Raw genomic sequence first — 55,643 nt, forward strand, 5'->3', positions numbered from 1 at the left:
CGACGCCGTGATGGCGTTCTGGGGCGCACCGTCGCCCAACCCCGATCATGCCGTCGACTGCTGCCGGGCGGCATTGGCGTGCCGGCGCGCGGTGGAAGAGGCAGGCCTCGTCGACGACCACGGCCAGCCGGTCAGGATCCGCATCGGCATCAATTCCGGCGACATGCTGGTCGGCAATATCGGATCGGAAGTGCGGCTGAACTACACTGTGATCGGCGATGCCGTGAATATTGCGAGCCGGCTGGAAAGCACCAACAAGACGTACGGCTCGACGATCATCATCGGCCCCGAAACGCGCCGGCTCGCCGGGAAGAGCATCGTGGTTCGCGAGCTCGACCGGCTCGCGGTCTATGGCCGTGCGGGCGGTTTGCAGATTTATGAATTGCTCGGCATGGCCGCCGATATCGGCGCACCTGCCTGGGTGGCCTCGTACGAGGCCGGGCTTGCCGCCTGGCGTGCGCGGGATTTCTCGGCTGCGATCGGCGCGTTCGAGAAAGTGCTGGAAATCCGCGAGCACGATGCAGCGTCGACGACGATGATCGCGCGCTGCAGACAGCAGCTCGAAAATCCGGCCGGCGAAGATTGGGACGGAACGACGGTGGCGCGGACCAAGTAGTCCGATGCGGCTTTGCCGTCTTGCCTGCGGGGGCGGTTTGGCCATAGATGTGCCGGCGTTGACGCTGCATTGGTCGGCGATCGATAGGGAAGCCGTTCAGCGTTGAAAGTCCTGTTGACCCATACGCCGCAGTCTCGCGCCCAGTACTACGGCGACCGTAGTCTTGCCGGGCTGCAGGCCGCAGCGCAGGTAAAGCTGCATGAAGCAAACGACGCGCTCGACGCGGCTGCCCTGATCGAGGCCGCGCGCGATGTCGACATCATCGTGGCCGACCGGCTCACCGCGGGCCCGGGCGAGATATTTTTGAAGCTGCCAAAGCTGCGCGCTTTCGTTCGCTGCGCCGTCGACATCCGCAACGTCGACGTCGAAGCCGCTTCGGCCGCCGGCGTTCTGGTCACACGGGCTGGACCTGGCTTCATTCAATCGGTTGCCGAGCTCGCGCTCGGCTTCATGGTCGATCTGTCGCGCGGCGTTTCACGCGCGACCGCCGACTACCATGCCGGCCGCAGGCCGGAAGTCATCATGGGCCGGCAACTGGCCGGCAGCCGCCTCGGCATCATCGGCTATGGCAGTATCGGCCGTTACCTGGCTGATATCGCCAAGGTGCTGGGCATGGAGATCATGGTCGCCGATCCCTTTGCGACGGTGAGCGATGCCGCGATCCGGCATGTGCCGCTCGACGAACTGCTTGATGGTTCCGACTACGTCGTCTGCCTCGCGGTCGCCAACGAGCAAACCGAAAATCTGATCGGGCAGGCGGCACTGGCGCGCATGCAGCCGCACGCCTTCTTCATCAACCTGTCGCGCGGCAATCTCGTCGACGAGGCGGGGCTGTCGGCGGCCTTGCGCGAAAACCGCATCGCCGGCGCCGCAATGGATGTCGGCCGCGCGCTGGACCAGATGCCGTCGCCGGAGCTGGCAAGCCTTCCGAACGTCATCGCAACCCCGCATATCGGCGGTCTGACCCCGCCGGCGATCGAAAGCCAGTCGCTGGAGACGGTGCGGCAGGTGGAGGCGATTATAGCCGGCGAGGTGCCGGCCGGCGCGGTGAATGGCGATCATTGGAGGCGCCGTCCTTGACGGGTGCCAGCGTGATGTTGTCAGGATGATCCGCAACAACGCGGCTCGAAATGGTAACGCGGTGATGCATCTTCCCTTCTTCTACGGCTGGCTGATCGTCGTAGTCACGTTCGTCACCATGGCAATCGGCGTCAATGCCCGGACGGCGTTTTCGCTGTTCTTTCCGCCGATCATCGGCGAGTTCGGATGGGATCGCGGCGTCACCGCCGGCGCGTTTTCGTTCGGCTTTGTGGTTTCCGGCGGCGTCAGCCCGCTGATCGGGCGCATGATGGATCGCCTCGGGCCGCGCGCCGTGATGGAGCTCGGCGTTGCGCTGATGGGCGGCGGGCTGTTGCTGGCGCCGCTGACGACGCAGCCCTGGCATCTCTATCTCACCATCGGCGTGCTGGTCGGCGCGGGCAGCGTGTGCCTCGGCTATTCCGGCCAATCGCTGTTTCTGCCGAACTGGTTCATCCGCCGCCGCGGGCTCGCGATGGGGCTCGCCTTTGCAGGCGTCGGCATCGGCTCGGTGACCTTGCTGCCGTGGGTGCAGCACATGATCGAGCAGACCGGCTGGCGCACCGCCTGCACCGCGATGGGTATTCTGGTGCTCGCCGTGCTCGCGCCGATCAACCTTCTGCTGCGAAAACGGCCGGAGGATATCGGGCTATTGCCGGATGGCGACGCAGCGCCGTCGGCGACATCGGCCGCACGTCGCTCGAACATCGTCGATCCCGTCTGGGCCGCAACCGACTGGACGCTGCGCCGCGCGCTGCGTACCGCGCGATTCTGGTGGATCGCGCTCGGTTATTTCGGCGGCCTGTTTGTCTGGTACGCGGTGCAGGTGCACCAGACCAAATACCTGCTCGACATCGGCTTCAGCGCCAACGTCGCAGTATGGGCGCTCGGTGTCGTCAGCCTGCTCGGCATACCGGGCCAGATCTGGCTCGGGCATCTTTCCGATCGGATCGGCCGCGAATGGATCTGGGCGATCAGTTGCGCCGGCTTTGCAATCTGCTTCGCGGCGCTGATCGCCTTGAAGTTCGCGCCGGTACTGCCTTTGGTCTATCTCATGATCTTCACGCAAGGCGCGCTCGGCTATGGGCTGACGTCGATCATGGGCGCGGTGGTGCTGGAAATCTTTCAGGGCAAGCAATACGGCAGCATCTTCGGCACCATCATGCTGGCCGCATTGGCCGGAGGCGCTGCAGGCCCATGGGCGACCGGGCTGCTCTACGATGTTTCAGGCAGCTATACGATCGCCTTTGCGCTCGGCATTGCCGTCAGCATCCTGTCGGCGGTTGCGATCTGGCGGGCGTCGCCGCGCAAGGTGAGGGCGGTCGCGGGACAAATGCACAGGGCGCCATTCAAGCATGACACGGCGTAGCCTTGCTGCGTCATTGGCTCCTCATGGTGAGGAGCGCCAACGGGTCCGCGCGTAGCGCGGCCCGATGACAGGCTCCGCGCGTCTCCGGACGATGCTTCGCATCGCCGCGAGAACCATGAGGCCCCGTCTGTGGCCTCCATCCTTCGAGACGCCCGCTCTGCGGGCTCCTAGGATGAGGAACTCATCGCGGGCGTGGTTCGATATAGAACGTTTTCCGCAGCACTTCTGCGCCGTCCCTCATGACGCGATACGTCGCGGTGTAGCGGCCGGCCGGCCACGCTGCCTCCGTGCGCTTCTTTCCGGCGGTGATGAGAAACTGCGCCTTGTCCCGGTCGAGCGCGGGAAAGTTGTTGGCGGCGACGGAAGCGCCGCCTGGGCCTTGCACCGCGAGGAATTGCTGGTCGCCGGCCTGCAGGCCGATGGCCCTGACATAGGCAACGAGCGCATCCGAACCCGGCGTGACCGGATGCTTGCCGATTTCCCCGGACTCGATCAGCTCCATGGTCGGGGCGACACCGGCAAAGCCGTAATCGATGATTTCGCGGGGCCGGTACTGCGTCTGCTCGGCAAGGGAAGCGGCCCAGATCGACCGGCCGCCGCCGCAGGAATTCTCGGCCGCACCATAGGCGAAGGGATCCACGATCTTTCCGCGATGCCGCACCGTGAAATGAAGGTGAAAGAATTCGGTGTCGCCGGATAGTCCGATCAGGCCGATCGGCTGCCCTGTCGTCACCTGATCGCCGACCTTGATCCGAACGCTGCCTTTGGCCATGTGGCAATATTGCGTGCGCCAGCCGCCCTCATGTTCGATAACCGCGCCGTTGCCGCACTCCTTCCCGGCGATGGCGGCCTTGCCCGCGGTCCTGACCGAGACGTCTTCCATGTCGTTTCGCGTCCCGATGACGCGTCCCGGCGCCGCGGCGAGCACTTCTATTCCCTGTCTTTGTATTTCCAGGTTCGCAATCCTGATGTCGGTGCCGTCGTGACCGTCATAGCTGCGTCCGCCGCAGCGATAGTCGCGGGCCTTGTCCGTGGCATCGTGATCGACGTAGTTCTGAAAGAAGCAGGTCAGGCCCGGCTGGCATTTGACGGGCAGCGCGAGCGAGATGACTTCCTCGGCCCGGGCGTCGAGCGCGGTGGCAAAACACAGCGAAATCAGGACCAGGTATTTCAGGCGCGGCCATCCGAGTGCAGCGAAGCGATGCATAGATTGGCGCGCAGAATGTGTCGAATATCCGGTGTCGCGTTCGCGAGCCTTCGCGCAGGATGGCGATTGCGACGCGTCGCGCGAGGTCGACATTTTCGTCTCATGCCGACGAAATTCCCATCGCCCGCTGCAGGTCGCCGATGGCGCGAAAGAAGCTGTCGGGCGGCGTGGTCTCGGGATCGATCAGGCGGTGCAGGCGAAAGCCGTCCTCCAGCGCCAGCACCAGCGCACCGGCCCATGTCGGATTCAGAATGGTGGTACGGCCGCTATTTCTCGCGGTGGTCTCGATAATGTCGGTGACCAGTTTTCGCCTGGCGCGCAGCCGCTTGGCAAGTTCAGGCCGGCGCCTTTCGGCGCGTGCGACGAACAGGATCATTTCCATGTGCAGCAGGGGAGATCGGCCGAGCGGATCCTGCTGGCTGCGGTCCATGGTCTTCAACGCGTCGATGAAGTCGGCGAGGTTCTTGTGCCGCTCGAGCAGATCGCGGATGCGCCCGATCGATTGCTCAACGTGATCCTCGAGCATGGCGATGATCAGCTCGTCCTTGCTCTTGAAGTTCGAATAAAATGCCCCGCGCGTGAAGCCGGCCGCCGCCGCAATCGCCTCGATGCTGGCGCCGCCAATCCCCTGTTCCTCGAACACGCGCGCCGCCGCCTCGAACAGCTTTTCGCGGGTGTCGTCCCTTGTGGGTCGCGTTCGCACTCTTGACATCTGTCCAGTTTAGGCGAGAATGCAACTCAATACAATAATGTATCGAATTTCGACCGATCGGCCCCGGGGAAACGCGCTGAATGGCGCACAGCCAGCAGAGGTCACCATGAACGAGCATGTTCAGACTGCCAGTAGCGCGCCGTTGTTCAATCCGCTGGACCCCGAATTCATTCGCGATCCCTATCCGCATTACGAGCGGATGCGCACCACCGATCCCGTGCACCTGTCGCCGCTTGGCATGTATGTCGCAAGCCGCCATGCCGAGGTCAGCCTGGTCATGCGCGACAAGCGGTTCGGCAAGGATTATGTCGAGCGCACCGTCCGCCGCTACGGCCCCAAGATCATGGACGAGCCGGTGTTTCGCAGCATGAGCCATTGGATGCTGCAGCAGGATCCGCCGGACCACACCCGCTTGCGTGGCCTGGTGGTGAAGGCCTTTACCGCGCGCAGGGTCGAGGACATGCGCCCGCGCATCCAGCAGGTCGTCGACGAGACGCTCGACCGCATCATCCCGCAGGGGCAGATGGACCTGATCGAGGATTTCGCGTTCCGCCTGCCGGTCACCATCATCTGCGATATGCTCGGGATCCCCGAGGACCATCGCGAGGCGTTTTATACCGGTTCACGCGACGGCGGACGCCTGCTCGATCCGGTGCCGCTGTCGCCGGAGGAGATCAAGCAGGGCAACGCCAGCAACGCGCTGGCGGCGATGTATTTCCAGCAACTGTTCGATCTCAGGCGCAAAAGCCCGGGCGACGACCTGATCACCCAACTGGTGCAGGCCGAGGAGGACGGCAGCAAGCTCACCAACGAAGAACTGACCGCCAACATCATCCTGCTGTTCGGCGCCGGCCACGAGACCACCGTCAACCTGATCGGCAACGGCTTGCTGGCACTGCATCGCAATCCAGACCAGCTCGCGCTGCTCAAGGCCAGGCCCGAACTCATCACCAACGCCATCGAGGAGTTCCTGCGCTACGATTCCTCGGTGCAGTTGACCGGACGGGTGGCGCTCGAGGATATCGACGATCTCGGCGGAAAACGCATTCCAAGGGGCGAGAGCGTGCTGTGCCTGCTCGGCTCGGCCAACCACGACCCGGCGATCTATCCTGATAACCCGGAGCGGCTGGATATCACCCGGCCCAACGTGAAGCCGCTATCGTTCGGCGGCGGCATCCACTTCTGCCTCGGGGCCCAGTTGGCGCGGATCGAGGCCGAGATCGCGATCTCGACCCTGCTTCGGCGGATCCCCGACCTGCGGCTCGATGACGCCGTCAATGCGGAATGGCGGCCCACCTTCGTGCTGCGCGGCCTGAAGCGCCTGCCGGCGAACTGGTAAGGCTCTGGCAACTCCCCTGGCGGCGGTTTTGAGCCCCACATTCAGTGGACAGAACCTGGCGAGGCTTCTGTCAGGGCTCCTGTCAGTATGCCGCTGTGACTTCGCCATACTTCACTCTATATTCCGGGCAGCTCCGGGGCAGGGTCCGGCATGGCGCGCGGCCTGCGCCGGGGCGATTCAAGGGGAGGCACCGTGCAGACGACGCTGCTCGGCCTGGCAATCGCCTTCATCATTGCGCTGATTGCCGCGCTGGTCGGGCCGTATTTTATCGACTGGAACCAGTTTCGGCCGCAATTCGAGGCTGAGGCGAGCCGGATCATCGGCGCGCCCGTCCGCGTCGGCGGCAAGCTCGACGCGCGCCTGCTGCCGGCGCCGTCGCTGCAACTGCACTTGGTCACGGTCGGCGGCGTCAATGATCTCGGCAAGGTTCGCGCCGACAAGCTTGACGTGGAATTCAGCCTGGGCTCGCTGATGCGCGGCGAGGTGCGCGCCACCGAATTGACGATCAACCGTATTTCGCTCGATCTCGGCCTCGATTCGAAAGGACGGATCGACTGGCCGGCGTCGACGGGCGCGTTCAATCTGGGTTCGCTGGCGATCGATCGGCTCAATCTGACCGGCCGCATTGCCCTGCATGACGCGGTCAGCCGCTCTACGCTCGAACTGAACGACATCGCTTTCAGCGGCGACGTGCGTTCGCTGGCTGGTTCGATCCGCGGCGACGGCAATTTCATGCTGTCGGGCACGCGCTATCCGTTTCGCGTCTCGTCAGGGCAGGGTCCTGACGGCAACGGTACCCGCGTTCATCTCAATATCGATCCGGGCCAGCGCGCGCTCGCAGCCGATCTCGACGGTGTCTTGAGCTTCGATGCCCGCGCGCCGCGCTTCGAAGGTGCAGTAACCCTGGCGGCTCCCGCTCAAAAGGCCAAAGGCGATGAACCGCCGTGGCGCATCGCTGCCAAGGTCAAGGCCGATTATTCGGCTGCCCGGCTCGAACAGGTCGAAGTGACCTATGGCGCCGAAGAGCGCGCCCTGAAACTTGCAGGCAGCGGCGACATCCGTTTCGGTGCGACGCCGCTGTTGCGCGCGGCGCTGTCGGCACGTCAGCTCGATGCCGACAGGTTCGTTGCCAAGGAAAATGGCAAAGACAATTCGACTGAGCCGGCACGTGCGCTGCCGACGCTGCAGTCGCTCAGCTCCGTCATTCCGCATCTGCCGATCCCGGCGCAAATCGAACTCGCCTCCGAGCAGGTCATCCTCGGCGGGCGCCCATTGCAGGACATCGCTGCCGAGCTCGAAGGCGATGCCAAATCCTGGCGCGTCCACCGGCTGGAGTTCCGGGCGCCCGGCGCGACCAGGGTTTCGCTCAGCGAGGCAGGCGCGAAGAGCGCTGCACCGGAGCGCTTCAAGGCCGCGCTCAGCGTCGAATCCTCCGATCCCGACGCGCTCTTGACCTGGCTGCAGGGCCGCGGCGACATCGCTTATCGCAGCCAGAAGCCGCTTCGCCTGCGCGGCGACATCACCGTGGCGCCCGAAGGCTTTGCCATCGACACCATGAAGGCCGATATCGATGGCGGCACCGTGGAGGGGCGGGTGGCGGTGTCGCGCCGGCAGGCCGATCGCGGCTCCCGGATCGATGCCGAACTGAAAGCGGCGCGTCTTGATCTGGACGCCGCCACGGCCTTTGCCCGGTCGCTGATGGGGCCGCAAGGCGAGTGGCCGGACGAGGGAAAGCTTTCGCTCGATATCGGCCGCGCCACTTCCGCCGGCCAGGAGCTATCTCCGCTGCTCGCCAGGCTGGCTTACTCGCCGGCGAAAATATCGCTCGAGCAGTTGAAGGTCGGCGAGCTTGAAAACGTGACGCTGGATGGCGCGGGCAATTTCGACCGCCTCAACGCGACCGGATGGTTCGCGCTCAATTCGAGCGCCGCCTCGCTCGGCCGGCTGACCAGCCTGATCGTTCCCTTTTCACCGCCGCTGGCCGCGCGGCTCAATGCGATGGGGACGAGCCCGGGTCCAGCGCGCCTGAAGCTGGCGGTCGACCTCACCCAAAATGCCGGGCCGTCCGATCGCGTCCAGGCACGCGCCACCGCCGAACTCGACTCGCCGCTGCTCAAGGGCACCACCACGATTACCGCCAGACCTGCCGTCGCGGCGATCCAGGGCATCGATCTGGCCGCGCTCCAGCGCAGCGAAGTCTGGATCGATTCGAAATTGTCGTCGGAGCAAGGTCGCACCTTGCTGGCGTTGCTCGGCTTCGATCGCGCCATCACGGCGGGCGATGGCCCCGCGCAATTCGAGAGCACCGCGACGGGTGCGTGGGGTGCGCCGTTGCGGCTCAAGGCAAAGATCTCGGGAACGGGACTCGATGCCGAAGCAGAAGGCTCCGCCGAACCATGGGCGCCGGAGGCAAGGGCAGTTCTCGGACTGAAAGTTCGCAGCGCCGATTTCGGACCGCTGCTCGATCTCAAACCGGCGGATACGCTGGCGCAGAACATCGGCCTGTCGTCGCGCGTGCAACTCACCGGCAACCGGCTGACCTTCGATGATCTCGACAGCAGCATCGGCGGCTCGCGCCTGCGCGGCCGCGTCGCGGTGACGCTCGGCGAGGAAAAGGAGATCGAGGGCGAAATCGGCGCTGAGCAACTCGCGTTGGCGCCGACCTTTGTCCTGGCGCTCGGCGCGGCCGGACACGATGCCGCCGAGCCGCTCGGCCCCGGGCTGGCGAAAGGCTGGCGCGGCAGGATCGCGTTTCAGGCGTTGCGTGGCCTGCTCCCGGGCGGAAGCGAATTGCAGCCGGTGAGCGGGGTGGTCAAGAGCGACGGCCAGTCGCTGACCTTCGATACCATCAAAGCCAGGATCGGCGGCGGCGATGTCACGGCCACGATCGATGCAAGGCCGGGCGCGCACGGAATTGCCTTGAACGCGAGCGTCCAGCTTTCCGGTGTCGAGGGCACGGCGCTGCGCTATCGCAATCTCGCGATGCCTGCCGGCCGCGCGTCGATGCAGATGACGCTGACGACCCAGGGCCGCAGCGCCTCGGCGCTGGCGGGCGCGCTGTCCGGCAGCGGAACGCTGACGCTGGAGGCGGCCAGAATCTCGGGACTCGATCCGCGCGCTTTCGAAGTGGCGGTCCGCGCCAATGACAGCGGCCAGGCAAAGGACGACGTTCGATTGAAGCAGATCGTCGAATCCGCCTTGCCGGCCGGCGCGCTTGCGGTGCCTTCGGCACAAATCCCGTTCACCATCAGGGACGGCCGGCTTCGCGTCGGCGCGACGGCGCTGGACGGCAATGGCGTGCGGGCCACCGTCTCCGGCGGATATGATATCGCCGCCGATCAGGCCGATATCCGCGCCGCCCTTTCGCTGACGATGACGACCGGGCGTCCGGAAATTCAACTGCTCGCCGTGGGCACGCCCGATGCGCTGAGCCGCAGCGTCGACGTTGCCCCGTTGTCTTCGTGGCTGGCGGTGCGCGCGATCGACCACGAAACGCGAAGGCTCGATGCCATCGAGCGCGGCGAGCCGCCGCCGCCGGCGCCGCCGCCAATCGTGCTGCCCACGGAGGGCCAGTTGCCGATTCCGGAGGCGGTGCCGAGCGCCCCGGTCGCGCCCAAGGGTCGCGACCCACGGCGACCTCCGGCGAAGAAGACGACGGCGCCGCGTCCGCCCGTCGTCAACGCGCCGCCGGCGCCTGTCGCAGGCCAGCCGCAGGTTGCACCGCTGCCGCCGCCGATCGATGTCAGGCCCGCGCCCGGCGCCGCCAGGCCGAAGCCGCGTCCGCCGCTTGCGCTGACACCGCAGTTCGCCAATCCGCCGCCGGGCTCGAACTAGCCAAGCGCAATCTGCCGGCCGATTGCAATCGCCTTCAGAAACGCCTCATCGTGGCTGACTACGATCAGCGCGCCGTCGAATCCTTTCAGCGCATGTTCCAGCTCCTCGATCGAGGCGAGATCGAGATGGTTGGTTGGCTCGTCCAGCAGCAGGAGCAGAGGCGGCTGCGGTCGCGCGAATACGCAGGCCAAACCCGCGCGCAGCCGCTCGCCGCCGCTCAGCGTCGCCGCGATCTGCAGCGCCGCCTTGTTACGGAACGCAAACCGCGCCAGGGCGGCGTGCGCTGCGTTGGCCGAGAGTTCCGGATTGAGGCGCCGCAGATTGTCGAGAATGCTCGCTTCGGCATCGAGCAGGCCGACATGCTGATCGAGCACGGCAATACGATCGGTGAAAAGGCCGATGTCGCCGCTCGCAGGTTTCAGCTCACCGGTGAGCAGGCGGAACAAGGTGGTCTTGCCAGAACCGTTAGTGCCGCGGATGGCGATCCGCTCGGGTCCGCGAACCCCAAACGACAACGGTCCGAACAGATGACGCTCCCCAAAAGCCATCACCACGTCCTTGAAGGCGACGAGTTCGCGGCCGCCGGGCAGATGGGTGCGGGGTAGATCAATCGAAAGCGGCGTCAGAATCTCGACGTGCGCCTTGGCCAGTTCCAGCGCCTCGGTGCGCTCGCCGAGCAGGCGGCTGGCGAGCCCGCTTTCACGCCCGGCGCTGTTCTCGGCGCGCTCTTTCTCGCGGTCCATGAACATCTTGTCCTCGATGCCCTTGGCGCGCCAGGCGCGGCCGGCCTTGTCGCGGCGCGCTTTCTTTTCCAGCGCCTTCTGCACTGCGCGTTCGGTATTGCGCAGGGCGTCCGAGGCGCGGTCGAGCTCATCGGTGGCTCGGGCCCGCGCCGCCTCACGCGCCTTGGCAAATTCCGGCCACGCGCCGCCGAACAGGGTGACGCCGACCGGTGTCAGTTCGATGATGCGGTCAACGCGTTCGATCAGCGTGCGGTCATGGCTGGCGACGAGGACGCCGCCCCGCCAGCGCTCGAACATCTGCGCCACGACCTGCCTTCCGTCAGCATCGAGATTGTTGGTCGGCTCGTCCAATAGCAGCACATCCGGTGCCTCGATCAAAAGGCGCGCCAGCGCCACCCGCGTTCGCTCGCCACCGCTCAAGGAGACGATCGGGCGATCCAGCGGCAGCGACGGCAGTCCAGCTTCGACCAGCGCCGCCTGTATTCGCGCTTCCAGCGTCCAATCCGCCTCGGTCGCGTCATCGAGGGATCCTTCGCCGCGTTCGAGCCGGCGCAGGCGGGCGAGACCGGTTGTGACGCCGAGCGCCTCGCCGGCCGTCAGCCGTTCATCGGTCAGTTGCGCGAGCATGCCAATCGAGCCGATGCGTTGCAGCGATCCGCCAGCAGGTTCGATCTCGCCCGCAATCAGGCGCAGCAATGAGGATTTGCCGCAGCCGTTGCGGCCGACAAGGCCGGTGCGCTCGCGCCCTATGGCGAGCGTCAATCCGTCGAACAGCGGGCGTCCGTCAGGCGTGGCAAGGCAAATGGAATCCAGAACGAGAAAGGCAGGCATAGAGAGCTTCCGAAAATGGACTGAGGTCGCGAGGCGCGGTCAGCGTTGCGATGTCCATTTCTCTCTCCAGGGTTTCTCGGCGGACTTTGTCAGCCGATCGTCGTCGGTTCCGCCCGCCGCTTTTTGCAGGGAACTGCAACGACGGTCAAGATACCCATTGCCGTCATTCGTCTGCAAGGCGCGCTTCCCGCGCGATCCGCGGGAATACTTCACGCCCGGCGGGGTCTCTACCTCCGGCTGGACCGTGGATTCGCTCACGCAGGAAAACCGGAGGTTCGCATGATGGAGTCGGCTATCAAGTTTGCAATGCTGGCCATGTTTTCGATGGCTCTGATCGCTTCGCCGCCATCCCTTCCGGCCTTTGCCGCGGGAGGCGGCAGCGATCCACCTTCGGCGAACCCGCCGCCGCCGGACACCCGGTCTGCCCCCAAGTCCACTTCCAAAACCAAGAAGAAGACCACCAAACAGTCGAGCGTCGACGATGATGCATTCCGGAAGGGGTACCGTGCCGCACATGCGACGATCTACGAGCGCAACGACTTTGCTGGGGCCATCGAGCAGCTAAAGGCGCTCGGCCGTGACGACAACGCTGATGTCGCCAATCTGATCGGCTATTCCTATCGCAAGCTTGGCGACTACAGGCTGTCGCAGGTTTGGTACGAGCGCGCGTTGAAGGCGAATCCGAACCACGTGCTGACCTGGCAGTATTACGGCCTGTGGCAGGTCGAGCAGGGCAACCGCGACCAGGCATCATATCATCTTACGCGGATCGCGGCGATTTGCGGCACGGCTTGTGAGGAGTATCGATCGCTGGCCGCGGCGCTCGAAAAGCCGCCCGGCACCGGACTCGTTTATTGAGCTTATGAGGTAACAGGGCGGGTGCGTTGCGACGCGCTCGCCTGATCGAGGCTTACGCCTGCGGCCGCGGCGCGTCCGGCGCGGCGGCCGGCTTGGCGCGGGTGCGGAAATAGTCGAGCACGAAGAGACGGATCGCCGAGGACAGGTTGCCCTGCTGGCGATTGCTGTCGATCTCGCCGACCAGTTCGGACAGCGTCATGTTCCGCAGGCCCGAGATTTCCTTCATCCCGTTCCAGAAAGCTTCTTCGAGGCTGACGCTGGTCTTGTGACCGGCAACGACGATCGAGCGTTTGACGACGGGCGACTTCATGATGCGTCTCCGTCCTCGAGCTTGTGCTGGTCCAGAAGATCGCCGGCGCGATCCTTGCGACGTTCATCGAGCGCGCGTTCGGCCTTGGTCCGGCCAAACCGTGCGCGGTTGGCATCGGCTTGCTTTGCCGATTGTTCCCGTTCGGTACGCTTCTTGAATCGCTTCAGATTGATCACGTCTCCCATGCTCGCCTCCATCATCCGGCGACTCGAAGACATGATGATTCATGGGGCGGAAAAACGTCGCGTCGTGCGCAAGCAAATTGGATGGTCATTCGGAATCCCCGTCTGCCGGCTCTGATAGCATCAAAAATACATTTCGCCCTGCGAAAATCGAATAATTCCTGCTCCTACCATGCGTCAACACAACGGCGATAGATGATCCACCTCATTCTTCAGGTATCATCGATAATTTATATCTCTCATCCGTAGTTTCCCGGGGGCGATGCGGCGATCAGCCCGGGTGTGTCATTTTGTCCGGCTGCACCAGACGTTCGAATTCGGCGGCGTCCACAAACCCGAGGCGCACAGCCTCTTCCTTCAACGTTGTCCCGCGCGCGTGTGCCGATTTGGCGACCTTCGCCGCGTTGTCGTATCCGATCTTGGGAGCCAGTGCAGTGACCAGCATCAGCGAGCGCTCCATCAATTCGCGGATTCGCTTTTCGTCCGCGCGGATGCCCACCACGCAATGTTCGGTGAACGAGCGCGCCGCGTGCGACAGCAGTTGAATGGAATGCATCATACAATATGCCAATATGGGTTTGTAAACATTCAATTCGAAATGTCCCTGGCTGCCGGCGACGGTGACGGCGGTCTGGTTGCCGAACACCTGACAGCAGACCATGGTCATCGCTTCGCACTGGGTCGGGTTGACCTTGCCGGGCATGATCGACGAGCCCGGTTCGTTTTCCGGCAGGATCAATTCTCCGAGACCGGAACGCGGGCCCGAACCCAACAGGCGAATGTCATTGGCGATCTTGAACAGGCCGGTCGCCACCGAATTGATCGCGCCATGCACCAGCACATAAGCGTCGTTGGAAGCCAGCGCCTCGAACTTGTTGGGTGCGCTGGTGAAGGGCAGTTTTGTAATCTTCGCGACATGCGCGGCGAACAGCTTGGCAAATTTCGGCTTCGAGTTGAGACCGGTTCCGACCGCGGTGCCGCCTTGCGCCAGCGGGAACAGTTCCTTCACCGCGGTTTGCAGCCGCGCGATCCCGCTCTCGACCTGCGCGGCATAGCCCGAAAACTCCTGCCCCAGCGTCAAGGGCGTTGCGTCCTGGGTGTGGGTTCTCCCGATCTTGACGATCCTAGCGAACGCCTTTTCCTTCTTGCGTAATTCGCGACGCAACTCGTCGAGCGCCGGAATCAGGTCGGCGACGATGCGTCCGGCAGCAGCGATATGCATCGCCGTCGGAAATGAATCGTTCGACGACTGACTCATATTGACGTGGTCGTTAGGATGGATCGGGTTTTTGGCGCCGAGCTCGCCGCCCAGCATTTGGTTGGCGCGATTGGCGATCACCTCGTTGAGGTTCATGTTGGTTTGGGTGCCTGAGCCGGTCTGCCAGACGACGAGGGGAAAGTGATCGTCGAGCTTGCCTTCGATCACCTCGCGTGCGGCGCGGATGATGGCGCCGGCTCTGCGTGCATCGAGCAGTCCGAGCTCCCGGTTGGTTTGGGCGGCGGCGAGCTTGACGATACCAAGCGCATGCACGATCGCGATCGGCATGCGGTCCTGGCCGATCTTGAAATTCTGTCGCGAGCGCTCGGTTTGCGCGCCCCAGTAGCAGTCGGCGGGAACGTCGATCGGACCGAAGCTATCGGTCTCGCTGCGGGTAGATTTGTTTCCGGATGTTTTTGCTTGAGCCATACGTAATGTCCGTTGCGCCATGAAGGGGCGGAACGCGTACACTACAGCGTCGTGGATTTTCTCGCGCTTAGATTATTTCTTGCGGAAACGATCCAGTCGCACCACTTCCGCGCCTTCGCTCGTCTTCGCCGGCTCGTCCTTGATTTCCGCAGCGGGCTCCGGCGCGGTGACGGGCAGGGCGGACGGCGCGGAAACTGCCGGCAGCTTCGCCGCCGGCGCCTCTGCCGCCGTTTCCGACGGCTCGAATTGCAGGCCGAACTGTACCGACGGATCGAGGAAGCTCTTGATCGCCGCGAACGGCACCACCAGACGCTCGGGGATACCGCCGAACGACAGGCCGACCTCGAAACGATCCTCCGTCACCACCAGATCCCAGAACTGATGCTGCAGAATGATCGTCATCTCTTCCGGATATTGCGCCAACAGCCGCGGCGACAGCTTCACGCCGTCGGCGGTGGACAGGAAGGTAATGAAGAAATGATGCTCGCCGGGTAGGCCGTGTTCGGCCGCGTCAGCCAGCACACGGCGCAACACTCCGCGCAGCGCGTCGCGCGCCAGCACGTCATAACGGATGTGATCGGTCGCCATGGTCGTCCTGTCAGGTTTTATGGCCGCCGGTCTCCCGACTCGCCCCTTTGCCCCCATGCTACCCCGGCGGGAGCCGCAGGTCAGCAGGCGCGACGGATCGAATTTGCACCAACGGCTCCGTCGGCCGGAAATGAAAAGAATTAAGTGGAGGCTTCTGTTGCCAGGTGCCTCCGAACCCCGCCTAGCGGAGCTTAACCCGCTAGGACTTTAGATCGGTCTTTCAAACTGCGTTACGCAGCCTGAGCAACCGGAGCATAGTTGTCGTTTGCAACTATTGCATAGCCCGATAACGGCGGAACAATACCGGGAAAAAACTCGTCCTTTACGCCCTCGTCGATCCTGGTTCGCCCCCGCCGAAACCCACCACGGCAGGGGTGGGCTTGGGTGGAGGCGCCGGGTACTGCCCCCGGGTCCGAATGGTTTATTGCGACGGTCATTTATTTCCATAGCCGGCGAACCGGCACTCCCAATATAGGGTGCAGGTTCGGAGAAAAACAGGGCCAAAGGCGCCGAACGGGAGGGGAACATGACACCTCACTTTCGGTTTGCTGTCGCCCAGTTGCGGTTTCGCCACGGATTCGACGATTTCAAAATGCGCCGTTCACACCCCTTGCATAAATTATGCGCAGTTCGCCGCCATCCCAGCGTTCGCCCCGGGGCCCTAACGTGTGGTTCGTAACGTGACTAGCAATTCGCTCGCGTGTGCTGCAGCGCGCCAGCCGCAAAAGTTGCGATCTGCCCTTTACAGGGTCTGAAGGCGGCTTTGGCCGCTCCGTTTACCGTCGGCGCTGCAGTGTTTTGGGTTTTGCTGGCGTTGTCTGAGGAAAGTCGCTAGGCAGTTTGCGGGACAAGTATCCAGGTTATCCAAGCAAACGGGCGAGAAGCCTGTCTTGGGGAGGAGAGATATCCATGAATGCTACGCCGGGCCATGCGCCGGTCAAATCCATCATGCCGAAATGGGTTCGCAACCCGCAGGAGTTTGTCGGCGGAATTGCCTTGATGGCGATTGCCGTGTTCGCCCTCTGGGCGTCGAGCGACCTGCAGGGCATGCGCGGATTTTCGTTCGGCGCCGGCACCGCGCCGCGGATGTTCGGATTTTTGCTGCTGGGACTAGGCGCCCTCATCACCGTCGTCGGCGTTGTCACCGAAGGTCCCCACCTTGCGAAATATCATTGGCGGGGACCGTTTTTCGTGACGATCGCGATTTTGACGTTTGCCTTCACGATCCGGCCCATGGGAATGATCTTTGCCGCCATGGCCGCCTTCTTGATCGCGGCATGCGGGTCACCGGAAACCCGGTGGAAGGAGACGCTGATCGTTGCCGTCTGCCTGACGGCGTTTTGCGCCCTGTTGTTTCCATATGCGCTCGGCCTGCCTTTGCAGCTCCTGCCGACTTTCATGATCCGGTGAGGGTGCGATGGGAGATATTTTCTCAAATCTTGGACTCGGCTTCGGCGTCGTTTTCCAGTTCGTGCAGTGGACACCCGCCTTCCTTGGCGGAATTTCCATTCCGATCCCGGTCAATATTCTGCTGTGCCTGATCGGCGCACTTGTCGGTACGCTGGTTGGCGTGCTGCCCGGCATTGGCACCATCGCTACGGTGGCCATGCTGCTGCCGATCACCTTTGGCCTGCCCCCGGTAGGCGCACTGATCATGCTGGCAGGCATCTATTACGGTGCGCAATATGGCGGCTCGACCACGTCGATCCTGGTCAATATTCCAGGTGAGGCCGGCTCGGTGGTCACTGCGCTTGACGGCTTCCAGATGGCGAAGAAAGGTCGCGCCGGCCCGGCGCTCGCGATCGCCGCGATTGGATCGTTCTTCGCCGGCTGTGTCGCAACCGTGCTGATTGCCCTTCTAGGTGCGCCGCTCACCAGGGTGGCGCTGGCGTTCGGACCTGCCGAATACTTCTCGCTGATGGTGCTCGGCTTGATTTTCGCGGTTGTGCTCGCGAAAGGCTCGGTGCTGAAGGCGATCGCGATGATCGTGCTCGGCCTGCTGCTTTCGATGGTCGGGTCCGACATCGAGACCGGCGCGTCTCGCATGGCCTTCAACATTCCCGAACTGGCTGACGGTCTTGGTTTTGCTACGCTGGCGATGGGATTGTTCGGCTTTGCAGAGATCATTCGCAATCTCGATGCCGGCGGCGAAACCGATCGCAAGCTGGTCCAGGAGAAGGTGTCGGGACTGATGCCGACGCGAAGGGATCTCAAGGAGACGGCCCCCGCGATCCTGCGCGGCACCGTGCTCGGATCGATTCTCGGCATTCTGCCGGGCGGCGGCGCCGTGATCGCATCATTCGCGGCATACACGCTGGAGAAGAAAGTCGCGAAAGATCCGTCGAAGTTTGGTCATGGCGAAATCCGCGGCGTCGCAGCACCCGAGAGTGCCAACAATGCTGCAGCCCAGACTTCGTTCATTCCATTGCTGACGCTTGGTATTCCGCCCAACGCGGTGATGGCGCTGATGGTCGGCGCGATGACGATTCACGGCATCGTGCCCGGTCCCCAGGTGATGCAGAAACAACCGGACCTGGTGTGGGGCATGATTGCCTCGATGTGGGTCGGCAACCTGATGCTGCTGATCATCAACCTGCCGCTGGTCGGGATATGGGTGCGGCTGTTGCGCGTGCCATACCGGTTGATGTTCCCTTCGATCGTGGTTTTCTGCTGTATCGGCATCTACTCCGTGAACAACGCGCCAACCGACGTCATGATCGCTGGTGCGTTCGGTTTGGTCGGCTACTGGCTGATCAAGCACGATTTCGAGCCGGCGCCGTTGCTGCTTGGGATGGTGCTCGGGCCGCTGATGGAAGAAAACCTGCGCCGCGCACTCCTGATCTCGCGCGGTGATTGGTCGGTCTTCCTGACGCGTCCATTGTCGGCGGTGCTGATGGCGATTGCCGCGGCGTTGCTCATCCTTGCGGTGCTGCCGTCGCTACGCAAGAAGCGCGATGAGGTGTTTGTGGAATCGGAGAACTGACCTGCGTCGGTGCGCCGCAGCCCGAAGCTGGTCGGCTTCGGGCTAATTTTCTATGCCACGGAAAATGCCGGCGGGCATGTTCGGCATTGCAACGATTTCGGGAGGAGATCAAAATGAATTGGTATGGTCGCTCGCTTGCGAGCGCTTGCTTGGCCGCGCTTGCCGGACTGGGGTTTCTCTCTGCACAGGCGCAGGCTCAAGCCTATCCAACGCGCAGCATCACCATGATCGTGCCGTTCGCGGCGGGAGGACCGACAGATGTCATCGCGCGCATCGTCACCGGCCATATGGCGCAGACGCTCGGTCAATCCATCATCATCGAGAACGTCGTCGGCGCCGGCGGCACCACCGCCACCACGCGCGCCTCGAAGGCTGCCAATGACGGCTATACGTTGATCACCGGGCATATGGGGACGCATGCGGCTTCCGTGTCGCTTTATCCCAAGCTGGCCTACCATCCGGAAAAGGATTTCGAGCCGGTCGGCCTGCTGGCCGGCACACCGATCCTGATCCTGGCGCGGAAGGATTTCCCACCGAAGGATCTCAAGGAATTCATCACCTATGTGAAGGCAAATGAATCCAAGGTCAACGCGGCGCACGCCGGCGTCGGTTCGGTCTCGAATGTGTCGTGCGAATTGTTGAACTCGATCCTGGAAGTCAAGCCGATCGGCGTTCCCTTCAACGGCACCGGCCCTGCGATGAACGCGCTGGTGGGCGGGCAGGTCGATTACATGTGCGACCAGATCGTCAACGCTGTGCCGCAGATCAATGGCGGCACCATCAAGGCCTATGCGGTCGCGACCCCCGAGCGCAATCCGTCCCTGCCCAACGTTCCGACCACCACGGAAGCGGGCTTGCCGGCATTCCAGGCCCAGGCATGGAACGCGATCTTCGCGCCAAAGGGAACGCCGCCTGCCGTCATCGCCAAATTGAACGAAGCGGTGGTCAAAGCGCTGGATGATGAGGGCGTGCGCAAGCGCCTGCTCGAACTCGGCAGCGTGATCCCCCCTGCCGCCGATCGCACCCCTGCTGCGCTGGGGGCGCTGGTGAAGAATGAGATCACCAAATGGACGGCGGTGGTTAAGCCGCTCAATTAACATAGGGTTTACAAGCGAAGTGCCGGGCGGTCCGCGCAAAGAAAACGCTACCCGAACAAGACCGTGCGAGGGGCGGGACCCAGGTTCCGCCCCTTGTCGTTTGTGCGGGGGATGATCATTTTTCCGGGTATAATCGGTGTGCGCAGCCGAATCGGCGTGTCGATCGGCTGTCCCGGCCGCTAAATTCGCCGTCCGAAAAGGCCTGAAGCACCAGCCATGAACCAGTACCACGACCTGCTCGAACGGATCCTCTCAGACGGCGCGGAAAAGCATGACCGCACCGGCACCGGCACGCTGTCGATCTTCGGTCACCAGATGCGCTTCAACCTGTCGGCCGGTTTTCCGATGCTGACCACCAAGCGGCTGCCGCTGAAGGCGATCGTGCACGAATTGCTCTGGTTCCTGGCCGGCGACACCAATATCAAGTATCTCAAGGACCACGGCGTTTCGATCTGGGATGAATGGGCCGACGCTAACGGCGATCTCGGCCCGGTCTACGGGTCGCAATGGCGCTCGTGGCCAGCGCCGGACGGGCGCAGCATCGACCAGATTTCCAACGTCATCGACATGATCAGGCGTAACCCGGATTCACGGCGGCTGATCGTGACCGCCTGGAATCCGGCCGACGTCGACAAGATGGCGCTGCCGCCCTGTCACTGCCTGTTTCAGTTCTATGTCGCGAACGGCAAGCTCTCCTGCCAGCTCTATCAGCGCTCGGCCGACGTGTTCCTCGGCGTGCCCTTCAACATCGCGTCCTATTCATTGCTGACGATGATGGTGGCGCAGGTGACCGGACTAAAGCCCGGTGACTTCGTGCACTCGCTGGGTGACGCGCATCTCTACTCCAACCACCTCGAGCAGGCGCGGCTGCAACTGACGCGGCCGACGCGGCCGTTGCCGGTCATGAAGATCAATCCTGACGTGAAGGATATCTTCGCGTTCCGCTACGAGGATTTCGCGCTCGAAGGCTACGATCCGCACCCGCACATCAAGGCCGAAGTCGCTGTATGACCAGCGGTGTGAGCATCTGATGTCGCTGACGATCCGCCGCGCGCGCCCGGGCGAAGCGGGACTTGTCCTGTCCTTCGTTCGCGAACTCGCCGAATACGAAAAGCTGCTGCACGAAGTGGAAGCGACCGAAGCCGCTATCGATGCGGCGCTGTTCGGCGCCAATCCGCGCCTGTTCTGCGAGATTGCCGAGTGGGACGGAGAGCCGGCCGGCTTCGCTGTCTGGTTCGTGAATTTTTCAACTTTCAGCGGTCGCTCCGGCATCTATCTGGAAGATCTGTTCGTCCGCCCGGCGCTGCGCGGTAAGGGGATCGGCAAGGCGCTGCTGGTGCATCTCGCGAGGGAATGCGTGGCGAACGGCTGGTCGCGCTTACAGTGGGCGGTGCTCGACTGGAATACGCCGTCGATTGAATTCTATAAGTCGCTCGGTGCGGTCTTGATGGACGAGTGGACGGTGTGCCGGGTCGGCGGTCCGGCGCTTAAGGCGCTGGCGCAGGGGACGCGGTAATGGAAATCGTGCTCATCGTTGCGGTCGCCGAGAACGGCGTGATCGGAGCCGGGGGCGCCATTCCGTGGCGGCTGAAATCGGACATGGCGCGCTTCAAGGCGCTGACCTCGGGCAAACCTGTCGTCATGGGCCGCAAGACCTTCGTCTCGATCGGCCGGCCGCTTCCCGGACGGACAAATATCGTCCTCACCCGCGACGCCGGCTTTCGCGCCGATGGCGTGGTGGTTACCCATTCGTTCAGCAACGCGAAGGCGATCGCCACCGGCGATGCACTGCGACGTTTCGCCACTGAGATCGCCGTGATCGGCGGCGCGGAAATCTACGCGCAGTGGATGGACAGCGGCGATCGCCTGGAGATTACCGAGGTGCATGCCCGGCCCGATGGCGATACGCGTTTCCCGGCAGTCGATGCAACCGCATGGGAAGAGGTGGCGCGCGTGCGGAATCCGGCCGGTCCGGACGATAGCGCCGATTTCTCCTATGTGACATTTCGTCGGCGCCAACAAGATTAACCTCGCTAACCAATGTTTACATTGACAATTATGGCGTCAGGCATAGCTGCTTCGTGCAGGAAGCTTGCGTTGTAAGAGACCTAGCGGTCCCCTATAAAGCCGGGCGGATATGCGAGGCTTAGGCATCCTGCCGAACAGGCGGGCCCGTTCCCCCGCAGAGGAGAGTTCACATGCCGTGGAAGAATCAAGGTGGGGGCCCGTGGGGGCAGGGTCCGAAGGGGCCATGGGGCGGCGGTCCGCAGTCTACCGGGCCGAGGCCACCTGATCTGGAAGACCTTCTGCGGCGCGGCCAGGACAAGCTGCAGCAGCTTCTGCCGGGCGGCCATTTCAGCGGCATGGGTATCGCGCTGGTGCTGGCCGGCGCCCTGGTGATCTGGGGCCTGTCCGGATTCTTCCGCGTGCAGTCGGAAGAGCTCGGCGTCGTGCTGCGCTTCGGCAAGCATGTACGCACCGTCGAGCCCGGGCTGAACTATCATCTGCCCTATCCGATCGAAACCGTGCTGCTGCCGAAGGCGTTGCGCGTCTCCACGATCTCGATCGGCATGAGCCTGATCGACGATCCGGCGCGGCGCGGCCGCACCATGCGCGACGTGCCGGAAGAAAGCCTGATGCTGACCGGCGACGAAAACATCGTCGACGTCGATTTCACGGTGCTGTGGCGGATCAAGCCCAACGGCGTCGGCAATTTCCTCTTCAACATCCAGAATCCCGAAGGCACCGTGAAGGCGGTGGCCGAAAGCGCGATGCGCGAGGTGATTGGCCGGTCTCTGATTCAGCCGATCCTCACCGGCGCCCGGACTACGAACGAGCAGGCCGTGCAGGAACTGATGCAGCGGACGCTCGACAGCTACGGCTCCGGGGTCCAGATCACGCAGGTGCAAATGCAGAAGGTCGACCCGCCGGCGCAGGTCATCGATTCGTTCCGCGACGTGCAGGCCGCGCGCGCCGACTTCGAGCGTCTGCAGAACGAGGCGCAGACCTATGCCAACCGCGTCATTCCGGACGCGCGCGGACGCGCTGCGCAGATCCTGCAGGTCGCTGAAGGCTACAAGGAACAGGCGGTTGCCGAGGCCGTGGGCCAGAGCGCACGCTTCACGAAGGTGTACGAGGAATACAATAAGGCCAAGGACGTGACGCGGCAGCGAATTTATCTGGAGACGATGGAGCGGATTCTCGGCGGCTCCGAGAAGCTGGTCTATGACGGTGGCAACTCGGCACAGAGCATCGTGCCCTATCTGCCGCTAAGTGAATTGACGCCGCGCCGTCCGCCGCCGACGGCTGGTCAGCAGCAGCAGCAGGGAGGCTCGCGATGAGGTCCCCTGTTACAGGCATTGTCAGCCTGATCCTGCTGTTCGCCCTGGTGATCGTGGGCTACAGCTCGATCTTCACGGTGTCGCAGACCGAACAGGCGCTCGTGGTCCGGCTCGGCCGGCCGGTCGACGTCGTGTCCGAGCCGGGCCTGAACTTCAAGGCGCCGTTCATCGACACCGTCATCAGCATCGACAAGCGCATCCTCGATCTGGAAAATCCATCCCAGGAAGTCATCGCTTCGGACCAGAAGCGGCTCGTGGTCGACGCCTTCGCCCGCTATCGGATCAAGAACCCGCTGCGCTTCTATCAGAGCATCGGCTCGATCCAGGCCGCCAACATCCAGCTCACCACGCTGTTGAACGCGGCACTGCGCCGCGTGCTGGGCGAGGTCAACTTCATCAACGTGGTGCGCGACGAACGCGACAGCCTGATGCAGCGCATCCGCGAGCAACTCGACCGGGAAGCCGATCAGTACGGCATCCAGTTGGTTGACGTGCGTATCCGCCGTGCCGATCTGCCGGAGGCCAACAGCCAGGCGGTCTATCAGCGCATGCAGACCGAGCGGCAGCGCGAGGCGGCAGAGTTCCGCGCCCAAGGCGGCCAGAAGGCGCAGGAGATCCGCTCGAGGGCCGACCGCGAAGCAACCGTCATCATTGCGGAGGCCAACTCGACCGCCGAGCAGACGCGCGGCGCGGGTGACGCCGAGCGCAACCGGCTGTTCGCCGAGGCCTATGGCCGGGATCCGGATTTCTTCGCCTTCTATCGTTCGATGTCGGCCTACGAGACCGGGCTCCGCTCCAACGACACCCGTTTCCTGCTGCGGCCCGATTCCGAGTTCTTCCGCTTCTTCGCCAATCCGTCGGGGCATCCGCCGGCGGCCGCCGCGGCCGCCGCCGCGGCACCGAAGCCTTAAAGGGCCGGCCCGCACAACACGCAGGTTACGGCGAAGCGGGGGGCCGCTTCGCCGGCACAAAAGCAAAAGGCGCTTGATAGCGGGGGGATGCCATCCGATGAGGTCAATTGCGTTCGCCGACTTCCTCATCGGTGTGGGTATTCTGTTTGTGCTCGAAGGCCTGATGTTCGCAGCCAGCCCGGCCTGGATGCGCCGGGCGATGAAAAGCGCATTGGCGACGCCCGATAATATCCTGCGGATCGTCGGCATCGTTTCGGCGGTCGTCGGCCTGCTTCTGATCTGGTTCGTGCGGCGGTAGGTTTTCACCGTCATTCCGGGATGGTCCGAAGGACCAGACCTCAGGTGCGCAATTGCGCACCGGGCAATCTCGAGGTTCCACAATGTGCAATTGCACATTTGGTTCGCTTCGCGCCCTCAGCGACAAGCGCTGCGCGCTTGCGCGGGGGGACGACGGCGTCCCAAACCTCCACGAGTCGAAGTGATATCAACGTAATCGTGAGCCGCCAGCGGCCGATTTTTCGCCGGAATGTCGGGCGCAGATGCTTGCGCCTCGGACCCGTTCGGGCGCACTGTGGGCCCAAATTTGAGCCTTTGGAGACGAGCCGACATGACCGGTGCCAGACCCGCCTTGAAAAGCCGCCTGCGCCTGATGGGGTTTGCTATCTCGCTCGGTGCCGCCAGCATGCTGGCTGCAGTGCCCGCCAGCGCGCGCGGCCCGGATGGGATCGCCGACATTGCCGAGAAGGTGATCGATTCCGTCGTCAACATCTCGACCTCGCAGAGCGTGGAGGTCAAGGGCGCCGGCAGGGATGCGATGCCGCAATTGCCGCCGGGCTCGCCGTTCGAGGAATTTTTTGACGACTTCTTCAAGAACCGGCGCGGCGGCTTGCCCAAGGGCGGCGACAAGGGCGGCGATATGCAGCCGCCGCGCAAGACCAATTCGCTCGGCTCCGGTTTCATCATCGATGCCGCCGGCGTCGTCGTCACCAACAATCACGTCATCGCGGATGCCGACGAGATCAACGTGATCATGAACGACGGCACCAAGATCAAGGCCGAACTGGTCGGGGTCGACAAGAAGACCGATATTGCGGTCTTGAAGTTCAAGCCGGTGAAGCCGGTGACCGCGGTGAGATTCGGCGATTCCGACAAGCTGCGGCTCGGCGAATGGGTGATTGCGATCGGCAATCCGTTCAGCCTCGGCGGCTCGGTCACGGCCGGCATCGTGTCGGCGCGCAACCGCGACATCAGCCAAGGGCCGTATGACAGCTACATCCAGACCGATGCCTCCATCAACCGCGGCAATTCCGGCGGGCCGCTGTTCAACCTCGAAGGCGAAGTGATCGGCGTCAACACGCTGATCATCTCGCCGACCGGCGGTTCGATCGGCCTCGGCTTCGCGGTGCCATCGAAGACGGTGGCCGCCGTAGTTGATCAGCTCCGGCAGTTCGGCGAGCTGCGCCGCGGCTGGCTCGGCGTGCGGATCCAGCAGGTCACCGAGGAGATCGCCGAAAGCCTCAACATCAAGCCCGCTCGCGGCGCGCTGGTCGCCGGCATCGACGAGAAGGGACCGGCCAAGCCTGCCGGCATCGAGCCCGGCGATGTCGTCGTCAAGTTCGACGGCAAGGACGTCAAGGACCCGAAGGATCTCTCCCGGGTCGTCGCCGATACCGCCGTCGGCAAGGAAGTCGACGTCGTCATCATCCGCAAGGGTAACGAGGAAACCCGCAAGGTTACGCTCGGTCGCCTCGAGGATACTGAAAAGGTGCAGCAGGCCGCCGCCAAGACCAAGGAAGATCCTGTCGAGAAGCCGGTGACGCAAAAGGCGCTCGGCCTCGATCTGGCCGCGCTGAGCAAGGACCTGCGGACGAAGTACAAGATCAAGGAGAGCGTGAAAGGCGTCATCATCACCGGTGTCGACGGCTCCTCCGACGCCGCCGAAAAGCGGCTCTCCGCCGGCGACGTCATCGTCGAGGTTGCGCAGGAAGCGGTCGCCAGCGCCGCCGACATCAAGAAGCGCGTCGATCAGCTCAAGAAGGACGGCAAGAAATCGGTGCTGCTGCTGGTGTCGAACGGCGAGGGCGAATTGCGGTTCGTGGCGCTCGGCGTGCAGTGATCACTCGTCATACTCCGCGAAAGCGGAGTATCCAGTACGCCGCAGCCTTTCGGTTCTATCGCTGACGTCTCTGGAATACTGGATCACCCGCTTTCGCGGGTGATGACAGTTGAGAGATTATCCCCCCACAAACTCCTCGTGCCGATACCCCTGCGCATACAGCAGCGCGGTGAGATCGCCATAGTCGATCCGCGCGGCGGCAGCGGCGGCCACCGCTGGCTTGGCGTGATAGGCGACCCCTAATCCCGCCGCCTGGATCATGCCCAGATCGTTGGCGCCGTCGCCGGCTACTAACGTGTCGATCTCGTCGAGATCGAAGGATTCGCGAAGTTCGATGAGCGTAGCCAGCTTGGCAGCGCGGCCGAGGATCGGCTCGGCCACCTCGCCGCTGAATTTGCCGTCCCGTACCTTCAATTCGTTGGCGCGGTTTTCCTGGAAGCCGATCTTGGCCGCGACCGCATGGGTGAACAGGGTGAACCCGCCGGAGATCAGGCAGGTCCAGGCGCCGTTGGCGCGCATGGTGGAAACCAGCTCGCGGCCTCCCGGCGTCGGCGTGATGCGCTTTGCCAGGACCTCATCGACCACGCTGACCGGCAGGTCCTTCAGCAGCGCGACACGCTCGCGCAGCGCTGGCTCGAATTCGATCTCGCCGCGCATCGCGCGCTCGGTGATGCCTGCGACATGCGCCTTCAGCCCGGCAAAGTCGGCCAGCTCGTCGATGCATTCCTGGCCGATCATGGTGGAATCCATGTCGGCGAGAAAAAGCTTCTTGCGCCTGAACGCGGCAGGCTGCACCACAATGTCGATCGGCAGGTCGCCGCGCGCCTGTTGCAGGCGGGCTTCGATCGCTTTGATCTCCTCCGGGCTCTTGACCTGGCTGTCAAAGGGAATGTCGACTGCCACTTCGTCGAACAGCCATTGCGCTGTTCCCGGCGAGGGGAGAACAGCCATTGCGCCGTCGACGATGGTGGTGTCGAGCGCTGGGTTGGTCGGATTGCAGATGAGGGTGGCGACCAGGGACATGCAGGAGTATCAGCTAGGTTTGAGCAAGGCCGTGCTTATCGCAGGGCCGACCGCCAGCGGCAAGTCGGCCCTGGCGCTCGAATTGGCGCAAAAGACCGGCGGCATCGTCATCAACACCGATTCGATGCAGGTTTATCGCGATCTCCGCATCATCACGGCGCGGCCGACGCCGGAGGAGGAAGCGCGCGTGCCGCACCGGCTCTACGGCCATGTCGACGCCTCGGTCAATTTCTCGGCCGGAGCGTGGGTGGAGGATGCAGCAAAAGCGTTGGCGGAGGCGCGCGGCCAAAAACGCCTGCCGATCTTCGTCGGCGGCTCCGGCCTGTACTTCAAGGCGTTGACACGCGGCCTGTCCGCGGTGCCGCCGATCCCGGCCGAGGTGCGCGACGACGTTCGGGCGCGGCTGGAACGCGACGGCGTCGAAGCGCTGCACGCTGAGCTGGCGCGGCGCGATCCCGTCTCCGCCGAACGCCTGAAGCCGCGCGACCGCACCCGGATCGCCCGCGCGCTGGAAGTCGTGGAAGCCACCGGCCGCACACTGCCGGACTGGCATCGCGAGGGCCTGCCGCCGCTGCTGCCTCGGAGCGAATTCTCTGCGCTGTTCCTCGCGCCCGAGCGTGAAGAACTTTACGCGCGGATCGATGCGCGATTCGGCGCGATGCTGGCCGCGGGTGCGCTGGATGAGGTCGCAGCGCTCGCCGCGCGAAAGCTCGATCCCTTGCTGCCGGCGATGAAGGCCCATGGCGTGCCGGCGCTGATCCGGCACCTCAGGGGTGAAATCACGCGCGAGGAGGCCGCCGAAATCGGCCGCGCCGATACCCGCCATTACGCCAAGCGGCAGTTCACCTGGTTCCGGCATCAGTTGCCGGAGTTCGAATGGGTGACGCCGGAGGCGGCGAGGGGGTGGGTGGAAGCCCGCTTCTCGTAGCCCGGATGGAGCGAAGCGCAATCCGGGATTCTCTCCGCAGCGGCGACCCTCCCCGGGTTACGCTTCGCTCCACCAGGGCTACGGCCTCCCGCATGGCTGCACGCTAAAATTCCCCCTCGCCGAATGCCCGGAACACCGCTACACTGCCCAAATCGCGCCGAAAGCGTGCTTCCCTTGACTTCCGGGGTACGGCAGCTATAACCGCGCAACCTTTGGGAAGTCCGAGCCGCAAAATGCGTAATATTATTACCAAACTCCTTATCGTCGTCGTACCCAGGCACACCGCCGGGGATGGCTAGCGGCCATCCAAATTCAGGCGGTGTGCATGGGGCCTCTCGGGCCCCTTTTTATTTCCCAAAACAGACACCGAAAGAAGCCGCGCCGACAAGCGCATCCGGAGCAGACCATGACCGACAAGAGCAACGACCCCAATCAGATGACCGGCGCCGCGATGATCGTGCGCGCGCTCATCGATCATGGCGTCCAGCACATCTTCGGCTATCCCGGCGGCGCGGTGCTTCCGATCTACGACGAAATTTTCCAGCAGAGCGAAGTCGAGCACATCCTGGTGCGGCACGAGCAGGGCGCTGGCCATGCGGCCGAGGGCTACGCGCGCTCGACCGGCAAGCCGGGCGTGGTGCTGGTGACGTCAGGCCCAGGCGCCACCAACATGGTGACGCCGCTGACGGACGCGCTGATGGATTCGATCCCGCTGGTGTGCATCACCGGCCAGGTCCCCACCCATCTGATCGGCAACGACGCTTTCCAGGAATGCGACACTGTCGGCATCACCCGTCCCTGCACCAAGCACAACTGGCTGGTGCGCGACGTCAACGATCTGGCCAAGGTGCTGCACGAGGCGTTCTATGTCGCGACCACGGGCCGTCCCGGACCCGTCGTGGTCGACGTGCCCAAGGACGTGCAGTTTGCGGTCGGCACCTATCATCCGCCGCGCAAGTCCGACGTGCATGTATCCTATACCCCGCGGGTGAAAGGCGATGCGGCACAGATCCGAAAAGCGGTGGCGCTATTGGCTGCCGCAAAGCGCCCGGTGATCTATTCCGGCGGCGGCGTCATCAATTCCGGACCCGAGGCGTCGAAGCTGTTGCGCGAGCTGGTCGAGGTCACTGGCTTTCCGATCACCTCGACCCTGATGGGCCTCGGCGCCTATCCGGCGACCGGGAAAAACTGGCTCGGCATGCTCGGCATGCACGGCACCTACGAGGCCAACATGACGATGCATGGTTGCGACGTCATGCTGTGCGTCGGCGCGCGCTTCGACGACCGCATCACCGGCCGGACTGACGCATTCTCGCCAGGCTCGAAGAAGATCCACATTGATATAGATCCGTCCTCGATCAACAAGAACATCCGCGTCGACGTGCCGATCATCGGCGACGCCGGCAATGTGCTCGGCGACCTGCTGCAGGTGTTCAAGGCGGAGGCGAAGAAGCCTGACATCAAGAGCTGGTGGCAGGAGATTGCCACCTGGCGTGCGCGCAATTCGCTCGCCTACAAGAAGAGCAACGACGTCATCCTGCCGCAATACGCCATTCAGAAGCTGTTCGAGGCGACGCGCGGCCATGACACCTACATCACGACCGAAGTCGGCCAGCATCAGATGTGGGCGGCACAGTTCTTCGGTTTTGAGGAGCCGCATCGCTGGATGACGTCGGGCGGTCTCGGCACCATGGGCTACGGGCTGCCGGCAGCGCTCGGCGTGCAGGTCGCACACCCTGACAGCCTCGTGATCGACATTGCCGGCGACGCCTCGGTGCAGATGACGATGCAGGAGATGTCGACGGCGGTTCAGTTTGAACTGCCGATCAAGATCTTCATCCTGAACAACCAGTACATGGGCATGGTGCGGCAGTGGCAGCAACTCCTGCATGGCAACCGGCTGTCGCATTCCTATTCGGAAGCGCTGCCGGATTTCGTCAAGCTCGCGGACGCCTTCGGATGCGTCGGCATCCAGGCGATCAAGCCCGGCGATCTCGACGGCGCGCTTAAGGAGATGATCAAGGTCAAGCGTCCGGTGCTGTTCGATTGCCGCGTCGCCGCGCTGGAAAACTGCTTCCCGATGATTCCGTCCGGCAAGGCGCATAACGAAATGCTGCTGCCGGTGGAAGCTACTGACGAGGCAACGGCCGCAGCTTTCGCCGGCGGCAAGGCGTTGGTGTGAGTGTGAGGATGCGAGACAGAAATTCCATTGTCATCGCCCGGCTTGACCGGGCGATCCAGTACGCCGAGGCGTCTCGGTTGTGCTTGGGCGTCTCTGGAATACTGGATCCCCGCCTTCGCGGGGATGACGAGCATACGAGAGGATCGAGAAGTGTTTAGCCTCGCCGAGCTAGAACGTGCGCACCAGATCGTGGGGCAGGCGGTGCCGCCGACGCCGGCGCATGCCTGGCCGCTGCTGGCCGAACGGCTGAGTACGCGCGTCGTGGTCAAGCATGAGAACCACACGCCGATCGGCGCCTTCAAGGTGCGCGGTGGGCTGGTCTATCTCGACCGGCTGAAGCGGGAGCGGCCGAACATATCAGGGATCATTTCCGCCACCCGTGGCAATCACGGCCAGAGCCTTGCGTTCGCGGCTTCCCGTCACCGCGTGCCGGCCGTGATTTACGTGCCGAAGGGCAATTCGGTGGAGAAGAACCGCGCCATGCGGGCGTTCGGCGCCGAGCTGGTCGAGCATGGCGAGGATTTTCAGGCGGCCGCCGAAGAAGCCCAGCGCCGTGCCCAGTTCGCCGGCCTTCATATGGTGCCCTCGTTCCATCCGGATCTGGTGCTCGGCGTCGCTACCTACGCGCTCGAACTGTTCCGGACAGCGCCCGACCTCGACATTCTCTATGTGCCGATCGGGCAGGGCTCGGGCATCTCCGGCTGCATCATGGCGCGCGATCTGCTCGGGCTGAAAACCGAAATCGTCGGCGTGCAGTCGACCGAAGCGCCGTCTTACGCGCTGTCGTTCGCGGCTGGCACGGTGGTGACCACCGAAGCCAGCAACACGCTGGCGGATGGCATGGCGACGCGCATTCCCGATCCGGACGCATTCGCCATCATCCGCAAGGGCGCCGCGCGCATCGTGCAGATCACGGACGACGAGGTCGCCGCCGCCGTCCGCGCCTACTGGACCGACACGCATAACCTTGCCGAAGGCGCCGGCGCTGCCCCGCTGGCCGCGGCGCTGCAGGAAAAGCAGAAGCTCGCCGGCAAGCGCGTCGGTCTGATCCTGAGCGGCGGCAATATCGATTTTGATCTGTTCCGCAAATGGATCGGGACGGACAGCACTGCTACCACCCAACCGGCGATGGCGTGACGAGAGGACATGTAAGGGGACAACAATGAACCAGCCCGCATCCGCCTACTTCCTGGAAGATCGCCACGACCCCAACGAGACCCACACGCTGTCGGTGCTGGTGCAGAACGAGCCCGGCGTGCTCGCGCGCGTGATCGGCCTGTTTTCGGGGCGCGGTTACAACATCGACAGTCTCACCGTCTCCGAGACCGAGAGCCACAAGCATCTCTCGCGCATCACCATCGTCACGACGGGCACGCCGACGGTGATCGAGCAGATCAAGCACCAGCTCGACCGCATGATCCCGGTCTACCGCGTCGTCGACATGACCATCACCGGCCGCTCGATCGAGCGGGAGCTCGCCATGGTCAAGGTGCGTGGCCGCGGCGACAGCCGGGTCGAGGCGCTGCGGCTGGCGGACGCGTTCCGCGCCCGCGTGATCGATGCAACGACCGAAAGTTTTGTGTTCGAGATCACAGGCAATTCATCCAAGATCAGTCAATTTATCGACCTGATGCGCCCGCTCGGCCTTGTCGAGGTGTCGCGCACTGGTGTTGCCGCGATCGGGCGCGGGCCTGAGGGGATGTGAACATGCTGGCGCGTGACTGGTATTACACTCAAAGGCGGCGACTCGGGCTCGATTCGGCGGTCGCCTCGATCTACGACCGGCATGACGACAGCGACGAGCGCGCACGGGCCGCGCTCACCATGCTCGGCGTGCAGCGCGGCTGGCGCGTGGCCGATATCGGTTGCGGCAACGGTGTACTGGCCTGCGAAGCGGCGTTGTTGGGGGCCGAGGTCGATGCAATAGATATTTCGCCGGCGATGCTGGCGCTTGCCAATATCCAGGCCCGCGACCGCAAGGTAGCGATCCGCACCCAGCCGGCCGGCCTGCTGAGCTTTGCCTACCAGCCGAATTCCTACGACCTGATCGTCAGCGAATTCACGCTGCACCATCTGCCGGATTTCTGGAAGGCGGTGGCGCTGGCAAGGATCTATGCCGCGCTTAAGCCCGGCGCGAATTTCTACCTGCGTGACATCGTATTCGTCAGCATGCCCGACGGCACCGAGCGCGACGTCGAGCAGTGGGCCGATTTCACCATCAAGAACCACGATTTCCAGCGCGAAGGCGTGGTCACCCATATGCGCGACGAGTACTCGACCTTCGGCTGGGTGATCGAGCGCATGCTGACCGATATCGGCTTCATGCTGGAATCGGCCGATTATCACGCGCCGCTGCACGGCACCTATCTCCTGCGCAAGCCAAAGCCGGATCAACAGAGCTAGAAAAAAATGAAACCGGCCGATGTCTGCATCGCCGTGCTGGTGGCGGTGATCTGGGGGCTTGCTTTCGTGGCCAGCCGGATCGCGCTCAATGAGTTTTCGCCGGAACTGATGACGACGCTGCGCTTTTCCATCGCGGCCTTGCCCTGCCTGTTCGTGGCGCGGCCCAAGGTTTCCTGGACGGTGCTGGTCGCGATCAGCTTCACGCTGTTCCTCGGCCAATTTCTCGCCCAGGCTTTTGCCATTGCGCACGGCGTTCCCGTCGGCCTCTCCAGCGTGATCGTGCAGAGCCAGGCGCTGTTCACCATCGGCTTTGCCGCGCTGTTGTTTCGCGAGCGGCCGAGCGCGGGGCAGACAGTCGGCATTGCTATCGCTACCGCAGGGCTGCTCATGATCTGCGGCACCGTCGGTTATGATTTCAGCGTCAACGCCTTCGCGATATTGATGATCTCGCCGCTCAGCTTCGCGGCCGGCAATCTGCTGCTGCGGCGCGCGCCTGATGTGCCGATGTTCGACCTGTTCGCGTGGCTGTGTCTGGTCGCGGCAGTTCCGCTGTTTGCGTTGACGCTGGTGAGCAACGGCCCGCAGCCGACCTGGTATGCGCTGACCCATATGTCGCTGACGGGCCTGTTGTGCATGATCGGTCTCGGCGGTGTCTCCACCAGCATTGCCTACTGGCTATGGGGCCGGCTGCTGCGGGATTACCGGGCGGCGCAGGTGGTGCCGTTTGCGCTTTTGGTGCCGTTCGTCGGTTCCGCTGCATCGAGCGTCGTGTTCGGCGAAACTTTTGGGCCGCTACGGCTTGCCGGCATGGTCACCGTGGTCGGCGGCATCGCCGTCATGCTGCTGTCCAAAACTACCAAGGCTTCAGAAAAACAAGTTCTGCCAAAGATCGCGTGAGGCCCCATGTCGCATTCGCTCCTGATCGCCTTCGTCATGTTCGCCACGGTGATGTTCTTCACGCCGGGGCCGAACAACATCATGCTGCTGTCGTCGGGGCTCACTTACGGCTTTCGCCCGACCATCCCGCACATCATGGGCATCACGGTCGGCTTCGCCTTCATGGTCGGCGCGGTCGGTCTCGGGCTCGGGACCATCTTCATCGCCTATCCCATTTTGCAGACCATCCTGAAATATGCCGGCGTGGCCTACCTGATCTATCTGGCCGCCCATATCGCGATGTCCGAGCCGCCCTCAGCGGAGCAGGATAGCGCCCGCGGCCGCCCGATGACTTTCTGGGGCGCGGCCATGTTCCAGTGGGTCAATGCCAAGGGCTGGGTGATGGTGATCGGCACCATCACCGCCTATGCGGCGATTGCCGCCTATCCCTGGAACATCGCGATCCAGGTCGGGCTGAGCCTGATCCTCGGCATCCTGTCCTGCACGGCCTGGGCCCTGTTCGGCACCGCGCTGCGGCCGGTCCTGACCTCCCGCCGGGCGGTGCGGGCCTTCAATATCGTTATGGCGGTGCTGCTCCTGGCCTCGCTCTACCCGGTGTTCATGGACGCATGATGCCGCACCAGGCCATGCATAAACGGGTTTCCTTTGACGCGGAAAATGCTCTAGACAACGCCGGAAATTCGCGGGCGACCGGCGGTCCTATTCCCCCAAATGCCTGATTAACCGGCCGTTTTGGCCATCGATTGAGGAAACGACCATGCGTGTTTATTACGATCGCGACGCCGACCTGAACCTGATCAAGGGCAAAAAGGTCGTCATCGTCGGCTATGGCAGCCAGGGCCACGCCCATGCGCTGAACCTGAAGGACTCCGGCGTCAAGGAAGTAGCGATTGCGCTGCGCAAGGGCTCGGCCTCGGCCAAGAAGGCGGAAGCCGCCGGCTTCAAGGTGATGGAAGTCGCCGAAGCCGCCAAATGGGCCGACCTCGTCATGATGCTGACCCCTGACGAGCTGCAGGGCGACATCTACCGTGAGCACCTGCACGACAACATGAAGAAAGGCGCGGCGCTGGTATTCGCGCACGGCCTCAACGTCCATTTCAACCTGCTCGATCCCCGCGCCGACCTCGACGTGCTGATGATCGCCCCGAAGGGCCCCGGCCACACCGTGCGTTCGGAATACCAGCGCGGCGGCGGCGTGCCCTGCCTGATCGCGATCGCCAAGGACGTCTCCGGCAATGCCCATGACCTCGGCCTGAGCTACGCCTCGGCGATCGGCGGCGGCCGGGCCGGCATCATCGAGACCACCTTCAAGGAAGAGTGCGAGACCGACCTGTTCGGCGAGCAGGTGGTGCTCTGCGGCGGCCTAGTCGAGCTGATCAAGGGCGGCTACGAGACGCTGGTCGAAGCCGGCTACGCGCCGGAGATGGCCTATTTCGAGTGCCTGCACGAGGTGAAGTTGATCGTCGACCTGATCTATGAAGGCGGCATCGCCAACATGAACTACTCGATCTCCAACACTGCCGAATACGGCGAGTACGTCACCGGTCCGCGGATCGTCACCGACGAGACCAAGAGGGAGATGAAGCGGGTGCTCAATGACATCCAGTCCGGCAAGTTCGCCCGCGACTGGATGCTGGAGAACAAGGTCAACCAGACCTCGTTCAAGGCAACCCGCGCCAAGCTCGCCCAGCATCCGATCGAGGAAGTCGGCGCCAAGCTCCGTGACATGATGCCGTGGATCAAGAAGGGCGCGCTGGTCGATAAGACGAAGAATTGACGGTCTCATTCCCCGGATGCAGCGCAGCACGCAAGTGATGCGCTGCTGGTCCGGGGTCCATCTCGCGAAGCGGTCCCGGCTCTGCGGCGCATCGCTGGCGCGCTGCACCGCGTCCGGGACACGAGACATCGGCGGCCGGTTCGATGCAGTACCTCCATACCAAATCTTAAGCCTTGCTCGGCATTCTACGGCGAGACCGCAACCCGCGGTCTCGCCGTATCCTTGAAGAACTGCTGGCTAATCCACATTCTTCAACGCGCCGCATGAAACGCGCCAGCGGTGCTTCAAACGAAGAACTGACGCTTCATGCACATTCTTTGTGCGAAGCAGCTCAACAACTACATTAGCGATAGAAAAGTCAGCGTTTACCGAGTCAAAGCTCGGTTGCTTAATGTGCATTCTCGTCCATCAAACGAGACCTGCATTCGCTAGACAGTCGGACAGCATCGACCTCGGCCATTCCGAACACCTCATGTGTCGGATCAGCAAGCCCGGTGACCTCGTATCACCTTCGCTTAGCAACACGCAGCAATACGCGTTCCATCGTCGGAACGTGCCCGAGTCTCCAGCCTAGCTGGCTTTTATTTGGCCGGGAAGTCGACCCCGCGAAGCGTCACGACCGCCAACGCGCACGGTGTCTCCACGTCGTCGGCGACCGATGCCAGATCGACATGCGCCACGCCGATCGTGCCTCCAACCTGAATTGCGCGGGCGCGAGCGATCAGCTTCTCGCCCTTCGCCGGCGCGAGGAAGCTGACCTGCAGGTTGATGGTCACGGCAAACCGGCCTCGCGGCATGGCTGTGGTGACGGCCCCGCCGCCGGCATGGTCCGCCAGCCCGGCAATGACGCCGCCATGAAAGAAACCGTTCGCCTGCAACAGACCGTCGCTTTTCGCGAGCGACATCACGACATGGCCGGGTTCCGCGTGCTCGACCCTTATGCCGACGGCGCTGGTATAGCCAGGCGCGTAGGTGACCCGTTCGACCAGTTCGCGGATTGCATCGTGCACAGACATCTGCGGTTTGGGATGATCCATCGGTCCCTCCGGCTGTTTGACCGGCGCCATGCTCGGACCAGCGCGGGGCTTAGGCAATCGCGATTGCCCCGATATCGAGCTATAGATATCGTCGATGGATGGACTTCAAGCAGATCAGGTATTTCGTCGCCGTCGCCGAAGCCGGCAGCTTCAGTGCCGGCGCGCGCCGGGCCTTCGTCACGCAGCCGACGCTATCAGCCGCGATAGCCTCCCTCGAGGCCGAACTGGGATTCGCACTGCTGGAGCGTCATGCGCGCGGCGCGAGGCTCACGCCGAGGGGCGAAGAGGTGCTGGAGACTTCGCGATCGATTTTGCGCCAGGCTGAACGGCTCAAGGCGGCGTCCAGCGGCAGGCTGCCGGGCAGGCCGCTGCGGCTTGGAATCCTGCCGACGATTGCGCCGGCCTTCGTGGCGCAATGCCTAGAGCGGCTGCGCGCGATCGAGCCGGGACGGCCATGGCGTACCGAGGACGCGCCGCTCGCCAAGCTGCAGCAGCGGCTTGCCAATGGCCGCTATGACGTCGTCCTGACGGCGCTCGGGTCGGCCGCACGCGGCCATCGGCAATTGGAATTGGCAGCAGATCGGCAGGCGCTGGCCGTTTCCGCACGCTCGTTCCCCCGCGGACCGGTATCTCCGGAGATATTGGCAGGCCAGCCACTGATCGTACGCGTGCACTGCGAGCAGTTGCAGTCGGCATCGCGAATCCTCGACGCCTGGAAGGTGCGGCCGAAGGTCGTGGCGCAGACCGACAGCGATGCGCGGGCGCTCGCGATGGTGGCGGCCGGCCTCGGGTTCTGCCTGATGCCGGACAGTTTCGAACATCCCGAGGTGCGGATGCTTCATCCCGAGGGTGTCGATCTGACCCGGCGGCTCGGCTTTGAATGGGTCAGAGGCGGCGCCGACGGTTGGCTGGATCGCGCGCTGGATGGCCTGTGATCTGATCTCGTGCCGCGAACGCGGATACGGGTTATCAGTCCGGAAGCGAAGTCTCCGGGGTGACGCGCCTACTTAATGACCACGGCCCTGGATTCAATTCGCCCGGATGATCGGTTCCTTCTCTATCTTGTTGTGCAACTGCCAGAAGCGAACGGTGCGCTGGGCCGTCTCCATCGAGAGCTTGCGGTAGTCGCGCTGCGCGATCTCCAGCGTCTGCTCGCTGATCGGATGCGCCGGCCGATTGCGCAGGATCGACTCGACCGTCGGCCAGTTCAGCCGCGCCGAGCGGCAGGGAATCAGGATCAGGTCGGCGCGCGGCCCTTCCATCAGCCTGGCCGTCATCTCGACCGGCATCTCGTTGAGGACCGCAAGCGCAACGGTGACTTCGTCGAACTTGTTCGACTCGGCGAATTTGTACACCGCCGCGTCGTCGAGCTCGTTCAGCCCCTTCATCAGCTTCACGAGCTCCTCGGCGACGCCGAAGCTGCGGCTCGGCGGTGGCGCCTCGCGGGCGACCTCGTTCAGGACCCGCTTGATCTCTTCCTGGAGCGCGGGCGGCGCGATGGCCAGAAGCCGCGCGCGAACGGTCTCCTTGGCGCGTCGCAACAGGTCGCCCATGAACTTGGCCGGGAAATCGGCGCGAAGACCGAGGATTTCGACCAACTCGTCGTCGGCGCCGGCGCGCGCGACGATGGTGGAATAGCCCTGGTCGGAAAATTTCGCGCCGGCATTGTTGGCGAGTTTGCGGATCACCTGGCCTTCGCCGCGGTCGACGATGACGTCGGTCACGGCAGCGGGCAGTTCGGCCCGACCAGAAATGGCGAGTAGGTGATCCTGCCCCTTGGCGCTGGCGATCTCGACCAGCACGTCGGTGCCGAGCCGGCTGGAATGGGCCAGCACGCTGCCGGCGACCTCGATCTCGTCGTCCCAGGCGAGATGCTGGATGACTTCGAACGGGGCGTAGTCGAGCGGCGCCAGCCGCTTGGAAAGTTCGGCCTTCGCCCGCGTCTCGACGCGCGCAATCAGCAGGCAGAGCACGTCGTCGAAGACCTTGACCTGGTCGTCGCTGAGGCGTTCTCCGTCATGGAGGAAAAGATCGGTGACCTGCCGTAGGGTTTCCACCCGTTTGGCGGATGAACCGCCTCTGACGGCATCTTCGAGTTCGGCAATGATCGAGTGCGCCGGCTGTTGCACCATTGTGGGCAGCCTGTCTGTTGTTGAAAGGTTCGCGCCCACAATGGCGAGCCGAGCCTTACGCTCACGTTAAAAGAGACGCCGGGTAGAAACGCAGAATGGCTGCATCCAAAACGGGCAACCCGTTCGCCGCAGTCGCCGCGAATATGTCGGCGTGAGAGCATGCTGCGCATTGCATACACCGTGTTCCGAATTGCTTTACCAATGCGATCGGAACGTATGCCGCAATTTCGCGCGATAAATCGCCGATGTCGAACGGATCGGCCATCTATCGCGGCTTCCGGTATTCCGGTCCGGCTGCTATCCTCACCAAACCGTTCCCGGGAAAGTTCGAATAGCAGTCTGCCGAACAAGACGCCGTCAAGGCTGGCTGCACCCGCGGAGTAAGCCCACGGAGCCGGCGCTTAAGCATTCCTTCACGACGAACTTCATTAAACCTCTTACAAGGGCTTAGCTCATGAGATCTGTTGTTATCACCGGCGCGTCCACCGGCATCGGCTGGGCCAGTGCGAAGCTCTTGCTCGACCGTGGCTTCCGCGTGTTCGGCAGTGTGCGCAAGCAGGCTGATGCCGACCGCCTCAAAGCTGAGTTCGGGGCGAACTTCACGCCACTGATCTTCGATGTCACCGATGAGGCCGCGGTGCTGGCCGCTGCGCGCGAGGTTCGTGATGCCCTCAATGGGGAAACGCTTGCGGGCCTCGTCAACAATGCCGGCATTGCCGTCTCAGGCCCGGTGCTCGAACTCGCCGCCGACGAATTCCGCCGCCAGATGGAAGTCAATTTCATCGGGCCGATCATTGCAATCCAGGCGTTCGGGCCGCTGCTCGGCTCCGATCCGGCCCTGACGGGACCGAAGGGGCGGATCGTGATGATCTCCTCGGTCGCGGGCAAGAGCGGCAGCCCGATGACCTCGGCCTATGCCGCCTCGAAGCATGCGATCGAGGGACTGTCGGAGAGCCTGCGACGCGAACTGATGCTGTTCGGGATCGACGTCATCATCATTGCGCCGGGCGCGGTCAAGACGCCGATCTGGAGCAAGGCCGAGGAGGTCGATATCTCCGCCTACAAGAACTCGCCGTACTTTCCGGCGCTGGAGAAAATCCGCTCCTACATGCTGAGCCTTGGCGCGACCGGATTGCCGCCCGAGCAGATCGCCGAGAAAGTGTTCGAGGCGTTGACACGGCCCAATCCCAAGGTGCGCTACACGATTGCGCCCGATCCGATGCGGCAGTTCATGGCGGCGGTGTTGCCCAAGCGCACCCTCGACCGGATCATCGCCAAGCGCCTCGGGCTGACGCCGCAGGGATGAGCATGATGGTGAGAATGGCAATCGGGCTCGTGGCCGTCCTTGCGCTTGCGCCGGCCGCCCATGCCGGTGAGCAGGACGGACCTGAACAGTCCTGCGACGGCAGCACATACCAGATGGTCGAATGCCTCAAGGAAAAGACGGCGCAATGGGATAAGCGCTTGAACCTTGCCTATCAGAAAGCGCTGGAAGGCGCGGCTAACGCGCAGCGCGATCAGCTCCGCGCCGCGCAGCGGCTGTGGATCCAGTATCGCGACGCCAACTGCCTCTACTACGGAATGGGCGAGGGCACCATCGCGCGGCTCGAGGCCGGCGAATGCATGCGCAGCATGACGGAAGCGCGTGCCAAAGAGCTGGAAGGTATCGGCCAGCAGTGACGACCGGAAAGACCAAATCGGAATTGACTGAGATTGCCGACCACGCGCTTCGCAGCCAGCCGGGATGCGAGACGGCGTCCGTGCCTGCCGTGCGCGGGCTTCCCAATATCCGTGAGGGGCGGAATTGGGAAATTCCCCACGTGGTTCTCGGCGACAGCCTGATCAGCGACGTTGATCGGGCCGTCATTACCGTGCACCGCCGCCTAGGGCGGCAATACCACCTGCTGGCCAGCGAGTAGGTTATCCCGCTCGCGCCGGCGCCTGGGCACGCGGCACCATCGCGATCATCCGCAGGGCGAATACGGCAATCAGCGGAATCAGGAACAGCGCGTAGAGCGGCATGTCGGGAATCCGCTTGCCGAACGACACCATGAACTGGAACAGCAGGTAGTAGCCGCCCATGAGGTGCAGCCGGCGCCAGGCGCGTGGGCCGATTGCCGCGGCCGTGCGGTCGAACGAGGTCGCGGCCATCGCGATGATGAAGGCGTAGCCGATGCCGCCGAAGATGTAGGACGCGATCGAGGTCGCCGCCGCATAGCCTATCGGGTCCATCACGGCGAAGCAGGCAATCGCAACCGCGTGGATGGCATGCGAGGCCGCAAAGCTGACGCCGAGATAGCGGCGGTTGCGGCGCAGCCATCGCGTCCACGCGTTCGGCCACAACAGCGCCAGCGCGGCGGCTGCGAAAGCGAGGCAGAACAGCACCAGCGAGGTGCGCGCAGTGAAGCGGATCACCATGCGCACGCCATCGACCTCGAACGAGCGCATGCCGGCGATCCAGATGCTCATGGCCAGCAGCGTCAGCGAGAGCAGGGCCAACAGCCGCCAGCCTTCGAACCATTTTTGATGTGTCGGCATGTTCGTCCCCTTGCCGTCATTGCGAGGAGCGAAGCGACGAAGCAATCCAGTCTTTCCTGACGTGGTGAGATGGATGCTTCGCTTCGCTCGCAATGACGCGGATGGTAGATGTAATCATCAGTTACATGGCGGGTGCGGATTACGTCAATCCGTGTAATCAGTGCTTACATTCACAAGCCGGTGATGCTAGGAGAGGGCATGCGCCGAGCCGCCAAACCTCCCGTCGCGAAATCCGCCGCCAAGCCGCGCCGCCGCGTCGCCCGTGCGCCCGCGCCAAAGCCGTATCACCACGGCGATCTCCGGCGCGTCCTGATCGACGCCGCGCTGCAACTGGTCGGGGAGGGCGGGGCGGAGGCGGTCAGCGTCCGGGAGGCCGCCCGCCGGGCCGGCGTGTCGCCCGGGGCGCCGTTCCGGCATTTTCCGAGCCGCGACGCCCTGATCCAGGCAGTGGCGGAAGAGGCGCAGCGGCGGTTCCGTGCCGAGATCGAGGCGGCGCTTGCCGCGGCACCGGCCGGCGATCCGCTCGGCCGCTTTCGCTGCCTCGGTCTCGCTTACCTCCGCTGGGCGATGCGCAACCCGACCCATTTTGAAATCATTTCCAGCCGCCGCATATTCGACCACGACCAGGCGGCCGCCATCTCCGGCGACAATACCGAGCTGATCGCGCTGACCGAGCAAATGCTGGCAGAGGCCTTTGCGGCGGGCCAGCTCCGCAGCGCTGACCTCAAGCAGGTTCAGATCGCCGGCCGGGCACTGGTCTATGGTTTTGCCCGGATGAATATCGACGGCCATTTTCCGCGCTGGGGCGTGGCCGGCCCCGAAGCCGAGCGGACCGCCGAGGCGATCCTCGATCTTTTCATCGAGGGGATTGCGAAGCGGCCATAACATGACCTGTCATTCCGGGATGGTCCGAAGGACCAGACCCGGAATCTCGAGATTCTCAGGTGCGCAATTGCGCACCATAGTTCGCTTCGCGCCCCGGAATGACAGCGCCAAATTTACGCTGTCGCGTCCTCCCGAGGGCAAATTCATTGCCTGTTCATGACGATTCCACTACGTTTTTGTGACACGGCTCAGGTTCCGGATGGGTCGTGCGTCTCCTGGTCGTCGCCAGCCAAGGCTTTGCATTGCGCCGGGTCATGTAGCGTTCCCTCCCATGGCGCCCGCGCCAAACCCTGGGCCCTCCGCCACCACCCTTGCTGCCGGCCTTGCCGCCATCGGCTTCTGGCGGCTTTCGGCCGTTGCTGCACCGCACGTGGCGGCGCTGGCGATCCTGCTGCACACCGAGAATGATTTCGGCGGCCGCATGGGCTTTGCCCTGGCCTGGGGCATCCTGAACTTCTTCTTTATTGCGCTGTTGCGGCGCCCGGCGTTGTCGGGCGCGCTGTCGCTCACGCTGGTCGTGCTCTTGGTGCTGCTGTCGCGGCTCAAGCACGATGTCGTGCAGATGACCGCGAACTTCGTCGACCTGATGGTGATCGACCGCGACACCGCGGCGTATTTGTTCACGATCTTTCCGAACTTGCGCTGGAGCGTGGTCGGCGCATCCCTCGTCATCCTGCCGTTGATGTACGCGCTGTGGTGGCTCGATCCGTTTCGCATTCGCCGCCTACCGGCCACTGCCGGCCTGCTAGCCTGTCTCGCAAGCCTGGCCGGTTATTCCGTCGTCTGGCCCGATGAAGCCTGGCGCGGCTATTACGACGACGGCTATCTCTCCAAATTCGCCCGTTCGGGCGTGACGGCGGTTTCCGACTTCGTCAATTACGGTTTCATGGAATCGGAAGCCGTGACCGCCGAGCGGCTGAAGGTGCCGCTGGTCGATGCCTGCCATGTCGCCGGCCGCCGCCCGCACATCATCATGATTCATGACGAGTCGAGCTTCGACATCCGGCAGGCCACCGGCGTCAAGGTGCCGCCGGGCTACGGCAGCCACTTCAAGTCCTTTGACGGCCGCGAGCGCAAGTTCATGGCCGAGAGCAGCGGCGGCGCAAGCTGGATGGCCGAGTACAACGTGCTCGCCGGCCTGTCGTCGCGGTCGTTCGGCCGCTTCTCCTATTTCGTCACTCGCATCGCGTCGGGGCGGGTCGAGCGCGGATTGCCGCTGGCGCTGCGCCGTTGCGGTTACAGCACCATCTCGCTCTATCCGGCCTACGGCGCCTTCATGGGCGCGCGCGGCTTTCAGACTTCCACCGGCATCCAGCACTTCTATGATGCGCGCGCGCTCGGCGCGAAGGGCATCGAGCCGGACAGCTTCTTCTACGACAAGGCGGTCAAGCTGATCGCCGAGCAGCCGGTCAATACGCCGCTGTTCACCTTCGTTTATCTCGCCGCCAACCATTTCCCCTGGGAAACCAAATTCCGCCCCGAGCTGCTGCCGTCCTGGCGCGCGCCCGGCAACGAGCCCGTGGTCGACGAATATTTGCGCCGCCAGACATTGAGCGCCGGGGATTATGCGGCGTTCGTCGCCAGCCTGAAGAAGAAATTTCCGGCGCAGCCGTTCCTGATCGTTCGCTACGGCGATCATCAGCCGGAGTTTTCGTCGAACCTCCTGGATCCCGGCCTGGACGAAGCCAGGGTCGCCCGAAAGTTCGACACCTACGACCCGCGCTACTTCACCACCTACTATGCGATCGACGCCATCAATTTCGAGCCGGTGAAGAGTTCCGCCGTTATGGACACGATCGACGCACCCTATCTGCCGCTGGTGATCCAGGAAGCCGCGGGCATTCCGCTCGACCCCTCGTTCGAGGAGCAAAAGAAGATCATGCTCCGCTGCAAGGGTGTATTCTACGCCTGCAAGGACGGTGCCGAGGCGCGCAGGTTCAACCGGTTGTTGATCGACGCAGGTTTCATCAAAGGGCTCTGAGGACGCCGACATGTCAGCCGTTGCGGGACCTGAAATGAGCGAAAGCATCCGCGCAGGATCGCGCGGCGCCGCGTTCTTTGCTCTCGTCGGCCTGATCGTTGCCGTCCATCTGGCGGGGCTGGCGGTTCTCTTGACCACCGAATACGGGCCGTTTGCGATCACGCTGTCCGTGCTGGCGTGGGTTTTCGTGAATTGCTTCTTGCTGGCCCTGCTGCAGCGGCCGGCCATCTGCGCAGTGCTGGCGCTGGCCTTCATCGTGATCCTGATCGCGCTGTCGCACTTCAAGTTCGGAATTCTGCAGTTAACGCTGACATTCCTCGATTTCCTGATCATCGACCGCGACACGTTTTCATTTCTGCTCTCGGTGTTCCCGCGATTGCAGATGCAGTTGATCGCGGCAGGTCTCGTTGCGGTTCCGTTGCTGTGGCTGATCTGGCGTTTCGATCCGTTCCGCGTGCGCCGCCGCTTTGCCTTGACGGGGTTGGCTGCGACGACAGCATTGATCTCGGCGATGTCGGTAGTCTGGCCCGAGCAGGCCTGGGAGCCGTTCCAGGGCGTCAATCACATTTCCAGCCTAGCGCGCTCGGGCGTGGTGGCGGTGTCGCGGCTGGCTTCGACGGGATGGATCGAGGTCGATCCGCCGACGAATGGCCCGCTCAGCCTCGCGCGGGACGCCCACGCCGCCGGTCTGCCCATGTTGCCGCCTGCCGAGACCTGCGACGCCACGGCAAAGCGACCGCACATCATCATGCTGCTCGACGAGTCGAGCTTCGACATCTCGGCCGCGCCTGGCATCAAAGTGCCGCAAGGGTACTCCGATTACTTCAAGTCCATCGACGGCAAGCAACGGACCATGATCGCGGAGGCAACCGGCGGCCCCACGTGGTACACCGAATTCAACGTCCTGACCGGCATGTCGGCGCGGTCGTTCGGCGATCTGAAGTTCTATGTCACAAGGATCACCGCGAACCGTGTTGCGCGCGGGTTACCGCAAGCGCTTAAGCGTTGCGGATACAAGACCTTCTCGCTCTATCCGACCTATGGCAACTTCCTCGGCGCGCGCGCATTCCAGAAGGGTGCTGGCGTCGGCCACTTCATCGACATGGCGGATATGGGCGTCGCCCAGGATATGCAGCCCGACAAGTTCTACTTCGATCAGGCCTTGAAGGTGTTTGCACGGGAGCAGCCGCAGCACGCGCCGGTCTTCATGTTCGTCTACCTCACGGCCAACCATTTTCCCTGGACCGACGTCTATCGGCCCGATCTGACACCGCCGGACTGGACGCCGCCGGGAAACACGGCGGAGACCGACGAATATATTCGTCGCCAGGTCATGACGCAGAACGACTACCGCGAATTCATCGCTGCCCTTAAGCGCGACTATCCGGATCAGTCGTTTCTGGTGTTGCGTTTCGGCGATCACCAGCCCGCCATCTCGCAAAAGCTGCTTGAGCCGGGCATCGATCAGAAATTGCTGGCGAAACGCTTGATGGCAGCCGATCCGCGCTACTTCTCCACCTACTACGCGATCGATGGCATCAACTATCGGCCGGGCGACCTCTCGTCGGCGCTTGATACGCTCGATGCGGCCTACATCCCGCTCGTGATCCAGGAAGCCGCCGGTATCCCGCTAGATCCGTCGTTCGAGGAGCAGAAGAAGATCATGCTTCGCTGCAACGGCGTGTTCTATGCCTGCCGAAAGGGTGCGGAAGCGAGACGATTTAATCGACTCCTGATCGACGCCGGGATGATCAAGGGGCTTTGAACTCCGCTCTATCCACGTCATTGCGAGCCACCCGGTCGGCGCGAAGCGCCGCCGGATGACAGGCTCCGCGAAGCAAACCATCGCGCCGCAAGCGGAGGCATGGATTGCTTCGTCGCTTCGCTCCTCGCAATGACGAGCAGAGGCCGCGGCACACAACAACCTCCTATCTCTTCCCCACCTTCTCCCACAGCCACTGCGCTACTGCGTCCGGCGAGCTCGCCGCATCGTTGCCTGCCGCGCGCAAGTTGGCCTCGCGCATGGTGGCGATGTCGATCTTGCCGAGCAGCGGCGTCAGCGCCTTGCGCAAGACCTCGTCATTGGCGCGCTTTGGCGCCAGCAGCACGATCGCGTCATAGGGCGGGATGGCGCGCCTGGGATCGCCGAGCGTCACCAGATCGTATTTCGCGATCAGCCCGTCGCTGGTGTAGCCGGCGATGACGTCGACTTCGCCGGAGGCGACCGCCGCATACATGAAGTCCGGCTGCATCTGCCGCTGCCCGCGGAACGACAGGCCGTAGGCCCGGCGCAACGCAGCCCATTCGGGGCGCGAGAAGAATTCATAGTCACCGGCGATCGACATATTCGCCGCGCGCGAGGCGAGGTCGGCGATGGTGCGGATGCCCAATTGCTCGGCGCGTTTGCGCGGCATCACCAGCGCATAGGCGTTCTCGAAGCCGAGTTCGCCTGATAGTGTGATGTTCTGCCGCGCCAGCATGGTCTTCAACTCGGCCACCAGCTCCTGGCGCGGCTTGATGTCGGTGCGGTGAAACTGGTTGGCCCACAGCGTGCCGGAATAGTCGATGTAGACGTCGATATCATCAGAAGCCAGCGCCTCGAAGATCACGTTGGAGCCGAGGCCTTCGCGCGTCGTCGCTGAGAGACCAGCCGCCTTCAGCCGCTGCGCCATCAGTGCCGACAGCACGTATTGCTCGGTAAAGGTCTTGGCGCCGACGACATAATTCGCCTGCGAGCGCATCGTGGTGGGCACCAGCGTGGCAACGACCAGGGTCGCGATCCCGGCGCCGCCGAGCGCCGCACGAAGGCGGCTGCGGTGGCGCAAGCCGCTTTCGATCAGCGCCAGCAACTGATCGACCGCGAGCGCCAGCACGGCGGCGGCAACGCAGCCGAACAGCACGAACACCCAGTTCTGGGTCTGCAGCCCCGCAAAGATGTAGTTGCCGAGGCTGGTCTGGCCGATCGGCGTCGACAGCGTCGCGGTGCCGATCACCCAGACGGCCGAAGTGCGGATGCCCGCCATCATCACCGGCAGCGCCAGTGGTAATTCCACCGTGAACAGCGATTGTCGCGGCGTCATGCCGACGCCCTGCGCGGCCTCCAGGATTGCGGCGTCGACGCCCTGCAGCCCGGTGATGGTGTTGCGCAGCACGGGCAGCATCGAATAGAGCGCGAGCGCGAGCACCGCGGGCAAAAATCCGAACGCGGAAAAGCCAAAGCCGAACCATGATAGCGACAACGCCGCGAGCGCCAGGAGCAGCGGGTAGAACAACGCCAAGAGCGCCAGCCCCGGCACCGTCTGCACGATACTGGCAAGCCCGAGCAGCGCGCCGCGTAGCACCGGTCGGTGGCGCGAAAGAATCGCGAGCGGCAGGCTGACGAGCAACCCCAGCGCCAGCGCGGCGACGCTGACGCGGACGTGATTGCCGAGATAGTCGGGCAAATGGCCCAATGCCTCACCCCAGCGCGGATCGGCGAAGAGGCTCATGCCATCCCCTCGCGAGGCAGCAGTGCGCTCAGCCGCTTGGCCTGCCGGCGCGGCGTGCGCAGGAGTTCGCCAACGTAAACGTCGTCGCTCTCGGAAAGCTCTGATGGCGTGCCCTGCGCCAGCAGCTTTCCGCCGCGCATCACGACGATGCGGTCGGCGAGCAGGATCGCTTCCGTCATGTCGTGGGTGATCATGACCGTGGTCAGGCCGAGCTTGCGATGCAGCTCGCGATAATCGTCACCGAGCGCGTCGCGGGTTAAGGGGTCCAGCGCGCCGAACGGCTCGTCCATCAACAAGATGCGCGGCCGTGCGGCGAGCGCCCGTGCCACGCCGACGCGCTGGCGCTGGCCGCCGGAGAGCTCGTGCGGCAGGCGGTCGCGGTATTGCGCCCGGTCGAGCCTGACGAGGTCGAGCAGCTCATCCACCCGCGCGGAAATCTCGGCGGTCGGTGCTCCCGTCAGCTTCGGCGTGATGCCGATATTGCCGGCGACGGTCAGATGCGGAAACAGTCCGCCGCTCTGGAAGACATAGCCGATCCGCCGCCGCAGCAGGATCGGATCGACCTGGCGCACGTCCTCGCCTTCCACCATGATCGAGCCGGAGTCCGCCTCGATCAGCCGGTTGGCGAGCCGCAACAACGTGGTCTTGCCCGAGCCCGAGCCGCCGACGATGGCGAGGAATTCACCTTCGGCGACGTCGAGCGACACGTCGTCGACGGCCACCACGCGGCCGCCGTCGAAGGTCTTGCCAACATGCGCATATGCGATCAGTGGCGTGGTGGGCATTCGGTGCGGTCCCAACCCTTGGCTCTTCCCAACGGATATAGTGATAGCTGATAAATGGCCGGTCGCGAATGCGGGACTTCGACTGTCGCCCGCCTGGCTGTGAAGCAACAAGGTTCGAAATTGTCCACGGCTTGCCCCGTGGATCACCCCGACTTCAGATAGCTAACTGACAGGATTCTGGGCAATACGGAGTCAGTCAGCGCGAGAACACATTCTTCAACTGCACCAGGAATGTCACCAGCCACGCGCACGCATACATGCCCGCGAGGCCAAGCGCTGTTCTGCGATCAATCAAGGACAGGCCTGTCCACCACCATATCCGGTAAAGCCATAGTCCTGCCGTGCCTATACCAAGCAAGCAGACCAGCATCTTGAGAAAGGAGGAGTTCGCGACACCCAAGGCGCCAAACAAAAGCGTTGCCGGAACGAGAAACATGGTGCAGGCGGATACTAAAGTCTCGTTCATGGCTCCTCAAGGCATCTACGAATCGCGGGCTACATATGCAGTTTGCAGCAACCTGTACCCTTCTGAAAGGGACGCCGGGGCAACTGATATTTGGCTTGCGCCGCTGACGTTCGACGACCGCGTTGCAGGGCCACGTTGAACTTATCCTTCGTACCCGCTAAGGCATCCCTCCAAACCTTGGGGAGAAGACATGGCGGATGCTGCACAGCCGACGGCAGTCGCGCTTGGCGATGCGACGGTGGCGTTTCGTGTCGCCGGCGACCGCGTCTATACGGCCGTGGAGAAAGCCAATCTGTCCGTTGCGCACGGCGAGTTCGTCGCCATCGTCGGCCCGACGGGCTGCGGCAAATCGACGTTGCTCAACGTCGCGGCTGGGCTGTTGAAACCGGCGTCGGGGTCGGTGAAGATATTCGACCAGCCGCTGACCGGCCTGAACCGCGACGCCGGCTATCTCTTCCAGGCCGATGCGCTGTTTCCCTGGAAGACGGCGCTCGACAACGTCGCCATCGGGCTCGAGATCAAGGGCGCGCCGCGCGAACAGGCGCTGCAGCGCGCGCAGGGCTGGCTGACGTCGGTGGGACTCGGCGCCTTCGCCAACCGCTACCCGCACATGCTCTCCGGCGGCCAGCGCAAGCGCGTCGGCCTTGCGCAGGTTTTGATCCGCGATCCCAAGATACTTTTGATGGACGAGCCGTTCGGCCCGCTCGACGCGCAGACCCGGCAGATCATGGGCAATCTGCTGCTGGAGCTATGGAACGCCGACCGCAAGGCGGTGCTGTTCGTCACCCACGATCTCGAAGAGGCGATCGCGCTGGCCGATCGCGTCGTCATCATGTCGGCTGGGCCTTCCGCGCGCATCATTGGCGACTGGCGCGTAAAACTGCCGCGCCCGCGCGACATTTCGGAAGTCCGCATGGAAAAGGACTTTCACGAATTGCACCGGGAGATCTGGAGCGTGCTGAAGGATGAAGTGATGAAGGGTTACGCGCAATCCACCCAAGCGGCAGGAGTTGGTTGATGTCCCGTTCGACGCTGCTTCTGTTGCAATTGCTGGTCGCCGTCGTCGCGCTGGCGATATGGCAGTTCCTCACCACCGTGCCGGTGTTCGGAAAAATCCTGCTGCCGCCGTTTTTCTTTTCCAACCCGATCGATGTCGGCAGCCAGATCGTCAAATGGTTCTCGTCAGGCGTGATCTGGAAGCATCTCTTCATCACGCTGTGGGAATCGATCCTCGCCTTCGTGATCGGCTCAATCAGTGGCGTGCTGGTCGGCTTCTGGTTCGCGCGCCAGCCTCGGGTTGCCGCGGTGTTCGATCCCTATGTGAAGATGATCAACGCGCTACCGCGCGTGGTGCTGGCGCCGATCTTCACGCTGTGGCTGGGGCTTGGCATCTGGTCCAAGGTCGCGCTCGGCGTCACGCTGGTGTTCTTCATCGTGTTCTTCAACGTCTATCAGGGCGTCAAGGAAGTCTCGAATACGGTGCTCGACAATGGCCGCATGCTCGGCATGAGCGAGCGGCAATTGACGCGGCATGTGTACTGGCCGTCGGCGCTTTCGTGGATGTTCTCCTCGCTGCACACGGCGGTCGGCTTTGCCGTGGTCGGTGCGGTGGTCGGCGAATATCTGGGATCGGCGGCCGGTCTCGGCTACCTGATCCAGCAGGCCGAAGGCGTGTTCGACGTCGCCGCCGTGTTCGCTGGCATGTTCGTGCTGTCGGCCTTCGTCATATTGATCGACATGGGCGTGACGCTGGTCGAGCGCCGGCTCTTGGTGTGGCGTCCGACGGCGGCGGAGGGCAGGGGGTAGGCCGTTAGTTGCGCGATCCAACTCGGAAAATCAACCAAATCAATCGGTTCGACCGCCGCTTCCTTATTGCGGAACCAGCCGATGCCCAGAGTGCACCATAAGCCCGTTTGACATAGATTTGTAATGTTATAACGTTACAAAGAACCTTGCTCTTTCGGGCTGTGTCGACAATGAATGTTGTTTTCTTCCCAAGGTCGCCGCGCCATCAATGGAATGTCGTGCGTCAATTAAAAGAGCACGCCCGGACAGCCATCAACGCCAATGACGAAACAACCATCACCTTAAGCGAACGCAGCGATCCAGGCTGCGGGGGCGCCCGAACCATCGTGCTCATCATGCATCCGGGACGACCAACGGAGGCCGTCACGATCGACAAGTCGCTTGGACAGATCACGCAGACAGACCTCGCGGATGCGCTAGCGCCGCTGGCCGCACCAACCGGCTTGCCCGAACCTCCATCGAAACGGAATGACCATCGCTTACCCGCGGATCGACGCTAGCCGGCGCAGACCAATTGCAGCATCAACAAAGGACAATCCCATGCAGATGGCTTTGAACCAGACTCCGGTCACGGTGATTACCGGCTATCTCGGAGCCGGAAAGACCACGCTGCTTAACCGTATCCTCACGGAGACGCATGGCAGGCGCTACGCCGTCGTCGTCAATGAATTCGGCGAGGTCGGAATCGATAACGACCTCATCGTCAACGCCGAAGAAGAGATATTCGAAATGAACAACGGCTGCATCTGCTGCACGGTGCGGGGCGATCTCATACGAATTCTCGGCGGTCTGATGCGGCGTAGGAACCGTTTCGACGGCATCATCGTCGAAACCACTGGGCTCGCCGATCCCGCGCCCGTCGCGCAGACATTTTTTGTTGATGAGGATGTCCGCCGCCAGACCAAACTCGATGCCATTGTGACCGTGGCGGACGCCATGCATCTCCTTGGTGAGATCGATCGCGCACCGGAGGCGCAGGAGCAACTCGGCTTCGCCGACATCGTACTGCTCAACAAGACCGACCTGGTCACCACGAACGACCTCGCTTCGGTCGAAGCGCGCATTCGCCGGATCAATCCTTATGCTGGCATCCATCGCACCGAACGCTGTGGCATCGATCTCGCCAAGGTCCTTGGCCGTGACGCTTTCAATCTCGACCGCGTTCTCGAATTCGAGCCAGGATTTCTCACCGAAGCGCACGACCATGAACACGACGATGAGATCAGCAGCCTTTCTCTGACTGCCGACCGCCAGCTCGATCCCGCACGGTTCGTCCCCTGGATTCAGAAGGTCACGCAGGATTTCGGACCAGACATCCTTCGAATGAAGGGCATCATTGCGATGAAGGACGACGATCAGCGCTTCGTGGTCCAGGCCGTGCACATGCTTCTCGAAGGCGGTTCCCAGCGTTCATGGAAACCGGACGAAAACCGCATCAGCCGTCTGGTCTTCATCGGAAGGGGACTACCCAGGGACCAGCTTAAACAGGGATTTGAGTCCTGCCGCGTTTGATCGTCGACGCATTGACGAGCTGCAGGCTGCTTCTTTCGAATATCCACCCAGTCATCTCACGCTCGTGCGGAAGACGGCACGGTTCATCTGCCACCGTCTCAATTTGATTGTGGCTTCGCGATCGGTTGATCGTGGTCGGTATGGCAGCAGATGATTTTCTCCGGCCATATCAATTCATCGTGCGATTCAAGAACCTCCCGGCCAGTCGTGAAAATGATCCATAATGCAACGGCTCCGGCGATGATTGGATCGAAGCTTGGATAACCCGTCACTAGAAGCAGTAAGCCCGCGGCCACCGGGGCGAGGGATACCCATACGTCGCCAAGATTGTGGATATACGCGAGCCGGATTGCAACGTTGTTTTGGCTTGGCTCCAGGAGCAAGCGGGCCACGCTCCAATTCGCGGCGGCGGCAGCCAGACCCACGATCATCGGAACGATGCCCTGAACCGGCACCGGATTGAACAGACGTTCCCCGGCCTGCCACAAAAGCAGTCCGCTGACCGCAATCAGCCCGACCGAGTTAAAGAGATTCCCGGCTCTCAACAGCCGCTGCGAAGGGCCTCTGGTGACCAGGAATGCTGCATACAGGCAGACCAGCGCCAACTCGTCCGATAGGTTATGCGCGCTGTCCATCAGGAGGCTCAGGCTCGATGCCTGATAGCCAGCAATACCCTCCACCACAAAGATTGCAGTGTTTATCGCTACTGCAGCGGCAACGGCTTTTTGATGATGAGCCATTCTGCATCCCCCATTTTCCGCGATTTGGGCGCGAAGAGCGCCTTTGCCCACTCTACGCCACTGCGCCTACGTGACGACATCGGATGCCAGCTGAAATTGCGGATCCAATGTCACGTCAGCGGTAATCGAGTTGGAGATGAAGCAGTTTTCCTTCACCTCGGCCATAATCGTTCGGGCGGCTGCGATATCAGCCTGACTTCTCAGGACCAGGGTTGGCCGGACGCTGACTTCGATGATCCGATATTTGCCGTCGACGTTTGCCAGCAAGCCTTCTGCGGCGCTTTCATAGGCTACAAACTCCAGCCCCTTGCTTTGGGCGAACGATACAAACGTCAGCATCATGCAAGCATTCAGCGCTGCGACCAGAATTTCTTCGGGAGCCCAGACGCCCGCCTCTCCCTTGAATTCAGGAGGACTGCCGATCTCGATGTCGGGTTTGCCGGGTGCGGATGTTCGGCCGCGGCGAGCGGTGTCCCAGACCAGGTTGTTCCTGTACTGAAAGGACTTGTATGTTTTCCCTGTTGCCACGTGATCCTCCAGGAATCGTAGGGTGAGCAAAGCGAAGCGTGCCCACCATCACGACCACAGCAAGAACATGGTGGGTACGGCGCGAAGAGCGCCTTTGCCCACCCTACGAGTCTCTAGAATGTGCTTCGAGGTGCTGAACATGAACTACTTCGTTCGCGCGGTTGCGATATCGTCGCCGGCGTCATCGGCCGGCGCCTCCAGCGCTACTAGGGTTCGAGCACCATCGCCCTCAGGCCAACTGCACGGGCCCGTGATCATCGCAATGATCACCGTGCGGGTGGTGCAACCGGCCGTCTACAAGATAGTCGACATGGTCACCATGCGGCACCACTTCATGTCCGCAGTTTGGACCGTGCCTGTGCTCGCAATGGACTTGAGGAGTGCACTGCACGGGATTTGTGGCATTTACCGTGATGACATGTTCGTCCACGTGATCCTCGTGCATATGGTGGAGATGACCGTCGTGAAGATAATCCACATGTCCGTCGTGACGAACCGCGGTGTGCCCGCAATCCGGGCCATGCTTATGAGTGTGGTTGGCATGGTGTTTCTCGGTACATGTGGTCATTAGCAATACTCCTTGCGCTTGTTTGCTATCGATACCCTATCGCAGACCATAGTGGAATCGTTGCGGAAGCCAACGATGCTGAGGTGCCCGCACCCTAACTCAATTACCGATAGCCAATGTTATAACGTTCAGGTGGAAACGGTTGCGAGCCGAGCGCCAATCTACGGGTTCAGACATCTACGTCTTCGATATATTGGGAGCCGTGATTGTTACATGGATTTAGAAACGCTTTGAACTGATCGGGGGCATGTCGACGAAGGGATAGGGACGTTCCGGTGGAGCCGTCTCTTGGCCCCCGCAGTCCGCGCGGCGAGGGCGCATCCTGGATCGCTGAGGACTCCCTAGATTGCTTCGTCGCTGTCGCTCCCTTGCGCAAACGCTTTGCATTTGTCGCAGGCAACGACGGAGGAGGAGTCGAGCCTCACCCGTGCATCGTTCCTGCGGCCTTCTCAACGGTCGCGCACTGCTCTATCTTGCCGCCCAACGAATGGAGGAACCCATGAAGAAACTGTTCGGCCGGCTGGCCGCCACGCTGCTGGCACTCACACTGACCTCGGGATTTGCCGCAGCGCAAAGCAAGGTCACCATCGCAATCGGAGGCGGCTCATGCCTGTGCTATCTGCCGACGGTGCTCGCCAAGCAGCTCGGCGAATACGAGAAGGCGGGATTGGCCGTCGAACTGGTCGACCTCAAGGGCGGCTCGGACGCGCTCAAGGCCGTGCTCGGCGGCAGCGCCGATGTGGTCTCGGGCTATTTCGATCATTGCGTCAATCTCGCCGCCAAGAAGCAGGAGTTGCAGTCCTTCGTGATCTACGACCGCTATCCCGGCTTGGTGCTGGTGGTATCGCCCAAGCACACCAATGACATCAAATCGATCAAGGATCTGGCCGGCAAGAAGGTCGGCGTCAGCGCGCCGGGCTCTTCGACCGACTTCTTCCTGAAATATCTGTTGAAGAAGAACGGCCTCGATCCGACCAGCGCCGCGGTGATCGGCGTCGGCCTCGGCGCCACCGCGGTCGCCGCGATGCAGCAGGGCCAGATCGAGGCGGCCGTGATGCTCGATCCCTCCGTCACCGTTTTGCAGGGCAGCCATCCCGATCTGAAGATACTGGCCGACACCCGCAGCGAGAAGGACACGCTCGCCGTGTTCGGCGGGGAATATCCCGGCGGCGCGCTCTATACGACCACGGCGTGGATCAAGTCGCACGAGAAGGAAGTTCAGGCGCTGACCAACGCGATCGTCAACACGCTCAACTGGATCCATTCGCATTCGCCGGAAGAGATCATGGCGAAAATGCCCGAGGGAGTGGTCGGCAAGAACAAGGAGCTTTATCTCGCCGCGCTGAAGAACACGATCCCGATGTACTCGCAAACCGGTTTGATGGACCCGAAGGGCGCCGACGCAGTGCTCGCCGTTTTCAGCGAGGGCTCGCCCGAGGTAGCGAAAGCTAACATCGACGTGACCAAGACTTACACAAACAAATATGTCGAGCAGGCCAAGAAGACCACGGGCGCCAATCCGAAGTGAAGAAGGGATAGGATCGGCGTGAAATCGAGCGAAGTGAAGCGATGAGTGGTACGAGACCTCCGGCCATTCATCGCGTCAGCACGCTCGATCTCACGGTCGAAACGTGGGCCTGGCCGTTCGCGGAAGCGCGGCGCGCGGACGTCGATGCGCATTTTGCCGAAAGGCAGCGCGAAAGGCCGCAACTGTGGAACGGCCGCGTCCTGCTCGGGCGCAACCCGGTATTTGCCGGCGACCGTTTCAGCGCCAGCTATTTCGAAACCGACTTCGCGAGTTTTCTGGCTTGGCGCGACTGGGGCTTTCCCGACGCTTCCGTGTTCAACGGTTTCGGCATGGGCGCGCTGCTCTGCGCCGACGGCGCCTTCGTGCTCGGCGAAATGGGCCCGCACACGGCCAATGCCGGGCGCATCTATTTTCCGTCAGGCACGCCGGACCTCGACGACATCAGGGACGGCGCGGTCGATATTTCCGGCAGCGTCACGCGCGAGCTCGAGGAAGAGACCGGCCTTGCTCCCGGCGAATACGACAGCGAGCCGGATTGGTACTGCATCTACACGGCGCCGACCGTTGCGATGATCCGCCTGCTGCGCGTCAACATGCCGGGCGACGCGCTGCGCGAGCGGATCGAGTGCAATCTCGCC

55 protein-coding genes and 1 other RNA gene (2 of these 56 only partly in view) are annotated in these 55,643 nt (G+C 63.1%); 38 read left to right on the forward strand and 18 right to left on the reverse strand.

The features are described from left to right. The 3 genes from IVA95_RS12935 to IVA95_RS12945 all read left to right on the forward strand — a co-directional run. Positions 1-616, forward strand: partial view of an adenylate/guanylate cyclase domain-containing protein gene (locus tag IVA95_RS12935; protein ID WP_247510827.1) — the end only. 1,427 nt of this gene lie to the left of the window's left edge; only the last 616 of its 2,043 coding nucleotides appear in the window; its start codon lies beyond the left edge, outside the window; its stop codon occupies positions 614-616. Between the two features lie 102 nt (positions 617-718). After that, positions 719-1,696, forward strand: coding sequence for a hydroxyacid dehydrogenase (locus IVA95_RS12940; RefSeq protein WP_247510828.1), 978 nt, complete (start codon positions 719-721; stop codon positions 1,694-1,696). Between the two features lie 64 nt (positions 1,697-1,760). Then, entirely contained in the window at positions 1,761-3,062 is a 1,302-nt protein-coding gene (locus IVA95_RS12945) for an MFS transporter (RefSeq protein WP_247510915.1), read from the forward strand. Between the two features lie 181 nt (positions 3,063-3,243). On the opposite strand, the gene IVA95_RS12950 is transcribed toward IVA95_RS12945, so the two are convergent. Further along, positions 3,244-4,362, reverse strand: a complete 1,119-nt coding sequence (locus IVA95_RS12950) for a M23 family metallopeptidase (RefSeq protein WP_247510829.1) — start codon at positions 4,360-4,362, stop codon at positions 3,244-3,246. Positions 4,363-4,369: 7 nt separating this feature from the next. Beyond that, on the reverse strand, positions 4,370-4,981 hold the full coding sequence (locus tag IVA95_RS12955) for a TetR/AcrR family transcriptional regulator (RefSeq protein WP_213248870.1): 612 nt from the start codon (positions 4,979-4,981) through the stop codon (positions 4,370-4,372). Between the two features lie 106 nt (positions 4,982-5,087). Between IVA95_RS12955 and IVA95_RS12960 the strand changes: the two genes are divergently transcribed. After that, positions 5,088-6,320: a cytochrome P450 gene (locus IVA95_RS12960; protein WP_247510830.1), complete on the forward strand. Its 1,233-nt coding sequence runs from the start codon at positions 5,088-5,090 to the stop codon at positions 6,318-6,320. A 192-nt stretch (positions 6,321-6,512) separates the two neighbouring features. Next, positions 6,513-10,154, forward strand: a complete 3,642-nt coding sequence (locus IVA95_RS12965; RefSeq protein ID WP_247510831.1) for an AsmA-like C-terminal region-containing protein — start codon at positions 6,513-6,515, stop codon at positions 10,152-10,154. Here IVA95_RS12965 and IVA95_RS12970 read toward each other — a convergent pair. After that, the gene (locus IVA95_RS12970) at positions 10,151-11,728 is read right to left on the reverse strand and encodes an ABC-F family ATP-binding cassette domain-containing protein (protein ID WP_247510832.1); all 1,578 of its coding nucleotides are present in this window, start codon (positions 11,726-11,728) and stop codon (positions 10,151-10,153) included. The two genes, IVA95_RS12965 and IVA95_RS12970, sit on opposite strands and share 4 nt — an antisense overlap. A gap of 279 nt (positions 11,729-12,007) precedes the next feature. Between IVA95_RS12970 and IVA95_RS12975 the strand changes: the two genes are divergently transcribed. Then, positions 12,008-12,586, forward strand: coding sequence for a tetratricopeptide repeat protein (locus tag IVA95_RS12975; protein ID WP_247510833.1), 579 nt, complete (start codon positions 12,008-12,010; stop codon positions 12,584-12,586). 52 nt (positions 12,587-12,638) lie between these two features. Here IVA95_RS12975 and IVA95_RS12980 read toward each other — a convergent pair whose 3' ends face one another. From IVA95_RS12980 to ssrA, 5 genes are all read right to left on the reverse strand, one after another. Next, a complete protein-coding gene (locus IVA95_RS12980; RefSeq protein ID WP_247510834.1) occupies positions 12,639-12,896 on the reverse strand; it encodes a ribbon-helix-helix domain-containing protein in 258 nt (85 codons plus the stop codon). Continuing rightward, a complete protein-coding gene (locus IVA95_RS12985; RefSeq protein WP_057847076.1) occupies positions 12,893-13,081 on the reverse strand; it encodes a DUF4169 family protein in 189 nt (62 codons plus the stop codon). Before IVA95_RS12985 ends, IVA95_RS12980 begins: the two co-directional genes overlap by 4 nt. 268 nt (positions 13,082-13,349) lie before the next feature. Continuing rightward, positions 13,350-14,765: a class II fumarate hydratase gene (gene fumC, locus IVA95_RS12990; RefSeq protein WP_247510835.1), complete on the reverse strand. Its 1,416-nt coding sequence runs from the start codon at positions 14,763-14,765 to the stop codon at positions 13,350-13,352. A gap of 72 nt (positions 14,766-14,837) precedes the next feature. Further along, positions 14,838-15,353, reverse strand: a complete 516-nt coding sequence (locus tag IVA95_RS12995; protein ID WP_247510836.1) for a ClpXP protease specificity-enhancing factor SspB — start codon at positions 15,351-15,353, stop codon at positions 14,838-14,840. 143 nt (positions 15,354-15,496) lie between these two features. Further along, positions 15,497-15,854, reverse strand: a transfer-messenger RNA (tmRNA) gene (ssrA, locus tag IVA95_RS13000). A gap of 408 nt (positions 15,855-16,262) precedes the next feature. Between ssrA and IVA95_RS13005 the strand changes: the two genes are divergently transcribed. From IVA95_RS13005 to IVA95_RS13050, 10 genes are all read left to right on the forward strand, one after another. Beyond that, positions 16,263-16,763 (forward strand): tripartite tricarboxylate transporter TctB family protein, encoded by a 501-nt coding sequence (locus IVA95_RS13005; protein WP_213254379.1) that lies wholly within the window; start codon positions 16,263-16,265, stop codon positions 16,761-16,763. Between the two features lie 7 nt (positions 16,764-16,770). After that, on the forward strand, positions 16,771-18,336 hold the full coding sequence (locus tag IVA95_RS13010) for a tripartite tricarboxylate transporter permease (protein ID WP_247510837.1): 1,566 nt from the start codon (positions 16,771-16,773) through the stop codon (positions 18,334-18,336). A gap of 113 nt (positions 18,337-18,449) precedes the next feature. Beyond that, a complete protein-coding gene (locus IVA95_RS13015; RefSeq protein ID WP_247510838.1) occupies positions 18,450-19,433 on the forward strand; it encodes a tripartite tricarboxylate transporter substrate binding protein BugD in 984 nt (327 codons plus the stop codon). A gap of 216 nt (positions 19,434-19,649) precedes the next feature. After that, the gene (locus tag IVA95_RS13020; RefSeq protein ID WP_247510839.1) at positions 19,650-20,444 is read left to right on the forward strand and encodes a thymidylate synthase; all 795 of its coding nucleotides are present in this window, start codon (positions 19,650-19,652) and stop codon (positions 20,442-20,444) included. A gap of 19 nt (positions 20,445-20,463) precedes the next feature. After that, positions 20,464-20,949: a GNAT family N-acetyltransferase gene (locus tag IVA95_RS13025; protein WP_247510840.1), complete on the forward strand. Its 486-nt coding sequence runs from the start codon at positions 20,464-20,466 to the stop codon at positions 20,947-20,949. Beyond that, positions 20,949-21,461: a dihydrofolate reductase gene (locus tag IVA95_RS13030; protein WP_247510841.1), complete on the forward strand. Its 513-nt coding sequence runs from the start codon at positions 20,949-20,951 to the stop codon at positions 21,459-21,461. The genes IVA95_RS13025 and IVA95_RS13030 overlap by 1 nt, the downstream gene beginning before the upstream one ends. A gap of 170 nt (positions 21,462-21,631) precedes the next feature. Continuing rightward, positions 21,632-22,774, forward strand: a complete 1,143-nt coding sequence (gene hflK, locus IVA95_RS13035; protein WP_247510842.1) for an FtsH protease activity modulator HflK — start codon at positions 21,632-21,634, stop codon at positions 22,772-22,774. Continuing rightward, positions 22,771-23,685, forward strand: coding sequence for a protease modulator HflC (locus IVA95_RS13040; RefSeq protein ID WP_247510843.1), 915 nt, complete (start codon positions 22,771-22,773; stop codon positions 23,683-23,685). Before hflK ends, IVA95_RS13040 begins: the two co-directional genes overlap by 4 nt. A 97-nt stretch (positions 23,686-23,782) precedes the next feature. Continuing rightward, positions 23,783-23,983, forward strand: coding sequence for a DUF2065 domain-containing protein (locus tag IVA95_RS13045; protein ID WP_028350308.1), 201 nt, complete (start codon positions 23,783-23,785; stop codon positions 23,981-23,983). Positions 23,984-24,292: 309 nt separating this feature from the next. Beyond that, positions 24,293-25,801 (forward strand): Do family serine endopeptidase, encoded by a 1,509-nt coding sequence (locus IVA95_RS13050; protein WP_247510844.1) that lies wholly within the window; start codon positions 24,293-24,295, stop codon positions 25,799-25,801. Positions 25,802-25,918: 117 nt separating this feature from the next. Here IVA95_RS13050 and serB read toward each other — a convergent pair whose 3' ends face one another. After that, complete coding sequence (gene serB / locus IVA95_RS13055) at positions 25,919-26,824, reverse strand: phosphoserine phosphatase SerB (protein ID WP_247510845.1); 906 nt, start codon at positions 26,822-26,824, stop codon at positions 25,919-25,921. Here serB and miaA point away from each other — a divergent pair. The 8 genes from miaA to ilvC all read left to right on the forward strand — a co-directional run bounded on the left by miaA (position 26,823) and on the right by ilvC (position 35,011). After that, entirely contained in the window at positions 26,823-27,752 is a 930-nt protein-coding gene (gene miaA, locus IVA95_RS13060; RefSeq protein WP_247510916.1) for a tRNA (adenosine(37)-N6)-dimethylallyltransferase MiaA, read from the forward strand. The two genes, serB and miaA, sit on opposite strands and share 2 nt — an antisense overlap. A gap of 406 nt (positions 27,753-28,158) precedes the next feature. Continuing rightward, positions 28,159-29,934 carry an acetolactate synthase 3 large subunit gene (locus IVA95_RS13065; protein WP_247510846.1) on the forward strand — a complete coding sequence of 592 codons (1,776 nt, stop codon included), beginning with the start codon at positions 28,159-28,161 and terminating at the stop codon, positions 29,932-29,934. A gap of 150 nt (positions 29,935-30,084) precedes the next feature. Next, positions 30,085-31,071, forward strand: coding sequence for a threonine dehydratase (locus IVA95_RS13070; protein ID WP_247510847.1), 987 nt, complete (start codon positions 30,085-30,087; stop codon positions 31,069-31,071). Positions 31,072-31,096: 25 nt separating this feature from the next. Further along, the gene (gene ilvN, locus IVA95_RS13075; RefSeq protein ID WP_213254354.1) at positions 31,097-31,639 is read left to right on the forward strand and encodes an acetolactate synthase small subunit; all 543 of its coding nucleotides are present in this window, start codon (positions 31,097-31,099) and stop codon (positions 31,637-31,639) included. Positions 31,640-31,641: 2 nt separating this feature from the next. Then, on the forward strand, positions 31,642-32,337 hold the full coding sequence (locus IVA95_RS13080) for a class I SAM-dependent methyltransferase (RefSeq protein ID WP_247510848.1): 696 nt from the start codon (positions 31,642-31,644) through the stop codon (positions 32,335-32,337). A gap of 6 nt (positions 32,338-32,343) precedes the next feature. After that, positions 32,344-33,234, forward strand: a complete 891-nt coding sequence (locus IVA95_RS13085) for an EamA family transporter (protein WP_247510849.1) — start codon at positions 32,344-32,346, stop codon at positions 33,232-33,234. A 6-nt stretch (positions 33,235-33,240) separates the two neighbouring features. After that, positions 33,241-33,846, forward strand: coding sequence for a LysE family translocator (locus tag IVA95_RS13090; protein WP_247510850.1), 606 nt, complete (start codon positions 33,241-33,243; stop codon positions 33,844-33,846). 145 nt (positions 33,847-33,991) lie between these two features. Then, positions 33,992-35,011: a ketol-acid reductoisomerase gene (ilvC, locus tag IVA95_RS13095; protein ID WP_247510851.1), complete on the forward strand. Its 1,020-nt coding sequence runs from the start codon at positions 33,992-33,994 to the stop codon at positions 35,009-35,011. Between the two features lie 581 nt (positions 35,012-35,592). Here the strand turns inward: ilvC and IVA95_RS13100 are convergent. Next, entirely contained in the window at positions 35,593-36,048 is a 456-nt protein-coding gene (locus IVA95_RS13100) for a PaaI family thioesterase (protein ID WP_247510852.1), read from the reverse strand. A gap of 98 nt (positions 36,049-36,146) precedes the next feature. On the opposite strand from IVA95_RS13100, the gene IVA95_RS13105 reads away from it, so the two are divergent. Then, positions 36,147-36,983, forward strand: a complete 837-nt coding sequence (locus tag IVA95_RS13105) for a LysR family transcriptional regulator (protein ID WP_247510853.1) — start codon at positions 36,147-36,149, stop codon at positions 36,981-36,983. A 93-nt stretch (positions 36,984-37,076) separates the two neighbouring features. Here the strand turns inward: IVA95_RS13105 and IVA95_RS13110 are convergent, their stop codons facing one another. Together IVA95_RS13110 and IVA95_RS13115 are read right to left on the reverse strand one after the other, a co-directional pair. Next, positions 37,077-38,180 carry a DUF2336 domain-containing protein gene (locus IVA95_RS13110; protein WP_247510854.1) on the reverse strand — a complete coding sequence of 368 codons (1,104 nt, stop codon included), beginning with the start codon at positions 38,178-38,180 and terminating at the stop codon, positions 37,077-37,079. Between the two features lie 61 nt (positions 38,181-38,241). Further along, positions 38,242-38,445, reverse strand: a complete 204-nt coding sequence (locus tag IVA95_RS13115) for a hypothetical protein (protein WP_247510855.1) — start codon at positions 38,443-38,445, stop codon at positions 38,242-38,244. Positions 38,446-38,634: 189 nt separating this feature from the next. On the opposite strand from IVA95_RS13115, the gene IVA95_RS13120 reads away from it, so the two are divergent. Genes IVA95_RS13120 through IVA95_RS13130 form a run of 3 tightly spaced genes read left to right on the forward strand, consistent with a single transcriptional unit; the run spans position 38,635 to position 40,099 of the window. Continuing rightward, positions 38,635-39,486, forward strand: a complete 852-nt coding sequence (locus IVA95_RS13120; protein ID WP_247510856.1) for an SDR family oxidoreductase — start codon at positions 38,635-38,637, stop codon at positions 39,484-39,486. 14 nt (positions 39,487-39,500) lie between these two features. Beyond that, positions 39,501-39,860: a lysozyme inhibitor LprI family protein gene (locus IVA95_RS13125; protein ID WP_247510857.1), complete on the forward strand. Its 360-nt coding sequence runs from the start codon at positions 39,501-39,503 to the stop codon at positions 39,858-39,860. Next, positions 39,857-40,099 (forward strand): hypothetical protein, encoded by a 243-nt coding sequence (locus IVA95_RS13130; RefSeq protein ID WP_346657999.1) that lies wholly within the window; start codon positions 39,857-39,859, stop codon positions 40,097-40,099. Before IVA95_RS13125 ends, IVA95_RS13130 begins: the two co-directional genes overlap by 4 nt. A 1-nt stretch (position 40,100) precedes the next feature. On the opposite strand, the gene IVA95_RS13135 is transcribed toward IVA95_RS13130, so the two are convergent. After that, complete coding sequence (locus tag IVA95_RS13135) at positions 40,101-40,718, reverse strand: hypothetical protein (protein ID WP_247510859.1); 618 nt, start codon at positions 40,716-40,718, stop codon at positions 40,101-40,103. Between the two features lie 198 nt (positions 40,719-40,916). Here IVA95_RS13135 and IVA95_RS13140 point away from each other — a divergent pair, with 198 nt between their 5' ends. The 3 genes from IVA95_RS13140 to IVA95_RS13150 all read left to right on the forward strand — a co-directional run bounded on the left by IVA95_RS13140 (position 40,917) and on the right by IVA95_RS13150 (position 45,349). Further along, positions 40,917-41,603, forward strand: a complete 687-nt coding sequence (locus tag IVA95_RS13140) for a TetR/AcrR family transcriptional regulator (RefSeq protein WP_247510860.1) — start codon at positions 40,917-40,919, stop codon at positions 41,601-41,603. Positions 41,604-41,874: 271 nt separating this feature from the next. Beyond that, a complete protein-coding gene (locus IVA95_RS13145; protein ID WP_247510861.1) occupies positions 41,875-43,584 on the forward strand; it encodes a sulfatase-like hydrolase/transferase in 1,710 nt (569 codons plus the stop codon). A gap of 10 nt (positions 43,585-43,594) precedes the next feature. Further along, positions 43,595-45,349, forward strand: coding sequence for a sulfatase-like hydrolase/transferase (locus IVA95_RS13150; protein WP_247510862.1), 1,755 nt, complete (start codon positions 43,595-43,597; stop codon positions 45,347-45,349). A gap of 163 nt (positions 45,350-45,512) precedes the next feature. Here the strand turns inward: IVA95_RS13150 and IVA95_RS13155 are convergent, their stop codons facing one another. The 3 genes from IVA95_RS13155 to IVA95_RS13165 form a co-directional block, all read right to left on the reverse strand. Continuing rightward, positions 45,513-47,072 carry an ABC transporter permease/substrate-binding protein gene (locus IVA95_RS13155; RefSeq protein ID WP_247510863.1) on the reverse strand — a complete coding sequence of 520 codons (1,560 nt, stop codon included), beginning with the start codon at positions 47,070-47,072 and terminating at the stop codon, positions 45,513-45,515. Continuing rightward, entirely contained in the window at positions 47,069-47,857 is a 789-nt protein-coding gene (locus IVA95_RS13160; RefSeq protein ID WP_247510864.1) for an ATP-binding cassette domain-containing protein, read from the reverse strand. The genes IVA95_RS13155 and IVA95_RS13160 overlap by 4 nt, the downstream gene beginning before the upstream one ends. 196 nt (positions 47,858-48,053) lie before the next feature. Continuing rightward, on the reverse strand, positions 48,054-48,323 hold the full coding sequence (locus IVA95_RS13165; RefSeq protein ID WP_247510865.1) for a hypothetical protein: 270 nt from the start codon (positions 48,321-48,323) through the stop codon (positions 48,054-48,056). A 190-nt stretch (positions 48,324-48,513) separates the two neighbouring features. On the opposite strand from IVA95_RS13165, the gene IVA95_RS13170 reads away from it, so the two are divergent. From IVA95_RS13170 to IVA95_RS13185, 4 genes are all read left to right on the forward strand, one after another. Next, positions 48,514-49,341 (forward strand): ABC transporter ATP-binding protein, encoded by an 828-nt coding sequence (locus tag IVA95_RS13170; protein ID WP_247510866.1) that lies wholly within the window; start codon positions 48,514-48,516, stop codon positions 49,339-49,341. Next, the gene (locus IVA95_RS13175; protein ID WP_247510867.1) at positions 49,341-50,129 is read left to right on the forward strand and encodes an ABC transporter permease; all 789 of its coding nucleotides are present in this window, start codon (positions 49,341-49,343) and stop codon (positions 50,127-50,129) included. Before IVA95_RS13170 ends, IVA95_RS13175 begins: the two co-directional genes overlap by 1 nt. A 170-nt stretch (positions 50,130-50,299) precedes the next feature. After that, on the forward strand, positions 50,300-50,629 hold the full coding sequence (locus tag IVA95_RS13180) for a hypothetical protein (RefSeq protein ID WP_247510868.1): 330 nt from the start codon (positions 50,300-50,302) through the stop codon (positions 50,627-50,629). A gap of 40 nt (positions 50,630-50,669) precedes the next feature. Beyond that, positions 50,670-51,641, forward strand: coding sequence for a GTP-binding protein (locus IVA95_RS13185; protein WP_247510869.1), 972 nt, complete (start codon positions 50,670-50,672; stop codon positions 51,639-51,641). Between the two features lie 98 nt (positions 51,642-51,739). Here IVA95_RS13185 and IVA95_RS13190 read toward each other — a convergent pair whose 3' ends face one another. Together IVA95_RS13190 and IVA95_RS38790 are read right to left on the reverse strand one after the other, a co-directional pair. Continuing rightward, positions 51,740-52,381, reverse strand: a complete 642-nt coding sequence (locus tag IVA95_RS13190; protein WP_247510870.1) for a cation diffusion facilitator family transporter — start codon at positions 52,379-52,381, stop codon at positions 51,740-51,742. Positions 52,382-52,447: 66 nt separating this feature from the next. Next, the gene (locus IVA95_RS38790) at positions 52,448-52,909 is read right to left on the reverse strand and encodes an OsmC family protein (RefSeq protein ID WP_247510871.1); all 462 of its coding nucleotides are present in this window, start codon (positions 52,907-52,909) and stop codon (positions 52,448-52,450) included. A 139-nt stretch (positions 52,910-53,048) separates the two neighbouring features. Here IVA95_RS38790 and IVA95_RS13200 point away from each other — a divergent pair, with 139 nt between their 5' ends. The 3 genes from IVA95_RS13200 to IVA95_RS13210 form a co-directional block, all read left to right on the forward strand. Beyond that, the gene (locus IVA95_RS13200) at positions 53,049-53,480 is read left to right on the forward strand and encodes a hypothetical protein (protein WP_247510872.1); all 432 of its coding nucleotides are present in this window, start codon (positions 53,049-53,051) and stop codon (positions 53,478-53,480) included. Positions 53,481-53,976: 496 nt separating this feature from the next. Then, the gene (locus IVA95_RS13205; RefSeq protein WP_247510873.1) at positions 53,977-55,005 is read left to right on the forward strand and encodes an ABC transporter substrate-binding protein; all 1,029 of its coding nucleotides are present in this window, start codon (positions 53,977-53,979) and stop codon (positions 55,003-55,005) included. Between the two features lie 41 nt (positions 55,006-55,046). Beyond that, a protein-coding gene (locus IVA95_RS13210; RefSeq protein ID WP_247510874.1) for an NUDIX hydrolase crosses the window boundary here: on the forward strand, positions 55,047-55,643 show its 5' portion. Its footprint extends 120 nt past the window's final position; the window shows 597 of its 717 coding nt (coding positions 1-597); it begins with the start codon at positions 55,047-55,049; its stop codon lies beyond the right edge, outside the window.

Source organism: Bradyrhizobium sp. 157, assembly GCF_023073815.1.
Lineage (GTDB): Bacteria > Pseudomonadota > Alphaproteobacteria > Rhizobiales > Xanthobacteraceae > Bradyrhizobium.

Excerpts from the sequence above, each read along its gene's own strand:
- miaA (WP_247510916.1), top strand. The coding sequence starts at position 26,823 with ATGCAGGAGTATCAGCTAGGTTTGAGCAAGGCCGTGCTTATCGCAGGG.
- IVA95_RS13155 (WP_247510863.1), bottom strand. The coding sequence starts at position 47,072 with ATGAGCCTCTTCGCCGATCCGCGCTGGGGTGAGGCATTGGGCCATTTG.
- IVA95_RS13120 (WP_247510856.1), top strand. The coding sequence starts at position 38,635 with ATGAGATCTGTTGTTATCACCGGCGCGTCCACCGGCATCGGCTGGGCC.
- IVA95_RS13090 (WP_247510850.1), top strand. The coding sequence starts at position 33,241 with ATGTCGCATTCGCTCCTGATCGCCTTCGTCATGTTCGCCACGGTGATG.
- IVA95_RS13185 (WP_247510869.1), top strand. The coding sequence starts at position 50,670 with ATGCAGATGGCTTTGAACCAGACTCCGGTCACGGTGATTACCGGCTAT.
- IVA95_RS13125 (WP_247510857.1), top strand. The coding sequence starts at position 39,501 with ATGGCAATCGGGCTCGTGGCCGTCCTTGCGCTTGCGCCGGCCGCCCAT.
- IVA95_RS12950 (WP_247510829.1), bottom strand. The coding sequence starts at position 4,362 with ATGTCGACCTCGCGCGACGCGTCGCAATCGCCATCCTGCGCGAAGGCT.
- IVA95_RS12980 (WP_247510834.1), bottom strand. The coding sequence starts at position 12,896 with ATGAAGTCGCCCGTCGTCAAACGCTCGATCGTCGTTGCCGGTCACAAG.
- IVA95_RS13015 (WP_247510838.1), top strand. The coding sequence starts at position 18,450 with ATGAATTGGTATGGTCGCTCGCTTGCGAGCGCTTGCTTGGCCGCGCTT.
- IVA95_RS13105 (WP_247510853.1), top strand. The coding sequence starts at position 36,147 with ATGGACTTCAAGCAGATCAGGTATTTCGTCGCCGTCGCCGAAGCCGGC.
- IVA95_RS13065 (WP_247510846.1), top strand. The coding sequence starts at position 28,159 with ATGACCGACAAGAGCAACGACCCCAATCAGATGACCGGCGCCGCGATG.
- IVA95_RS13110 (WP_247510854.1), bottom strand. The coding sequence starts at position 38,180 with ATGGTGCAACAGCCGGCGCACTCGATCATTGCCGAACTCGAAGATGCC.
- IVA95_RS13175 (WP_247510867.1), top strand. The coding sequence starts at position 49,341 with ATGTCCCGTTCGACGCTGCTTCTGTTGCAATTGCTGGTCGCCGTCGTC.
- IVA95_RS13140 (WP_247510860.1), top strand. The coding sequence starts at position 40,917 with ATGCGCCGAGCCGCCAAACCTCCCGTCGCGAAATCCGCCGCCAAGCCG.
- IVA95_RS12955 (WP_213248870.1), bottom strand. The coding sequence starts at position 4,981 with ATGTCAAGAGTGCGAACGCGACCCACAAGGGACGACACCCGCGAAAAG.
- IVA95_RS13135 (WP_247510859.1), bottom strand. The coding sequence starts at position 40,718 with ATGCCGACACATCAAAAATGGTTCGAAGGCTGGCGGCTGTTGGCCCTG.
- IVA95_RS13205 (WP_247510873.1), top strand. The coding sequence starts at position 53,977 with ATGAAGAAACTGTTCGGCCGGCTGGCCGCCACGCTGCTGGCACTCACA.
- IVA95_RS13025 (WP_247510840.1), top strand. The coding sequence starts at position 20,464 with ATGTCGCTGACGATCCGCCGCGCGCGCCCGGGCGAAGCGGGACTTGTC.
- IVA95_RS13100 (WP_247510852.1), bottom strand. The coding sequence starts at position 36,048 with ATGGATCATCCCAAACCGCAGATGTCTGTGCACGATGCAATCCGCGAA.
- IVA95_RS13085 (WP_247510849.1), top strand. The coding sequence starts at position 32,344 with ATGAAACCGGCCGATGTCTGCATCGCCGTGCTGGTGGCGGTGATCTGG.
- IVA95_RS13045 (WP_028350308.1), top strand. The coding sequence starts at position 23,783 with ATGAGGTCAATTGCGTTCGCCGACTTCCTCATCGGTGTGGGTATTCTG.
- serB (WP_247510845.1), bottom strand. The coding sequence starts at position 26,824 with ATGTCCCTGGTCGCCACCCTCATCTGCAATCCGACCAACCCAGCGCTC.
- IVA95_RS13080 (WP_247510848.1), top strand. The coding sequence starts at position 31,642 with ATGCTGGCGCGTGACTGGTATTACACTCAAAGGCGGCGACTCGGGCTC.
- ilvC (WP_247510851.1), top strand. The coding sequence starts at position 33,992 with ATGCGTGTTTATTACGATCGCGACGCCGACCTGAACCTGATCAAGGGC.
- IVA95_RS13050 (WP_247510844.1), top strand. The coding sequence starts at position 24,293 with ATGACCGGTGCCAGACCCGCCTTGAAAAGCCGCCTGCGCCTGATGGGG.
- IVA95_RS13020 (WP_247510839.1), top strand. The coding sequence starts at position 19,650 with ATGAACCAGTACCACGACCTGCTCGAACGGATCCTCTCAGACGGCGCG.
- IVA95_RS13010 (WP_247510837.1), top strand. The coding sequence starts at position 16,771 with ATGGGAGATATTTTCTCAAATCTTGGACTCGGCTTCGGCGTCGTTTTC.
- fumC (WP_247510835.1), bottom strand. The coding sequence starts at position 14,765 with ATGGCTCAAGCAAAAACATCCGGAAACAAATCTACCCGCAGCGAGACC.
- IVA95_RS13005 (WP_213254379.1), top strand. The coding sequence starts at position 16,263 with ATGAATGCTACGCCGGGCCATGCGCCGGTCAAATCCATCATGCCGAAA.
- IVA95_RS12995 (WP_247510836.1), bottom strand. The coding sequence starts at position 15,353 with ATGGCGACCGATCACATCCGTTATGACGTGCTGGCGCGCGACGCGCTG.
- IVA95_RS13040 (WP_247510843.1), top strand. The coding sequence starts at position 22,771 with ATGAGGTCCCCTGTTACAGGCATTGTCAGCCTGATCCTGCTGTTCGCC.
- IVA95_RS13180 (WP_247510868.1), top strand. The coding sequence starts at position 50,300 with ATGAATGTTGTTTTCTTCCCAAGGTCGCCGCGCCATCAATGGAATGTC.
- IVA95_RS12960 (WP_247510830.1), top strand. The coding sequence starts at position 5,088 with ATGAACGAGCATGTTCAGACTGCCAGTAGCGCGCCGTTGTTCAATCCG.
- IVA95_RS13200 (WP_247510872.1), top strand. The coding sequence starts at position 53,049 with ATGAACTACTTCGTTCGCGCGGTTGCGATATCGTCGCCGGCGTCATCG.
- IVA95_RS12945 (WP_247510915.1), top strand. The coding sequence starts at position 1,761 with ATGCATCTTCCCTTCTTCTACGGCTGGCTGATCGTCGTAGTCACGTTC.
- IVA95_RS13170 (WP_247510866.1), top strand. The coding sequence starts at position 48,514 with ATGGCGGATGCTGCACAGCCGACGGCAGTCGCGCTTGGCGATGCGACG.
- IVA95_RS13160 (WP_247510864.1), bottom strand. The coding sequence starts at position 47,857 with ATGCCCACCACGCCACTGATCGCATATGCGCATGTTGGCAAGACCTTC.
- IVA95_RS13165 (WP_247510865.1), bottom strand. The coding sequence starts at position 48,323 with ATGAACGAGACTTTAGTATCCGCCTGCACCATGTTTCTCGTTCCGGCA.
- IVA95_RS13115 (WP_247510855.1), bottom strand. The coding sequence starts at position 38,445 with ATGGCCGATCCGTTCGACATCGGCGATTTATCGCGCGAAATTGCGGCA.
- IVA95_RS13030 (WP_247510841.1), top strand. The coding sequence starts at position 20,949 with ATGGAAATCGTGCTCATCGTTGCGGTCGCCGAGAACGGCGTGATCGGA.
- IVA95_RS12975 (WP_247510833.1), top strand. The coding sequence starts at position 12,008 with ATGATGGAGTCGGCTATCAAGTTTGCAATGCTGGCCATGTTTTCGATG.
- hflK (WP_247510842.1), top strand. The coding sequence starts at position 21,632 with ATGCCGTGGAAGAATCAAGGTGGGGGCCCGTGGGGGCAGGGTCCGAAG.
- IVA95_RS13150 (WP_247510862.1), top strand. The coding sequence starts at position 43,595 with ATGTCAGCCGTTGCGGGACCTGAAATGAGCGAAAGCATCCGCGCAGGA.
- IVA95_RS12970 (WP_247510832.1), bottom strand. The coding sequence starts at position 11,728 with ATGCCTGCCTTTCTCGTTCTGGATTCCATTTGCCTTGCCACGCCTGAC.
- IVA95_RS13145 (WP_247510861.1), top strand. The coding sequence starts at position 41,875 with ATGGCGCCCGCGCCAAACCCTGGGCCCTCCGCCACCACCCTTGCTGCC.
- IVA95_RS12985 (WP_057847076.1), bottom strand. The coding sequence starts at position 13,081 with ATGGGAGACGTGATCAATCTGAAGCGATTCAAGAAGCGTACCGAACGG.
- IVA95_RS13190 (WP_247510870.1), bottom strand. The coding sequence starts at position 52,381 with ATGGCTCATCATCAAAAAGCCGTTGCCGCTGCAGTAGCGATAAACACT.
- ilvN (WP_213254354.1), top strand. The coding sequence starts at position 31,097 with ATGAACCAGCCCGCATCCGCCTACTTCCTGGAAGATCGCCACGACCCC.